This window comes from Caballeronia novacaledonica (assembly GCF_900258035.1).
GTDB lineage: Bacteria > Pseudomonadota > Gammaproteobacteria > Burkholderiales > Burkholderiaceae > Caballeronia > Caballeronia novacaledonica.
This window is the reverse complement of record NZ_OGTP01000017.1, coordinates 1-54,091: the sequence shown is the minus strand read 5'-3', so window position 1 is coordinate 54,091 and position 54,091 is coordinate 1. Positions and strand designations below refer to the sequence as shown.

At 63.5% G+C, this 54,091-nt stretch carries 56 protein-coding genes, 3 pseudogenes and 3 riboswitches (1 of these 62 cut by a window edge); of the genes and pseudogenes, 27 read left to right on the top strand and 32 right to left on the bottom strand.

Going from position 1 to position 54,091, the window contains the following annotated elements:
* Together NOV72_RS21950 and NOV72_RS21945 are read right to left on the bottom strand one after the other, a co-directional pair.
* Positions 1-1,250, bottom strand: the 5' portion of a protein-coding gene (locus tag NOV72_RS21950; RefSeq protein WP_106856677.1) for an ATP-binding protein. It extends 58 nt beyond the left edge of the window; only the first 1,250 of its 1,308 coding nucleotides appear in the window; the start codon lies at positions 1,248-1,250; the stop codon falls past the left edge of the window.
* Positions 1,251-1,255: 5 nt separating this feature from the next.
* A complete protein-coding gene (locus NOV72_RS21945) occupies positions 1,256-1,984 on the bottom strand; it encodes a response regulator (RefSeq protein WP_106856676.1) in 729 nt (242 codons plus the stop codon).
* 241 nt (positions 1,985-2,225) lie between these two features.
* Here NOV72_RS21945 and NOV72_RS21940 point away from each other — a divergent pair, with 241 nt between their 5' ends.
* Positions 2,226-2,975 carry a response regulator gene (locus NOV72_RS21940; RefSeq protein ID WP_106856675.1) on the top strand — a complete coding sequence of 250 codons (750 nt, stop codon included), beginning with the start codon at positions 2,226-2,228 and terminating at the stop codon, positions 2,973-2,975.
* A 2-nt stretch (positions 2,976-2,977) separates the two neighbouring features.
* Here NOV72_RS21940 and NOV72_RS21935 read toward each other — a convergent pair whose 3' ends face one another.
* The 4 genes from NOV72_RS21935 to NOV72_RS32420 are packed head-to-tail and all read right to left on the bottom strand — an operon-like array spanning position 2,978 to position 4,642.
* Positions 2,978-3,646 (bottom strand): flagellar basal body L-ring protein FlgH, encoded by a 669-nt coding sequence (locus NOV72_RS21935; protein ID WP_106856674.1) that lies wholly within the window; start codon positions 3,644-3,646, stop codon positions 2,978-2,980.
* Between the two features lie 20 nt (positions 3,647-3,666).
* Positions 3,667-4,242 (bottom strand): hypothetical protein, encoded by a 576-nt coding sequence (locus tag NOV72_RS21930; protein WP_245933120.1) that lies wholly within the window; start codon positions 4,240-4,242, stop codon positions 3,667-3,669.
* 46 nt (positions 4,243-4,288) lie between these two features.
* Positions 4,289-4,471 (bottom strand): DUF6726 family protein, encoded by a 183-nt coding sequence (locus NOV72_RS21925; RefSeq protein WP_106856672.1) that lies wholly within the window; start codon positions 4,469-4,471, stop codon positions 4,289-4,291.
* 3 nt (positions 4,472-4,474) lie between these two features.
* Positions 4,475-4,642, bottom strand: coding sequence for a hypothetical protein (locus tag NOV72_RS32420; RefSeq protein ID WP_181291137.1), 168 nt, complete (start codon positions 4,640-4,642; stop codon positions 4,475-4,477).
* Between the two features lie 404 nt (positions 4,643-5,046).
* On the opposite strand from NOV72_RS32420, the gene NOV72_RS21920 reads away from it, so the two are divergent.
* Genes NOV72_RS21920 through NOV72_RS21900 form a run of 5 tightly spaced genes read left to right on the top strand, consistent with a single transcriptional unit; the run spans position 5,047 to position 10,333 of the window.
* A complete protein-coding gene (locus NOV72_RS21920) occupies positions 5,047-6,006 on the top strand; it encodes an ABC transporter substrate-binding protein (RefSeq protein WP_106856751.1) in 960 nt (319 codons plus the stop codon).
* A gap of 6 nt (positions 6,007-6,012) precedes the next feature.
* Positions 6,013-7,533 carry a sugar ABC transporter ATP-binding protein gene (locus tag NOV72_RS21915; protein ID WP_106856671.1) on the top strand — a complete coding sequence of 507 codons (1,521 nt, stop codon included), beginning with the start codon at positions 6,013-6,015 and terminating at the stop codon, positions 7,531-7,533.
* A complete protein-coding gene (locus NOV72_RS21910) occupies positions 7,526-8,584 on the top strand; it encodes an ABC transporter permease (RefSeq protein ID WP_106856670.1) in 1,059 nt (352 codons plus the stop codon). The genes NOV72_RS21915 and NOV72_RS21910 overlap by 8 nt, the downstream gene beginning before the upstream one ends.
* On the top strand, positions 8,581-9,603 hold the full coding sequence (gene yjfF / locus NOV72_RS21905) for a galactofuranose ABC transporter, permease protein YjfF (protein WP_106856669.1): 1,023 nt from the start codon (positions 8,581-8,583) through the stop codon (positions 9,601-9,603). Before NOV72_RS21910 ends, yjfF begins: the two co-directional genes overlap by 4 nt.
* Positions 9,604-9,610: 7 nt before the next feature.
* Positions 9,611-10,333, top strand: coding sequence for a FadR/GntR family transcriptional regulator (locus tag NOV72_RS21900; RefSeq protein WP_106856668.1), 723 nt, complete (start codon positions 9,611-9,613; stop codon positions 10,331-10,333).
* A 4-nt stretch (positions 10,334-10,337) separates the two neighbouring features.
* On the opposite strand, the gene NOV72_RS21895 is transcribed toward NOV72_RS21900, so the two are convergent.
* Both NOV72_RS21895 and NOV72_RS21890 read right to left on the bottom strand, forming a co-directional pair.
* Entirely contained in the window at positions 10,338-11,501 is a 1,164-nt protein-coding gene (locus tag NOV72_RS21895; protein ID WP_106856667.1) for a phytanoyl-CoA dioxygenase family protein, read from the bottom strand.
* A 45-nt stretch (positions 11,502-11,546) separates the two neighbouring features.
* The gene (locus NOV72_RS21890; protein WP_106856666.1) at positions 11,547-12,326 is read right to left on the bottom strand and encodes an AraC family transcriptional regulator; all 780 of its coding nucleotides are present in this window, start codon (positions 12,324-12,326) and stop codon (positions 11,547-11,549) included.
* A gap of 97 nt (positions 12,327-12,423) precedes the next feature.
* Here NOV72_RS21890 and NOV72_RS21885 point away from each other — a divergent pair, with 97 nt between their 5' ends.
* The 4 genes from NOV72_RS21885 to corA all read left to right on the top strand — a co-directional run bounded on the left by NOV72_RS21885 (position 12,424) and on the right by corA (position 15,318).
* The gene (locus tag NOV72_RS21885) at positions 12,424-12,675 is read left to right on the top strand and encodes a hypothetical protein (RefSeq protein ID WP_106856665.1); all 252 of its coding nucleotides are present in this window, start codon (positions 12,424-12,426) and stop codon (positions 12,673-12,675) included.
* Between the two features lie 22 nt (positions 12,676-12,697).
* Positions 12,698-13,651 (top strand): quinone oxidoreductase family protein, encoded by a 954-nt coding sequence (locus NOV72_RS21880; protein ID WP_106856664.1) that lies wholly within the window; start codon positions 12,698-12,700, stop codon positions 13,649-13,651.
* A gap of 315 nt (positions 13,652-13,966) precedes the next feature.
* Positions 13,967-14,185: a hypothetical protein gene (locus tag NOV72_RS21875; protein WP_106856663.1), complete on the top strand. Its 219-nt coding sequence runs from the start codon at positions 13,967-13,969 to the stop codon at positions 14,183-14,185.
* A 155-nt stretch (positions 14,186-14,340) separates the two neighbouring features.
* On the top strand, positions 14,341-15,318 hold the full coding sequence (gene corA / locus NOV72_RS21870) for a magnesium/cobalt transporter CorA (RefSeq protein ID WP_106856662.1): 978 nt from the start codon (positions 14,341-14,343) through the stop codon (positions 15,316-15,318).
* Between the two features lies 1 nt (position 15,319).
* On the opposite strand, the gene NOV72_RS21865 is transcribed toward corA, so the two are convergent.
* From NOV72_RS21865 to NOV72_RS21845, 5 genes are all read right to left on the bottom strand, one after another.
* The gene (locus NOV72_RS21865; protein ID WP_106856661.1) at positions 15,320-16,015 is read right to left on the bottom strand and encodes a hypothetical protein; all 696 of its coding nucleotides are present in this window, start codon (positions 16,013-16,015) and stop codon (positions 15,320-15,322) included.
* 504 nt (positions 16,016-16,519) lie between these two features.
* A complete protein-coding gene (locus NOV72_RS21860) occupies positions 16,520-17,023 on the bottom strand; it encodes an SLATT domain-containing protein (protein ID WP_106856660.1) in 504 nt (167 codons plus the stop codon).
* A 62-nt stretch (positions 17,024-17,085) separates the two neighbouring features.
* A complete protein-coding gene (locus NOV72_RS21855; protein ID WP_106856659.1) occupies positions 17,086-17,493 on the bottom strand; it encodes a VOC family protein in 408 nt (135 codons plus the stop codon).
* On the bottom strand, positions 17,490-17,999 hold the full coding sequence (locus NOV72_RS21850) for a helix-turn-helix transcriptional regulator (protein WP_106856658.1): 510 nt from the start codon (positions 17,997-17,999) through the stop codon (positions 17,490-17,492). Before NOV72_RS21850 ends, NOV72_RS21855 begins: the two co-directional genes overlap by 4 nt.
* 228 nt (positions 18,000-18,227) lie before the next feature.
* On the bottom strand, positions 18,228-19,112 hold the full coding sequence (locus tag NOV72_RS21845) for a LysR family transcriptional regulator (protein WP_181291136.1): 885 nt from the start codon (positions 19,110-19,112) through the stop codon (positions 18,228-18,230).
* A 76-nt stretch (positions 19,113-19,188) separates the two neighbouring features.
* Here NOV72_RS21845 and NOV72_RS21840 point away from each other — a divergent pair, with 76 nt between their 5' ends.
* Positions 19,189-20,490: an aspartate aminotransferase family protein gene (locus tag NOV72_RS21840; RefSeq protein ID WP_106856656.1), complete on the top strand. Its 1,302-nt coding sequence runs from the start codon at positions 19,189-19,191 to the stop codon at positions 20,488-20,490.
* 4 nt (positions 20,491-20,494) lie between these two features.
* On the opposite strand, the gene NOV72_RS21835 is transcribed toward NOV72_RS21840, so the two are convergent.
* Together NOV72_RS21835 and NOV72_RS21830 are read right to left on the bottom strand one after the other, a co-directional pair.
* The gene (locus NOV72_RS21835; protein WP_106856655.1) at positions 20,495-20,968 is read right to left on the bottom strand and encodes a VOC family protein; all 474 of its coding nucleotides are present in this window, start codon (positions 20,966-20,968) and stop codon (positions 20,495-20,497) included.
* Between the two features lie 40 nt (positions 20,969-21,008).
* Positions 21,009-22,283: a D-amino acid dehydrogenase gene (locus tag NOV72_RS21830; protein WP_216858892.1), complete on the bottom strand. Its 1,275-nt coding sequence runs from the start codon at positions 22,281-22,283 to the stop codon at positions 21,009-21,011.
* 65 nt (positions 22,284-22,348) lie between these two features.
* Positions 22,349-22,462, bottom strand: a riboswitch (glycine riboswitch).
* A gap of 3 nt (positions 22,463-22,465) precedes the next feature.
* A riboswitch (glycine riboswitch) is annotated at positions 22,466-22,554 on the bottom strand.
* 115 nt (positions 22,555-22,669) lie between these two features.
* On the opposite strand from NOV72_RS21830, the gene NOV72_RS21825 reads away from it, so the two are divergent.
* A complete protein-coding gene (locus tag NOV72_RS21825) occupies positions 22,670-23,923 on the top strand; it encodes a cation:proton antiporter (RefSeq protein ID WP_106856654.1) in 1,254 nt (417 codons plus the stop codon).
* Between the two features lie 159 nt (positions 23,924-24,082).
* Here NOV72_RS21825 and NOV72_RS21820 read toward each other — a convergent pair whose 3' ends face one another.
* Positions 24,083-24,244, bottom strand: coding sequence for a DUF1328 family protein (locus NOV72_RS21820; RefSeq protein ID WP_035508907.1), 162 nt, complete (start codon positions 24,242-24,244; stop codon positions 24,083-24,085).
* Positions 24,245-24,759: 515 nt separating this feature from the next.
* Here NOV72_RS21820 and NOV72_RS21815 point away from each other — a divergent pair.
* Positions 24,760-26,679, top strand: coding sequence for an AAA family ATPase (locus NOV72_RS21815; protein ID WP_106856653.1), 1,920 nt, complete (start codon positions 24,760-24,762; stop codon positions 26,677-26,679).
* Between the two features lie 38 nt (positions 26,680-26,717).
* Complete coding sequence (locus tag NOV72_RS21810) at positions 26,718-27,188, top strand: VOC family protein (RefSeq protein WP_106856652.1); 471 nt, start codon at positions 26,718-26,720, stop codon at positions 27,186-27,188.
* A 19-nt stretch (positions 27,189-27,207) separates the two neighbouring features.
* Here the strand turns inward: NOV72_RS21810 and NOV72_RS21805 are convergent, their stop codons facing one another.
* The 3 genes and pseudogenes from NOV72_RS21805 to NOV72_RS32820 all read right to left on the bottom strand — a co-directional run.
* The gene (locus NOV72_RS21805; protein WP_106856651.1) at positions 27,208-28,584 is read right to left on the bottom strand and encodes an undecaprenyl-phosphate glucose phosphotransferase; all 1,377 of its coding nucleotides are present in this window, start codon (positions 28,582-28,584) and stop codon (positions 27,208-27,210) included.
* Between the two features lie 14 nt (positions 28,585-28,598).
* Positions 28,599-28,830 (bottom strand): annotated as a pseudogene (locus NOV72_RS21800) (hypothetical protein).
* A 137-nt stretch (positions 28,831-28,967) separates the two neighbouring features.
* Positions 28,968-29,111: pseudogene (locus tag NOV72_RS32820) on the bottom strand (DegT/DnrJ/EryC1/StrS family aminotransferase); the annotation flags it as partial.
* 223 nt (positions 29,112-29,334) lie between these two features.
* Here NOV72_RS32820 and NOV72_RS32415 point away from each other — a divergent pair.
* The gene (locus tag NOV72_RS32415) at positions 29,335-29,715 is read left to right on the top strand and encodes a hypothetical protein (RefSeq protein ID WP_181291135.1); all 381 of its coding nucleotides are present in this window, start codon (positions 29,335-29,337) and stop codon (positions 29,713-29,715) included.
* Positions 29,716-29,864: 149 nt separating this feature from the next.
* Here the strand turns inward: NOV72_RS32415 and NOV72_RS21785 are convergent, their stop codons facing one another.
* From NOV72_RS21785 to NOV72_RS21775, 3 genes are all read right to left on the bottom strand, one after another.
* Positions 29,865-30,329 carry a MarR family winged helix-turn-helix transcriptional regulator gene (locus tag NOV72_RS21785; RefSeq protein WP_245933119.1) on the bottom strand — a complete coding sequence of 155 codons (465 nt, stop codon included), beginning with the start codon at positions 30,327-30,329 and terminating at the stop codon, positions 29,865-29,867.
* Between the two features lie 74 nt (positions 30,330-30,403).
* The gene (locus NOV72_RS21780) at positions 30,404-30,844 is read right to left on the bottom strand and encodes a cupin domain-containing protein (protein ID WP_106856649.1); all 441 of its coding nucleotides are present in this window, start codon (positions 30,842-30,844) and stop codon (positions 30,404-30,406) included.
* A 371-nt stretch (positions 30,845-31,215) separates the two neighbouring features.
* Positions 31,216-31,542 (bottom strand): HdeA/HdeB family chaperone, encoded by a 327-nt coding sequence (locus NOV72_RS21775; protein WP_106856648.1) that lies wholly within the window; start codon positions 31,540-31,542, stop codon positions 31,216-31,218.
* A gap of 725 nt (positions 31,543-32,267) precedes the next feature.
* Between NOV72_RS21775 and NOV72_RS21765 the strand changes: the two genes are divergently transcribed.
* From NOV72_RS21765 to NOV72_RS21730, 8 genes are all read left to right on the top strand, one after another.
* Positions 32,268-34,094: a serine aminopeptidase domain-containing protein gene (locus NOV72_RS21765; RefSeq protein WP_106856647.1), complete on the top strand. Its 1,827-nt coding sequence runs from the start codon at positions 32,268-32,270 to the stop codon at positions 34,092-34,094.
* A gap of 277 nt (positions 34,095-34,371) precedes the next feature.
* A complete protein-coding gene (locus NOV72_RS21760; protein WP_106856646.1) occupies positions 34,372-34,629 on the top strand; it encodes a hypothetical protein in 258 nt (85 codons plus the stop codon).
* A gap of 43 nt (positions 34,630-34,672) precedes the next feature.
* A complete protein-coding gene (locus tag NOV72_RS21755) occupies positions 34,673-34,930 on the top strand; it encodes a hypothetical protein (RefSeq protein WP_106856645.1) in 258 nt (85 codons plus the stop codon).
* A gap of 408 nt (positions 34,931-35,338) precedes the next feature.
* Entirely contained in the window at positions 35,339-35,596 is a 258-nt protein-coding gene (locus NOV72_RS21750) for a hypothetical protein (RefSeq protein ID WP_035511911.1), read from the top strand.
* Between the two features lie 43 nt (positions 35,597-35,639).
* A complete protein-coding gene (locus NOV72_RS21745) occupies positions 35,640-35,897 on the top strand; it encodes a hypothetical protein (RefSeq protein ID WP_106856644.1) in 258 nt (85 codons plus the stop codon).
* Between the two features lie 48 nt (positions 35,898-35,945).
* On the top strand, positions 35,946-36,203 hold the full coding sequence (locus NOV72_RS21740) for a hypothetical protein (RefSeq protein ID WP_106856643.1): 258 nt from the start codon (positions 35,946-35,948) through the stop codon (positions 36,201-36,203).
* A gap of 22 nt (positions 36,204-36,225) precedes the next feature.
* A complete protein-coding gene (locus NOV72_RS21735; RefSeq protein ID WP_106856642.1) occupies positions 36,226-36,483 on the top strand; it encodes a hypothetical protein in 258 nt (85 codons plus the stop codon).
* 200 nt (positions 36,484-36,683) lie between these two features.
* On the top strand, positions 36,684-37,385 hold the full coding sequence (locus NOV72_RS21730; RefSeq protein ID WP_106856641.1) for an SDR family NAD(P)-dependent oxidoreductase: 702 nt from the start codon (positions 36,684-36,686) through the stop codon (positions 37,383-37,385).
* Positions 37,386-37,453: 68 nt separating this feature from the next.
* On the opposite strand, the gene NOV72_RS21725 is transcribed toward NOV72_RS21730, so the two are convergent.
* Positions 37,454-38,431 (bottom strand): GlxA family transcriptional regulator, encoded by a 978-nt coding sequence (locus NOV72_RS21725; RefSeq protein ID WP_106856640.1) that lies wholly within the window; start codon positions 38,429-38,431, stop codon positions 37,454-37,456.
* A gap of 101 nt (positions 38,432-38,532) precedes the next feature.
* Between NOV72_RS21725 and NOV72_RS21720 the strand changes: the two genes are divergently transcribed.
* A complete protein-coding gene (locus NOV72_RS21720; protein ID WP_106856639.1) occupies positions 38,533-39,231 on the top strand; it encodes a GNAT family N-acetyltransferase in 699 nt (232 codons plus the stop codon).
* Here the strand turns inward: NOV72_RS21720 and NOV72_RS21715 are convergent.
* Both NOV72_RS21715 and NOV72_RS21710 read right to left on the bottom strand, forming a co-directional pair.
* Entirely contained in the window at positions 39,204-40,097 is an 894-nt protein-coding gene (locus NOV72_RS21715; protein ID WP_216858893.1) for a LysR family transcriptional regulator, read from the bottom strand. The two genes, NOV72_RS21720 and NOV72_RS21715, sit on opposite strands and share 28 nt — an antisense overlap.
* 74 nt (positions 40,098-40,171) lie before the next feature.
* Positions 40,172-41,290: a Gfo/Idh/MocA family oxidoreductase gene (locus tag NOV72_RS21710; protein WP_106856637.1), complete on the bottom strand. Its 1,119-nt coding sequence runs from the start codon at positions 41,288-41,290 to the stop codon at positions 40,172-40,174.
* Positions 41,291-41,557: 267 nt separating this feature from the next.
* On the opposite strand from NOV72_RS21710, the gene NOV72_RS21705 reads away from it, so the two are divergent.
* Entirely contained in the window at positions 41,558-42,667 is a 1,110-nt protein-coding gene (locus tag NOV72_RS21705; RefSeq protein WP_106856636.1) for an alkene reductase, read from the top strand.
* A gap of 25 nt (positions 42,668-42,692) precedes the next feature.
* Positions 42,693-43,883, top strand: a complete 1,191-nt coding sequence (locus tag NOV72_RS21700; protein ID WP_106856635.1) for an MFS transporter — start codon at positions 42,693-42,695, stop codon at positions 43,881-43,883.
* 4 nt (positions 43,884-43,887) lie between these two features.
* On the opposite strand, the gene atzF is transcribed toward NOV72_RS21700, so the two are convergent.
* The 7 genes from atzF to NOV72_RS21665 form a co-directional block, all read right to left on the bottom strand.
* The gene (atzF, locus tag NOV72_RS21695) at positions 43,888-45,687 is read right to left on the bottom strand and encodes an allophanate hydrolase (RefSeq protein WP_106856634.1); all 1,800 of its coding nucleotides are present in this window, start codon (positions 45,685-45,687) and stop codon (positions 43,888-43,890) included.
* 37 nt (positions 45,688-45,724) lie between these two features.
* On the bottom strand, positions 45,725-49,279 hold the full coding sequence (gene uca, locus NOV72_RS21690; protein WP_106856633.1) for an urea carboxylase: 3,555 nt from the start codon (positions 49,277-49,279) through the stop codon (positions 45,725-45,727).
* A gap of 170 nt (positions 49,280-49,449) precedes the next feature.
* Positions 49,450-50,094: an urea amidolyase associated protein UAAP2 gene (locus NOV72_RS21685; RefSeq protein ID WP_106856632.1), complete on the bottom strand. Its 645-nt coding sequence runs from the start codon at positions 50,092-50,094 to the stop codon at positions 49,450-49,452.
* Between the two features lie 13 nt (positions 50,095-50,107).
* The gene (locus NOV72_RS21680; RefSeq protein ID WP_106856631.1) at positions 50,108-50,815 is read right to left on the bottom strand and encodes an urea amidolyase associated protein UAAP1; all 708 of its coding nucleotides are present in this window, start codon (positions 50,813-50,815) and stop codon (positions 50,108-50,110) included.
* Positions 50,816-50,836: 21 nt separating this feature from the next.
* On the bottom strand, positions 50,837-51,610 hold the full coding sequence (locus NOV72_RS21675) for an ABC transporter ATP-binding protein (protein ID WP_106856630.1): 774 nt from the start codon (positions 51,608-51,610) through the stop codon (positions 50,837-50,839).
* Positions 51,607-52,422: an ABC transporter permease gene (locus NOV72_RS21670; protein WP_106856629.1), complete on the bottom strand. Its 816-nt coding sequence runs from the start codon at positions 52,420-52,422 to the stop codon at positions 51,607-51,609. Before NOV72_RS21670 ends, NOV72_RS21675 begins: the two co-directional genes overlap by 4 nt.
* A gap of 30 nt (positions 52,423-52,452) precedes the next feature.
* Complete coding sequence (locus tag NOV72_RS21665; protein ID WP_106856628.1) at positions 52,453-53,517, bottom strand: putative urea ABC transporter substrate-binding protein; 1,065 nt, start codon at positions 53,515-53,517, stop codon at positions 52,453-52,455.
* A gap of 58 nt (positions 53,518-53,575) precedes the next feature.
* A riboswitch (guanidine-I (ykkC/yxkD leader) is annotated at positions 53,576-53,684 on the bottom strand.
* A gap of 264 nt (positions 53,685-53,948) precedes the next feature.
* Between NOV72_RS21665 and glyA the strand changes: the two are divergent.
* Positions 53,949-54,091: pseudogene (gene glyA / locus NOV72_RS21660) on the top strand (serine hydroxymethyltransferase); the annotation flags it as partial.

Sequence of the window (54,091 nt, the reverse complement as noted above, 5' to 3'; positions counted from 1 at the left end):
CCGATTTCACAGCGGCCGCGCTGCTCGCGCGCGAGACGTTCGACGATGGTGAGCCCGAGCCCGCAATGCCCGTTGCCGCTGCGCGCGGGATCGAGACGCACGAAAGGCCGCAACACGTCGTCGAGGCGCTCGTCGGGAATGCCGGGGCCGTGGTCGCGCACTTCGATCAGCCAGTCATCGCCCTGCCGCGCGGTGCGGATATCCACGGGCGGCTCGCCATGTTCGAGCGCGTTGTCGACGAGATTGGTCATCAGGCGGTCGATGAAAGTTCGCGGCAATCGGAACGTTTCGCCCGCTTCGAGCGACAACGCGAACAACGGATCGTCGCCATCTTCCGGCGATGAAAACTGCTCCGCGATGAACGCATCGACAGCGGTCTTCGCGCTGTCCGACGACGACCGCCCCGCGAACTCCAGAAACTGCTGCACGATGCGCGTCATCGAATCGATATCACGCAGAAAGTGCGCGCGCTCGCGCTCGTCTTTCGCAAGCACGGTCGCGCGCAGCGAAAGCCGCGTAAGCGGCGCCTTCAGATCGTGCGCGATGCCGGCGAGCATCACGGCGCGATCGTCGTCGGCGTCGGTGAGTTTCTTCATCATCTGATTGAACGCGCCGATCAGTTCGCGCAATTCGCGCGGACCATTTTCCTCGACGGGCACCGGACGCTCGCCGCCGCCGAAGCGGCGCGCCGCCTGCGCGACACGCGCGATCGGCCGCTGCAGTTGCCACGTCGCGATGAGCGAGAGCACGAGCGCGCCCGCGAGCAGCACGATACCTTCCGTGATGAACGGCGCGGGCGGCGGCAAGTCGATCGGCGTGACGATCCACACGTTGCTCTGCGGATAACGCACCCAGAGCCGCGACTTGTGGTGATCATCCGCCTCGACGGCGATCTGCGAGCCCGGCGGCAACTGGTCGGCGAGCTGGCGCGCGAGGTGCGCGTGGCGCGTCTTCGCGGGGTCGCGCAATGCGAGCGACTCGGGCATGTTCCACACGGGCACGATATGCACGCGCGTTTCGCGCATGAGCCGTCCGCCGAGCGCGACATCGTTGTGCGCGGCTTCCAGCACGATCAGCAGCGCGCGCGCGTAGCCATCGGCTTCCTTGTGCGGCCCCTGAACGCGGAGAATCGCGAACCATCCGCCCTGAAGCGCGAGCAGCACGCAGATCGACACGATCGCCATGCGGCCGAACAGCGTGTCGATGAAACCGCGCGGCCTGCGCGCGGACTGCCAGAATCCCGGACGCATCGTGATTACGCCCCGGACCAGTCGGAAGCGGGCGCGTCCGTGTCGGGCACGAAAACGTAGCCTTGGCCGCGCACGGTCTGCACATGACGCGGATGCGACGGATCGTCTTCGATGAGGCGGCGCAGGCGCCAGATCGGCACGTCGAGGCCGCGATCGCGAAAAGGCAGATCGTCGCGATGTACCAGATCGTGAATCAGCACGCGCGACAGCACCTTGTACGGGTTCTTGATGAACACCTTCAGCAGCGCGAATTCGCTGTCGCGCAACGCGATACGATCGCCGCCGCTCGACAGCGAGCGCGTGATGAAATCCACTTCGAAGCGCCCGAAGCGTTCGCGCGGCGCGGGCTCCGGACGGCTCGGCGCACCCGCGCGCCGCCGCAGCACCGCTTCGATGCGCGCGAGCAGTTCACGCGGATCGAAAGGCTTCGCGAGGTAGTCGTCCGCGCCCGATTGCAGCCCGGCGATTTTTTGCGGAACGCTGTCGCAACCGGTCACGAAGATCACCGGAATGTCTTCGCCCGCCCCGCGCAGATCGCGCAGCGCGCGCAGGCCGTCGATGTCCGGCATCATGATGTCGAGCACGACGATGGACGGGCGCTCAAGCTCGAGCCGCCGGCGCAGACCGCCGCCGTCGTGCAGCACGGAAACGTCGATGCCTTGGCCGTTGAAGAAACGGCGCAGGAGATCGCGCACAGCGGGGTCGTCGTCGACGATGAGAACCGATATAGACATCTCAAAATTTTATTCGGCCTAAATCCGTTGGCGCGCGTCGTGCGTATCGCGCGACATTACGGATGTTTACGGAACGCATTCCGGAACCGATGAACGCTCGAAGCACGTGCGTGCTATTTCCCGTGGACGCCCGCACGCGGGAGATCGGGCCGCGCAGCGCGCCTGAAACACGCCGTAACGGAAAGAAATGGAAAGTTCGCGGCGGTCGCGAGGGCATTGGCGTTGCGCTTAGAATCCGCGCATGACACCACATGTACTGATGGTCGACGACGACCCCGTCGTGCGCGATCACGTTCGCGACTATCTGCAACAGCACGGCTTCGACGTCTCCGTCCTGAGCGACGGCACGGACCTGAAACGCCGCGTGCAGGCCGAACGTCCCTCGATGATCGTGCTCGACGTGATGATGCCCGGCAAGGATGGCATCAGCGCGTTGCGCGAATTGCGCAATGCCCGCGACGATATCCCCGTGATCCTTCTGACGGCGCGCTCGGACGTGCTCGATCGCGTCATCGGACTCGAACTCGGCGCGGACGATTATCTCGGCAAGCCCTTCGATCCGCGCGAACTGCTCGCACGCATCCGCTCGATCCTGCGGCGCCGCGAGCCCGCGTCGCCGGTGACGGCCAGCGCGCCGGAGATTCGGCCGTCTTATCGCTTCGGTCCGTTCGAAATGGATTTCGGCGCGCGCGAGTTGCGCCGCGAAGGCGAGCGGATTGCGTTGCGCTCCGGCGAATTCGCACTGCTCAAGACGCTCGTGAAGAACGCGATGGTCGTGCTCACGCGCACCGAGCTGAACGAAAAGATGCGCGGCAACGGCGCGCACCGCGATCGCAGTCTCGATGTCGCGATCTGGCGCCTGCGCCGGCTGCTCGAAATCGATCCGTCGGAGCCGCGTTACGTGCAGACCGTCTGGGGCCAGGGCTATATCTTCGTGCCGCACGGCGATCCGACGGCGGCCGGGCGCATCGCCGCGCATATCGGTGCGTGAGTTCAAAAGGTCAGCACGCTCATGAAGAGACGTTGCAGCCAGCCCATCGTCGTCGAATCGGCGAGCATGCCAAAGCCCGCCTGTTCGATGCGCGCGTTCGCCACCTTGTTCGACGCGACGTAATTGCCCGCCTCGATATCCTTCGGATTGACGATGCCCGAGAAGCGCAGGCGGTCCTGATTGGCGCTCATCGCGATGATCTTGTCGCCCGCGACCACGAGATTGCCGCCCGGCAAGGTGCCGATGACCGACACCGCGAGCGTGCCGCTCATCGCGGAAAGATTGCTGGTGCTGCCGTTGCCCTTGAACGACGTATCCGCCGAGCCGACGTTGAAGAGGCGCGCAAGCCGCGCCGCCGCCCCGCTCGACTTGTCCGCGGCCTCGGCGCTGATGCTGCTCGCACGGCTCGCGCTGGCGTCGGCGGTGTTGCTGCCTTGATACGACTCCGCGAGCCGGATCGTCAGCACGTCGCCGACCTTCTGCGCGCGCGAGGTTTCATAGAGCGAGACCGAGCTGCCCGCCTGATAGATCGCGCCCAGCGTGTTGACGTTGACGGGCTGCGCGACGGCCGGCGCATAGGTCGGCATCTCGACGATCGAATGCGATCCGGACGACGAGCACGCGGCGAGCGCGAACCCGAACGCCCCGCATGTCAGTGACGCGCGTTTCATGAACAATCCTCTCCTTTGATTCAGGGCGCGTCGTGCACGGCGGCGAGACGCCATCTGCCGGTGGTGTCGCGCAGCCACGCTTCGTAGGCCTTCAGCCGATAAATCACCCGCGCCGACGCCGCCGCGCCGTTCGCCTCCAGCGTGACCGAGCTCGTCGCGTTCTCCCATGTCCGCGTCTGATAACCGTTCGCGCGCTCGACGCGACTGCCGCCGAATTTCGACGACAGCGCTTGCGCGAAGTCGTCGGCCACGCGGGCGTCGATCACGAACGACATGCGATACAGCCGCGGCGACGCATCGCCGGGCATCGCCATGAAGCGCAGCACGTGATCGCGTGCGGGCGCGCCGTCGACGACCGCGAGCGACTCGCTCCATCCGCTTGGCGTGCGATGCGCCCATTTGCACGCGATCGACAGGCTGTGCGCATCGCGCAGCACCATGCCGAGCGAGGCCGCTTCGAGATCCGTGTCGCATACGGCGACGCTGCCGGGCGGCGTCGCGCGCGCGGGCTCTTCGTGGCGGAATGCATCGAGCGAAATGCCGAGCCGCAAGCCGCGAAAATCGAATGGCTTTTGCGCCGCGGCGAATGCGGGCATCGCCATGCAGGCAAGAAAGGCGCAACCAAGGAACGTTCGCTTCATGTCAGTCAATGGCGGTGGCGCAGGCATCGAAGGGCGTGGACGCGGCATGACCCACGACCGGCACGATCTTCAGCGCGGCCGATGTCACGCGGCACGGCAACGCGGCGAGCGCGCAGCCGTCGAGCATGACAGGACAAGCCGCGAGCGCGGCGCACGCGAGCACGAGACGAAAGGACGTCGCCATGATTCACGCGGTCGTGTCGACGTGATTGCCGAGATGCGCCGGATTGCCCGGCGCCGGCTTCTCGTTCGGGGTGACGGTTTCCAGCGCGGGGGTGTCGGTGCTGCGCTTGATGGGCAGCGTGTGCGACGCCGCTTGCGTCGTATGTTGAGTGCTCGGTCCGGTGACGTTCATGCTGCGCGCTCCTTGAGGATGGAAGATCGTTGCGGGTTGCAACGTGGGCAATCTTCCGTGAGCGCGCGATGTGACGATCAGGCGAGAAAAACACGCTTTTCGCGAGTGCTTACGAGCCGTTACGCCGCGATTACCAGTTCTTCCCGCCTCGTTAAAACGCATGCTGCGGCGCGATGAAGCCGCGAGATGGTATGACTGTTTCCGCAGTAAAAGCGGGTTAACACGAATAAAAAGTGGCCCGATACCTTCATATAGTCAATCTATCTCGGCGCCGTTGCATCGAAGGAGTAAAAACCCAAATACCGGAATGGCAACGAGATCAATAGAACAACGAATTAACAGGTTATTCCAGAATCATTCGAACAAAGTCGGATAAATAGCCAATGGATGGAGGAACCACTGACATGAAACGCCGCACCGTGTTAGTCGCGCTGGCCGCCGCGCCTTTGAGCGCCATGCTCCCGCTGCCCGCCTTCGCGCAGAAACCCATCGTGCTCGGCTTCGCGCAGGTGGGCGCCGAAAGCGAATGGCGCACCGCGAATACCGAATCGATCAAGTCGAGCGCGAAAGAGGCCGGCATCGACCTGAAATTCTCCGACGCCCAGCAGAAGCAGGAAAATCAGATCAAGGCGATTCGCTCGTATATCGCGCAGAAGGTCGATGTGATCGCGTTCTCGCCGGTCGTCGAAACCGGCTGGGAGACGGTGCTCGTCGAAGCGAAGAACGCGAAGATTCCCGTCGTGCTCACCGATCGCGCGATCAGCAGCAAGGACGACACGCTCTATGTGACGTTCATCGGCTCCGACTTCACCGAGGAAGGCCGCAAGGCGGGCCGCTGGCTTCTGGAGAAAGAGAAAGGCAAGCCGGGACCGATCAATATCGTCGAATTGCAGGGCACGGTCGGCTCGGCGCCCGCGATCGATCGCAAGAAGGGCTTCGAGGAGATCATCAAGGGCGACCCGAGGTTCAAGATCATCCGCTCGCAGACGGGCGACTTCACCCGCGCGAAGGGCAAGGAAGTGATGGAGGCGTTTCTCAAGGCCGAGGGCAAGAACATCAACGTGCTCTATGCGCACAACGACGACATGGCGATCGGCGCGATTCAGGCCATCGAGGAAGCGGGCATGAAGCCGGGCCAGGACATCGTCATCATTTCCGTGGATGGCGTGAAGGGCGCGTTCGAAGCGATGATGGCGGGCAAGCTCAACGTGTCCGTCGAGTGCAGTCCGCTGCTCGGGCCGCAATTGATGTCGGTCGTGAAGGACATCAAGGCGGGCAAGTCGGTGCCCAAGCGCATCGTGACGCAGGAAAGCATCTTCCCGATGGAGGTTGCGGCGAAGGAATTCCCGAACAGAAAATACTGATCGCCGATGACTTCGCCCGTATTGGAGTTGCGCGGCATCGACAAGCGCTTCGCCGGCGTGCATGCGTTGCAGGACGTGAATCTCACCCTCTATCCGGGCGAGGTTCACGCGCTGATGGGACAGAACGGCGCGGGCAAGTCGACGCTCATCAAGGTGCTCACCGGTGTCGTCAGTCTCGACGCCGGCGAGATTCTGCTCGACGGCCGCGCGATTCGCCCCGAGTCGCCGCTCGGCGCGCAGAAGCTCGGCATCAGCACGGTCTATCAGGAAGTGAATCTCTGCCCGAACCTGTCGGTGGCGGAGAATATCTTCGCCGGCTACTTTCCGCGACGCGGCGCGCTGCACGGCTATCGCATCGACTGGGACGCGACGAACCGGCAGGCGCGCGAACTGCTCGCGCGCATCGGCCTGGATATCGACGTGACGCGCGTGCTGACGAGCTATTCGGTCGCCGTGCAGCAGATGGTCGCGATCGCGCGGGCGCTGAAGCTGTCGTCGAAAGTGCTGATTCTCGACGAGCCGACCTCCAGCCTCGACGACGACGAAGTGCGCCGTCTCTTCGACGTGCTGCGCCGCCTGCGTGAACAAGGTCTCGCGATTCTCTTCGTCACGCACTTTCTGAATCAGGTCTACGCGATTTCGGATCGCATCACGGTGTTGCGCAACAGCCGGCGCGTCGGCGAATGGCGTGCGAGCGAGCTCGGCACACAGGCGCTCATCGCCGCGATGCTCGGACGCGAGCTTGCCGCCGCGCAAGCGCGTCAGGCGCCGCCCGACGATGTCGAAGCGGACACGAACGAAGCGGCGCTGCTCGACGCCGCGCAACTCGGTCAGAAAGGACAATTGCAGCCGCTCGATCTGCGCATACGCGCGGGCGAAGTGATCGGCGTCGCGGGCTTGCTCGGCTCGGGGCGCACCGAGCTTGCGAAACTGCTCTTCGGTCTGGAGAAGCCCGACGAAGGCGAACTGCGCATCGATGGCGCGCCGGTTTCGTTCGCGACGCCCGCGCAGGCGATCCGTCACGGCATTGCGTTCTGTCCGGAAGAGCGCAAGGCGGATGGCATCGTCGCGGAGTTGTCGCTGCGCGAGAACATCGCACTCGCGTTGCAGGCGCGCATGGGCGCGCGGCGCTGCCTCACGCGCGCGGAGCAGAACGCGCTCGCCGAACGGTTCGTGCGCGCGCTCGGCATCAAGGCCGCGACGCTCGACATGCCGATCGGCCTGCTTTCCGGCGGCAATCAGCAAAAAGCGCTCATCGCCCGATGGCTCGCGACCGAGCCGCGCCTCCTGATCCTCGACGAGCCCACACGCGGCATCGACGTCGCGGCGAAGCAGGAAATCATGGACGAGATACTGCGCCTCGCATCGACGGGCATGGCGGTGCTCTTCATCTCGTCGGAGATCGCGGAGGTCGTGCGCATTGCGAATCGCATCGTCGTGCTGCGCGACCGTCGCAAGGTCGGCGAACTTCCGGCGGGAACGAGTGAAGATACGGTGTGCGAAAGGATTGGAGCCGAACATGGATGACACCGTACGGCGTGGAATGCTGCGCTCGGCGATGGAACATCGGCTTGGCTGGCCGATCGTCACACTCGTGCTGCTGCTCGCGCTGAACGCCGCGTTCAATCCGGGCTTCCTGCATGTCGAATGGCGCGATCATCATCTTTACGGCAGCCTCGTCGATATCCTCAATCGCGCCGCGCCGCTCGCGGTCGTCGCGCTCGGCATGACCATCGTGATCGCGACGCGCGGCATCGATATCTCCGTGGGCGCGGTCGTCGCCATCGCGGGCGCGGTCGCCGCATGGGCGATCGGCGGATCGATCGCAGGCAACGTCACGCGCTTTCCGTTGCCCGTCGTGATCGTGCTCGCGCTCGGCGTCGCCTTGTTGTGCGGGCTGTGGAACGGCCTGCTCGTCGCGCGCGCGGGCATGCAGCCGATCATCGCGACGCTCATTCTCATGGTCGCGGGACGCGGCATCGCGCAGCTCATCACGAGCGGCCAGATCATCACGATCTACTACTCGCCCTACTTCTTCTTCGGCGGCGGTTATCTGCTCGGCGTGCCGGTGTCGATATTGATCGTCGCGCTCGTGTTCGTGCTGCTCTATCTCGCGATCACGCGCACGGCGCTCGGCTTGTTCCTGCAAGCGATCGGCATCAATCCGACCGCCGCGCGCGTGGCCGGCGTGCAGGCGCGCCGGCTCACGCTCGGCGCGTATGCGTTCAGCGGATTGTGCGCGGGCGTCGCGGGCATTCTCATCAGCTCGAACGTGAAAAGCGCCGACGGCAACAACGCGGGCCTCTTGCTCGAACTCGATGCGATCCTCGCCGTGACGCTCGGCGGCACCGCGTTGACGGGCGGGCGCTTCACGCTCGCGGGCAGCGTGATCGGCGCGCTCATCATTCAGACGCTCACGTATCTGATCTATTCGCTCGGCGTGCCGCCGGAGGTGAATCTCGTCGTGAAGGCGATCGTCGTGTTCGTGGTGATGATGCTGCAGTCGGGCGAATTCCGCGCGACGGTCGTGAAGTTCGCGCGCCGCCCCGCTCTTTCCGACCGCGAGGTGCGCCGATGAATTCCGGCCTGCCCACGCTCACGCAGCATCGCAAGGAAGATACGCCGCCGCGCAAGACTTCGCGCAGCCGCTATCTTCCGCTCGCCGCGACGGTGTCGCTTTTCATCGCCGTATCCGTACTCGGCTCGGTGATGTACACGGGCTTCTTCTCGCCGCAGGTCTTTCTCAATCTGCTGATCGACAATGCGTTTCTGATCGTCGTCGCGGTGGGCGAGACGTTCGTGATTCTGTCGGGCGGCATCGATCTTTCGGTGGGATCGGTGATCGCGCTCACGACGATGGTCTCCGCCGCGCTCGTCGAGAAAGCGGGCTGGCATCCGCTCGTGGTGATTCCGCTCGTGCTCGCAATGGGCACCGCGTTCGGCACGCTGATGGGCTGGCTGATCGCGCGCTTTCGTTTGCAACCATTCATCGTCACGCTCGCGGGAATGTTCCTCGCGCGCGGGCTGTGCTATCTCATCAGCATCGATTCGATCAGCATCACGGACCCGTGGTACGCAGCCGTTTCGCAGATTCGCATACCCGTCATGAGCGGCGCGTCGCTGTCGCTCGGCGCGGTGATCGCGCTCTGCGTGCTGGCCGTTGCGGTGTTCGTCGCGCACTACACGCCGTTCGGACGCACCATTTACGCGGTCGGCGGCAATCCGCATTCGGCGCTCCTGATGGGCTTGCCGGTGAACGCGGCGACCATCGGCGCGTATGCGCTGTCGGGCTTCTGCTCCGCGCTCGGCGGCGTGCTCTTCACGTTCTACATGCTGTCGGGTTACGGTCTGCACGCAATGGGCCTCGAACTCGATGCGATCGCTTCCGTCGTCATCGGCGGAACGCTGCTGACGGGCGGTGTCGGCTACGTGATCGGCACGCTGTTCGGCGTGCTGTTGCTCGGCATCATTCAGACGCTGATCTCGTTCGACGGCTCGCTCAGTTCGTGGTGGACGAAGATCGCCGTCGGCGCGTTGCTGCTCGTGTTCTGCCTGTCGCAGCGCGCGTTCGGCGAACGCGGCGCGGCGAAGCGCTGACGAAGACATGGACTATCGCCATCCACAGCCCCGCAAGAGCATGCACGCGCGCATCGTGCAGGAGCTCGGCATCGATATCGTGAGCGGCAAGCTCCAGCCGGGCGATCGCCTGCCTGCCGAAGCCAAGTTATGCGAAGCATATGGTGTGAGCCGGCCGGTGCTGCGCGAAGCGACTCGCGTGCTGGTCGCGAAAGGGCTCGTGCTCTCGAAGCCGCGTCTGGGCAGCGTCGTGCGTCCGCGCGACGAATGGCATACGCTCGATCCCGATGTGCTCTTCTGGACCATCAACAGCGTGCATGAAGGCGAGTTCTTTCAGTCGCTGCTCGTGGTGCGCAGGATCGTCGAGCCGGCCGCCGCCGCGCTCGCCGCATCGAACGCGACGGAAGACGATGTCGCGCGCATCCGCGATGCGTTCGAGCGCATGTCGCACGCGGACACGCCCGAGGCATTGCTCGCGCCCGATCTGGAGTTTCATCGCGCGATCTTGACGGCGACGCACAACGACATGCTGATGTACATCGGACACATGCTGACGCTGGCGCTGTCGGAATCGATCAAGCTGACGAGCCGCCATCCCGATACGCACGCGCTGTCGTTGCCGCGGCACAAGGCGATTCTCACCGCGATCTCGAATCGCGATCCGCTCGGCGCGCGTCATGCGAGTCTCGTGCAACTCGACAATGCACTCGCCGATGCGCAAAGCGTGTTGTCGGCGGTGTATCAGGAATGAGGCGTTATGTGCTTCGGCGCCATGCGTTGTCCTTCAGCGCCTGTTCGAACGCATTCACGGGCCAGGCTTCATCGAGCGCCTGGCGAAGCAGCGCCTGCTGACTCTTCGGCGCAAGACCGCCGATGGGCGGATCGCGATCCAGATTCGTCGGGAACGCATAGCCTTCCGCACACGACGCGATGACCGCATTCAACTCGGCATCGTTCATGCGTCCCGCCGATTTGTAATCGAGCAACACCGGAAAGATCGCTTCGCACATGCGCGCGCGATCGAGCGTTTCCATCGCGCGGCCATACGCCGATGAAACCTGCAGAAGATTCGCCATGCGCTGCACGTCATGCGTGCGGTTCGCGCCCGCCGCGTGAAAGAGCGCCGGGCTGAAGAAGAGCGCGTCGCCTTTGTCGAGCGGCAGTTGAACGTAGTGGGCTTCGAAGTACTCGCGGAAGTCCGCGCGACGCCACGCGAGATAGCCTTCGCGATAGCGTTGCGAGAACGGCAGAAGCTTCGTCGGACCGCTTTCGACGGGCATGTCGCTGTGCGCGACCGCGCCTTGCAGCGTGAGAAACGGCGACATCGCGTGGACGTGCGCCGGATAGCGCCGCACTTCATCGGCGGTCTGAAAGCCGAGGTGATAGTCGCGATGCGCCTGTTGCGCGTCGCCGCCCGGCCGCACGACATTGACCTGCGACGTCATCTGGAAACCCGGACCGAGCCACGCCTGCGCCGCGCATTCGATGAACGGATTCGCGAAGTAGCGCGCGAACACGCGCGGCGCTTGCAGACAGAGCTTTTCCTGCGCATTCCAGATGCGATCGTTCGCGCCCGCCTTCGCGAAGTGATCGCCCGCGCTCGCGCCTCGCGCCCGCTCCTGCTCGATGATGGATTCGAAAATCACGGTGGCTTCGTCGATCGGGCCGGTGTCGGCATACGCGCGCTTCAACACGAAGACGCCCGAGCCGTCGCGCAGCACCGTCGCCCATTCCGCCTGCAACGCCATGAGCTTCGATGTGTCGCGTAGTACGTCGGCGAGCGCGTGGCAGTCGTAGAGCGGAACGCCGCGCTGCGTATCCGACGCGAACGCGGGCCTTTGCGCGGCATCGCGTTGCAGCAGGCTCGCAAACTCGTCGAGCGAACAGCCGCGCTCGGTATACCAGTTCGTCTCGTTCATGTCTCGCTCCGTTTTCCTCAAGGATAGCGGCTTCCGATGCGAAGATCAGTCGCGCGCCGCCATGTAACGGCCAGGCGTCGTGCCGAAGGTCTTGCGAAACACGTCGATGAACGCGCTGATGTTGCCGTAGCCGAGTTCGAGCGCGATCGTCGTGACGGGAACGCCATCGGCCACGCGCTCCAGCGCGCGCAGCATGCGCGCCTGCTGACGCCACTGCGCGAACGTGAGCCCGGTATCCGCGACGAAGCGGCGGCTCATCGTGCGCGGCGACACGCCCGCCCATGCCGCCCATTCCTCGAAGCGCCGGTTGTCGGAGAGATCGTTCGCGAGCGCATCGGTGATTTTCACGAGCGCCGGATCGAGCGGGCGCTGCAGATGCAGCGGCTCTTCGGGCGCGGCGGCGAGTTCGTCGACGATCACTTCCGCGATGCGCGCCTGCGATGCATCGAGCGCCGCGCCCGGCCACGTCGCCGCGCGATGCACGGCCTCGCGCAGAAGCGGCGTCGTGCGAATGGCGCGCGGTTGCGCCGGCAGCGTCGCGCAACGCGCCTCGGCGACGAACACGCTCCATCCCGAGAACGGCCCGTACGAACGCACCGAATGCACGCGATGCGGCGGGATCCAGATTGCATGAATCGCGGGCACGACCCACCGATGCGCATCGACGCCGATCGATACCAGTCCGCTCAACGCGCCCATCAACTGCCCGCGCGCGTGAGTGTGCGGCGACATCTCGCGCGGCTCGCTCTGTGTCAGTTCGGCTGCGGCGAGGAACGGGCCTTCGTGCGACATGACGAGGTCCGGTCGGATGATCGGTGTATGCATGGCCGGATTGCGGTATCGATTGACCTTTATACCGGAGACCGGCCGATGACGCACGACTAGACTGGCTTCATCCGATGCACACAGGAAGCCACCAACGATGCAAGCCAGCGACATCCTTCCCGATCACGCCGACCACGCCGAAGTGAACGGCGTAACCGTGCGCAAAGGCACGGCCGGCGCATTTCTCGTCAACGCGCGCATCTGGCTCGATACGAACGCCGGCAGCGAAGCACGCGCGACGGCGCAACGCGATATCGCGGACGCGCTGCCGGCGCTGCATGCGCTCGGCTTTTTCGATGTGCTCGAAATACGCGATCCCGCATTGAAAGCGTGGATCGACGCGCAATGAAACCCAACACACAGGTGATCCGATGAAAGCAGCCGTAGTCAGCCAGTTGGCACAGAAACCCGTCTATACGAACTTCGACGATCCCGTGGCATCGGATGGTCATCGCATCGTGCGCGTGGCCGCGTCCGCGTTGAGCCAGTTGGCGCGCGCACGGGCCTCGGGACAGCATTATTCGTCGTCGAATACGTATCCGTTCGTCGCGGGCGTCGATGGCGCCGGGCGTCTCGAAAGCGGCGAGCGCGTGTACTTCTTCGCACCCGTTGCGCCCTTCGGCGCGATGGCGGAACGCACGCTCGTCGCGACCGAGCGTTGCATCGCCGTGCCCGATGCGCTCGACGACGTCACCGCTGCGGCCATCGCGATTCCCGGCATGTCGTCGTGGGCGGCGCTGACCGAGCGCGCACGATTCGTCGCCGGAGAAACGGTCCTGATCAACGGCGCGACGGGCGCGTCCGGGCAACTCGCGGTTCAGGTCGCGAAGCAGCTCGGCGCGGGAAGAATCATCGCGACGGGACGCAATCGGACCGTGCTCGACACGTTGCGCGCGATGGGCGCCGATGAAACCATCGCGCTCAGCGACGACGAACCCGCGATGAGCCGCGCATTCGAAACCGCATTCGCCGATGGCGTCGATGTCGTGCTCGATTATCTGTGGGGAGCGAGCGCGCGCGCTTTGCTGATCGCGGCGGCGCGGGCATCGCAGGAACAGCGTGCGTTGCGCTTCGTGCAGATCGGCGCGATCAGCGGCGGCGAGATCGCGTTGCCTGCCGCCGTGCTGCGCTCCAGCGCGATCACGCTGCTCGGCAGCGGTCTCGGCAGCATCGCGCTGGATCGATTGCTCGCGGCGGCGCAAGCCGTGCTGAAAGCGGCTGCGGCGGGCGGCCTGCATGTCGATACGCAAGCCGTGCCGCTCTCGCAACTGGGCGAGCGTTGGGACGATGACGCAGGCGTGCGCACCGTGTTCGTCGTCGGCTGACGTTTGCCCAACCGGCGCGCGCTCGTGACCGCTATTACTAATTATCGCCAGAAATATCTCACGATGCGGAATTGAGGTCCGTTTCCCGAAAATCCGCGCTGCATGGCAGCACGGCGCGGTTTGCACATCGGAGAATGGCCTTTCTCATCATGAGAGGCCGTTGATAATGCGTTGATTATTATCGATTTTTATTTGGTGCGCATCACCACGTACCGCGACCGGCCGCCGCCCTTTCTTCGATAACCTCTTATACAAGAGGTGCACGTTCGCCGATGCGAACCGCCCGGTGCTTTCCAATCACGCTGGAGCAACGCAATGCAGAATGTCTATATCGAACCGATGCCGAAGGGCCAGTGGGGGCCGATCGATGGCTACACGCTCGAATTCCACGACGGCACGAAGATCACGCAGCAGGTGTATCGCTCGGAGCGGCTTGCCGTCGATGAAATCAAGTTGCGCGGCTATTCGCCGATGGTCGCGAAGGTGCGCGTGACGGACAAGACCGTCGATGATCATTGGCAGCCTGCCAAGTAAGCCTTACGAATGCGCTTCGCATCGCTCGCGCGGCGCATTCTTCACCTGTATTTTCCCTTTCGACCGCAATAAAAACGTGCTCACGCGGCACGCGATGTCATAAAAGCGTCCACTGAGCGATGCACGATGCATGTCTGTCTTCGTGGAGACCGAACATGTTGATTGCCTGCGCCGCCTATCAGGACGGTCGAAAGCTCGGCGATATCACCGTCGACGAGATCAGCGACTACGTGCAGAAGCCGGAGTGCTTCGTGTGGGTCGCGCTGAAAGATCCCGATCCCCAGGAACTCGACGCGATGAAAGAAGAATTCGGCCTGCACGAGCTCGCCGTCGAGGACGTGCGCGCGCATCATCAGTGGCCGAAGATCGAGGAATACGGCGAATCGCTCTTCGCGGTGATGCACACCGTCGAGCTTCAGGAAGATGGCAGTCTGCTGTTCGGCGAAGTCGATGTATTCGTCGGCAGGAACTATGTGCTTTCGGTACGCATGCGCACGATGCACGGCTTCAAGAAAGTCCGCGAACGCTGCGAACGCGAACCGCCGCTCCTCAGGCAAGGGTCCGCTTTCGTGCTCTATGCGCTGATGGACGATATCGTCGATGGCTACTTTTCCGTGCTGGAAACGATGACCGCCGAACTCGAAGTGTTGGAGGACCGCATTTTCGCGCGTCAGGAAGGGCGCGATTCACGCGAGCTGATCGAGGATCTGTATCGCTTCAAGCGACAGCTCGTCGTCATGCGTCATCACGTCGGCCCTTTGCTCGAAGGCGTCGGCAAGCTGACCGGCGGCCGCGTGCCGGGCATCTGCGAAGGCATGACGGCTTACTTCAAGGACGTCTACTTTCATCTGGAGCGGATCGTCGGCGCGATCGAGGGACGCCGCGAAATGGTGATCACCGCGATTCAGGTCAATCTCGGCATGATCGCGCTGGCCGACAGCGAAATCACCAAGCGCCTCGGCACGTTCGCGGCGATGTTCGCGGTGCCGACGATGATCGCCGGAATTTACGGCATGAACTTCGAGCACATGCCGGAATTGCATACGCGCTTCGGCTATCCGATCGTCATCGCGGGAATCGTCACGATCGACACGTTGCTCTTTCGCTGGTTTCGGAAGGCGAAGTGGATCTGACCTAATTCTTCGATCTGCTCGGCTTCCAGCTTCCGTCGGCGGTCATGGCCGGTTTCACCGGCGCGGGGATCGCGGCGACCTTTTGAAAATCCTTCGTGGACGTGGTTTTCGCTTGTGCGACCGGCGGAGTCTTCGAAGACTTGCTCGTCTGCCGACGTTTCGGCTCCGCTGCGGCAACGCGACGTTGCGGTTGCACGGCACATGCACGACTGGTTTTATGCGCACAGGCGGCGGCGGGTTTGGAGGCGGCTTTCGACGTTGCCTTGCTCGAATCCTGCGCGCGAGTTGCGGGCGGTTTCGCCGCGACCGGGCGTTCGGGAACGACGACCGGACGGGTATCGCGATTCTCGCTCGACGCGGCTACCGTCATCACCGGTGAAGCCTTTTCGACTGAAGATTTCGTCGCCGCGCGAGCTTGCTCTCCGACGCTCCCCGCGACCGCGACAGGCAATGCTCCCGCACGCGGCGTCGACGGATGTTGTTCGATATAGGCGCGTATCAGGAAACACGCGCCGAGCACGACACCGCCCATGGCGACCGTGGTCAGTATCGAATTCGAAATGCGATCCGATTCGAGCACAGCCGCGCCGCCCGACGCGGGCGCGGACAAACGCGGTTCGCGCAGGCGCGGACGTCTGCCCCACCAGCCGCGCGCCGCCTCGACCGCCCGCGACGTCGTTTCCGCGTCCTTCTTCATGACGGCGCCGTGTCTGTCGGCGCCGCAAAGCGGGCATACGATTTCTTCGACTGACGAAAGAGCTTCACATCGAGGGCAGATGAGCAGATAAGGCGACGATTCGCCGGTCCGCTGGTCCATTGTCACACTCCGTCCGAATCATTCCGGAAGGCAATCGACAATCAGCGATCGCCCGGTCGCAAGTAATACATACGAATTACCGTAGCATACCGGGCAACGTTTCGAAAACGCAAACAAAGGCATCGTGTGTGACGTTCAATCATCAGTTGAATCAGGCTGACCGCTATCAGCCGCGACTCATCGCTTGATTATTGGCGTAGCGTTTTCCTCGGTGTGCAGGGCTGCGCTTTTCGCTGAGGTGCGAGTAACCCGATGCAGAGCATCACGAAGACCGCAACGCATCCCGAATCGAACCGACGACATCGCCATTTTCTTCGTAGTACTGCGTTTCATGCGCGAGATCGATTGGTCTTTCGCGAGCCCTTACAACACCAGCGGTGCAGTTCACGACTTCGCCACGCTGCGCGGCAGATGCGGCGCGGTCTGCGCGATATGGTCGAGTTCGTCGCGCACTGCATCGATCACGCGCGGATCATGCAAAGAAGGATCGGCGGCGTGGATCGCTTCGAGACGCCGCCGCACTGCGCCGTACTGCGCGCCCGCTCGCCGATGCAATTCGGCGCGCTCGCTGTAACGCAGGAACGTTTGCAACGAAGCGAGCACGGCCGCGCTCAGGCTCGTCATGCCGATGACCACGCGCACGTCCGGCGACACCGCCGCCGCGACGAGCGACAGAAACGCCGACGTGCCCGTCACCGCCGTAATGCCGATGACGCCGAGGCCGAGCCGCCGGCCGCAGCGCGTCAGCCTGTCGGCCATCGTGTAATGACGAATCTGCGATTCGCGGGCGCGCCTGATCCACGCCAGCACGAGCGCCGGCGTGTCGCGAGGCGGATCATACGAGGAAGCCGCGCCGGTTCGCGGCGACTCAATGAGCAATTCGGTCATGTTCTAAGCACTCTATGAACAGACCTCATGTTCTCCGCGAACCCGGACACATCATGTCCCGTTCAGCGCGGCGCCTGAATCATCTTCCAGCCATTGCCGGCGGGATCGCGAAATCCGGCATCGACGCTGCCGAAGCGATCGACCGGCTCCTGCGTGAACTCCACGCCATTCGCCTTCAGCCGTTCGTATGTCGCGCGGCAATCCGCGACGGACAGCACGAGCGGCGGCATCGCGCCTTTCGCGACCATCGCGCGCAGCGTTTGCGCGGTGGCGTCGTCGTGAATGGGCGGGCCGGGCGCGAACAGGCCGAGCTGAAACGAAGGCTGATCCGGATGCTGCACGGTGAGCCATCTGTACGTTCCGTTGCGCACGTCGGTGTGAACGCGGAATCCGAGCTTGCCGACGTAAAACGCAAGCGCTTCGTCCTGATCGTCGACATAGATGCCCACCACGTTGATGCCCTGATTCATGTGACCTCCTTCGTTGAAGATGGCCGCACTGTACCCTTCGCGCCGCGCCGGCGCTTCTCCAAAACTGCGATCGTCAGATCGGGACGCTGCGCGGCCTTCAGCACGCAGGCGGGCACGCGATCGAGCGCGGCAATGGCGGCGCGGGACTCGATGCGCATCGCGCCCGGACTGTGGCCGGTGATGTCGCGAAAGATGCGGCCGAAGGTGCCGAGACTCTCCCAGCCGGTGACGAACGCGATGTCCGTGATGGAAAGATCGGTGTCGCGCAACAGCGTGACGGCCTGCTCGATGCGCCGCGTCAGAAGATAGCGATGCGGCGGAATGCCGAACGCCCGCTTGAACGAGCGCGCGAAATGGGCTTCGGAAACGCCGCTGACTTCGGCCAGACGCCTCACCGGCCAGTCTTCGTGCGACGACGCGTCCATTCGGTCCCTGGCGCGCAGCAGGCGTCGCAGGAGCGCCGGGTCTTGCGAGGCGTCGGCGCTGTCGTGGTCGCGAGAAGGCATGGCGTGCGGGGCGCGGAAGGAAAGCGGCTAGTGTAGCCCGCGCATGAACGCTTCCGCCGCAAAAGAAAAGCGTCGTGTGGACGGAATCCGCACGACGCCAAGTCGCTCGATCCCTGGAGGGAAAAGAGCTAGAGGGGATGCAAAGCATCTTAGCGCGCGAAAACGTTGCGCCAAGCGTCGGAAAGCGGGTGATTTCCGGCCTACTTCGCCCGATCGAATTTCATCGCCTCAGAGCAACGGCAGCGTGAGCCGGATGTGCTCCGCAAACGCCGCCGTCAACAACGACGGCCGCTCCCGCGCGAACTTCAGCGATATGCCCACGCCCGGCAACGCAGGCAAACCGGGATCGGCATTCAGCACGCACAAATCCGCCGGCACGGCCGTCTGCGTGATGACCGCGAAAGCTTGCCCCGAGCGCACCAGCGCGATGAGCCCCGCGAGACTGCTGCTCGCATACGCGATGCGATACGCCTTGCCCGCACGCTCCAGCGCGTCGCACGCGGCGATGTGATCGAGCGTGTCGGGATCGGAGAGCGCGAGCGGCAAGGGATCGTAGTGCGTCGAATGCATCCCCGGACAGCCGATCCACACGAGTTGCTCGCGCCGGATCACCTCGTCGCCGGGGCTGTCTTCGGGCAGCGAGAGCATCGCGAGATCGAGCGCGCGCTTCTTCAATTGCTCGGCGAGCCGGGGCGTCGGGCCGCACACGACTTCCACCAGCGCGTGCGGATGCTGGCCCGAAAACTGCCGCAGCAAGGTCGGCAGGAAAACGGCGGCGTAATCGTCCGGACAGCCGAAGCGGATGCTGCCCGACAGCCCTTTGCCGCACAGATCGGCCATTGCCTCGTCGTGCAGCCGCAGGATGCGCTGCGCGTGAACGAGCAGACGCTCGCCGGGATTCGTCAGCACGACGCCGCGCCCGGTGCGCTGAAAGAGCGGCTGATCGACGATGTCCTCCAGCCGCTTCATCTGCTGGCTCAGCGCGGATTGCGTGCGGCCGATGCGCTCGGCCGCGCGGCTCAGCGCCCGCACTTCCGCGATGACGGCGAACGAGCGCAGCAGTTCGATCTCTAGCGACAGACTCAAGATATTAGATCCTCTTCTATCTCGCATTAGAACTATTCGATTCTATAAAACCAGAGCGCCGACTACACTGCAAGTTCTTTCACCTTTCGCCAGGAGAAGCACGGTGTCCCGGAACAACGACGCAACTTTTTGGCAGAACGCCAGGCAGCACCTCATTCGCTACGGCGGCACGTTCGAGCCGATGATCATCGAGCGCGCGCAGGGCAGCTTCGTCTACGACGCAGACGGCCGCGCGATTCTCGATTTCACGTCGGGACAGATGAGCGCCGTGCTCGGTCACAGTCACCCTGAAATCGTGTCGGTGATCAGCGAGTATGCGGGCAAGCTGGATCATCTCTTTAGCGGAATGTTGTCGCGGCCCGTCGTCGATCTCGCGACGCGCCTCGCCGATATCACGCCCGCCGGCCTCGATCGCGCGCTGCTGCTCAGCACCGGCGCGGAATCGAACGAAGCCGCGATCCGCATGGCGAAGCTCGTCACGGGCGGCTACGAAGTCGTCGGCTTCGCGCAGTCGTGGCACGGCATGACGGGCCACGCCGCGTCCGCCACCTACAGCGCGGGGCGCAAGGGCGTCGGTCCGGCGGCGGTCGGCTCGTTTGCGATTCCCGCGCCGTTTGCGTATCGCGCGCGCTTCGAGCGCAACGGTCACTACGACTGGCTCGCGGAACTCGACTACGCGTTCGATCTCGTCGATCGACAGTCGAGCGGCAATCTCGCCGCGTTCATCGCGGAACCGATTCTGAGCTCGGGCGGCATCATCGAATTGCCGGAAGGCTACATGGCGGCGTTGAAGCGCAAGTGCGAGGAGCGCGGCATGCTGCTGATTCTCGATGAGGCGCAAACCGGCATCGGCCGCACGGGCACGATGTTCGCCTGCCAGCGCGACGGCGTCACGCCCGACATTCTCACGCTCTCGAAAACGCTCGGCGCGGGCCTGCCGCTCGCGGCGACGGTGACGTCGGCGGCGATCGAAGAGAGAGCGCACGAACTCGGCTATCTGTTCTATACGACGCACGTGTCCGATCCGCTGCCGGCGGCCGTCGGCCTGCGCGTGCTGGACGTGGTCGAGCGCGACGGGCTCGTCGCGCGCGCGAACGTGATGAGCGCGCGGCTGAAACGCGGCCTGCTCGATCTGATGGAACGCTTCGACTGCATCGGCGATGTGCGCGGGCGCGGTCTGCTGCTCGGCGTGGAAATCGTCAAGGATCGCCGCACGAAGGAGCCCGCCGACGGCCTCGGCGCGAAGATCACGCGCGAGTGCATGAATCTCGGGCTGAGCATGAACATCGTGCAGTTGCCCGGAATGGGCGGCGTGTTCCGCATCGCGCCGCCGCTCACGGTGAGCGAGGAAGAGATCGATCTCGGTCTCGATCTGCTCGGCAAGGCCATCGAGCGTTCGCTGTAAGACCTCAGCCGCCCGCCGCCGCGCGCTCGATCGCCGTGATGTCGATCTTCTTCATCGTCATCATGGCGTCCATCGCGCGTCTGGCGGCTTCGCGATCGGGGCCGTCGAAGATGTCGAGCAGCCGCTTCGGCGTGATCTGCCATGAAAAGCCCCAGCGGTCCTTGCACCAGCCGCAGGGGCCTTCCTCGCCGCCATTGCCGATAATCGCGTTCCAGTAGCGATCGGTCTCTTCCGCGCTGCCGGTGTGAACCATGAAGCTCACCGCTTCATTCGGCTTGAAGTTCGGGCCGCCGTTCAGCCCGAGAAAGCGCCGGCCGAGCACGGTGAACTCGACGGTCAGTTCCGGCCCCGTCCCCACGCCCGGCTTCGCGGATACATGGCCCGCGCCGACATGGCTATCCGGGAAAGTGGCGGCGTAGAATTCCGCCGCTTCACGGGCGTTACCGTCGAACCAGAGGCAATTGACGAGCTCGGCCATCGCACGCTCCTTCGTCACAGTGAACCGTGCGCCGACGATATCACGCCGCCACGTCCATCCTCACATGCGACGAAGCGCCGGCCTGCGCATGTCTGGACGGCATGCGCCGCAACACCGCTTCGGCGACGATCTCCGCCGTCGCAGCCGACAACGTCCAGCCGAGATGCCCGTGGCCGGTGTTGTAGAACACGCCCGGACGCCTGCCCTGCCCGACCTTCGGCAGCATGCTCGGCAGCATCGGGCGCAGGCCGCTCCACGGAATCACGCGCGCGGTCGATACATCGGGGAAATGGCGTCGCGTCCATTCGACGAGCGGTGCGATGCGATCCGCGCGGATATCGCGATTGACGCCGTTCAGTTCCGCCGTGCCCGCCACGCGGAAGCGGTCCGCGCCGAGCCGGCTCGTGACGATCTTCGCGCGGTCGTCGAGCAGGCTGACCCACGGCGCGTGATCGCGGCTGCGCGCGTCGTCGAGGCAGACGGTGATCGAATAGCCCTTGACCGGATAGACATTCAGATGATCGCCCGCCATCGACGCAAACGCCCGGCTGCCGACGCCCGCGCAGATCACCATGCCGTCGAAGTGAAGCGTCTGCGTCTCGTCCGCATGCTCGACGTTCAGCGAAATACGCCCTGCCCGTTCATCGATCGATGTCACCGACGTGTCGTAGCGAAACTCGACGCCGTGCCGCGCGCAGGCATCGGCGAGTCCGCGCGTGAATTTGTGGATGTCGCCGGTGGAATCCGACGGCGTGAAGAAGCCGCCATGAAACGAGCCATGCAAGGTCGGTTCGATCGACGCGATCTCTTCCGGCGTGACCGCGTGACGGTCGAGGCCCGCATCCGTCAGGATCCCGTTCACTTTCGCGGCGGCGTCGAACTCCTTGCGGGTCGCGTAGAAATGCAGAATGCCGCGCCGTTCGAGATCGAAATCGATCTTCTCGTCCCGCGCGATGCGAAACAGATGCTCGCGCGCCGCGATCGCAAGGCGCACGGTCTCGGCCGTATTCGCACGATAGTTCGGAATCTGACGCAGGAACTCGCCGATCCAGCTGTACTTGTGCCAGCCCGGCCGCGGATTCATGAGGAGAGGCGCGTCGCGCGTGAACATCCACTTCAGCCCTTTGAGCACGGTGGCGCGGCTGTTCCACACTTCGGCGTTGCTCGCCGACAGTTGCCCGCCGTTCGCGAAAGACGTTTCCATTCCCGCATAGCGATGACGCTCGATGACGGTGACGCGAAAACCGCGCTGCGCAAGGGCGTAAGCGGTCGTGACGCCGGTGATCCCGGCGCCGATGATGGCGATTCGTGACATGACATGGTCCAGATTGATTGAGCATCGCCGGCCTTGGCCACATACCGCAGCCGGCACCGATGCCCCATCTGTCCATGTACCTGAGAGTTTCGCCCGCAAGCCGCCCGACGTTGGCGTCGGCAGCCGGGGCTCCCCTTCGGTGGGCGCGTTCCAAATAGAATTGCGCCGCTCTCCAGATGTTCCGGCGCGCACGGTCCTTTTGCCTGAGAGTTTCCGGGGCGGTTGCTCCGTCGGCGTCGTCGCGAAGGACGAGCTCTTCCGTGGCGCGTTGTCGAACTTTTTGACAATACCGGTACAAAACTGACATGGCAAGCCCCCCGGCTCGTTGACAGACCATCGGCCTCGCCGTCAGACTCCCCGTCGTTCATTCTTACGCCGTTCGAAAGATGCCGTCTTCCCAGTTGTCCGTCTACTTTTTCGCCCAGGCCGCGGCGATCGTGCTCGCGAGCCAGTTCGTCGGCAGGCTCGCGCAGCGCGTGGGTCAGCCGCAAGTGGTCGGCGAGATGATCGCGGGCGTGCTGCTCGGCCCGTCGTTCTTCGGCATGCTCCTGCCGCACTGGCAGCAGGCGCTCTTTCCCAAGCCGACGATGGCCATGCTCTACGTCGCCGCGCAACTCGGCGTCGGGCTCTATATGTTTCTCGTCGGCACGGAGTTTCGCGCGGACCACTTCCGCGCACGCGCGAAGAGCGCGATGAGCGTGTCGCTCGCCGGCATCGTCGCGCCATTCGCGCTCGCGTTCGCGATGACGCCGTGGCTGCACACGATTCCCGGCCTCTTCGCGGACAAGGTTCGGCTCTACGAGGCTTCGCTTTTTCTCGGCGCGGCGATTGCGATCACCGCGTTTCCGATGCTCGCGCGCATCATCCACGAACGCGGGCTCACCGGCACGTCGCTCGGCACGCTCGCGCTGACCGCCGGCGCATTCGACGACGCCGCCGCCTGGTGCATTCTCGCGATCGTGCTCGCGGGCTTCGGCGGCTCGTGGATGGGCGCGTACGCGGCGATCGGCGGCGGCGCGGCCTTCGCGCTCTTCATGATCTTCGCCGGCGGGAAGTTGCTGCGCCGGCTCGCGGCCGGACTGAATCCGCACGCGCCGCTGCCCACGAGCGTGCTCGCCACCGTGCTCGCGCTGTTCTCGCTCTGCGCATTCGCGATGGACGCAATCGGCATTCATGCCGTGTTCGGCGGCTTTTTGCTGGGTGTCGCGATGCCGCGCGGCCCGCTGACGGAAAAGCTGCGCGACATGCTGCAACCGTTCGTCGTCGTGTTCCTGCTGCCGATGTTCTTCGCCTACTCGGGCCTCAACACGCGGCTCGACATGCTGCTGGACCCGGCCATCATGCTCGCGGCCATCGCGATCCTGCTCGCATCGTTCGGCGGCAAGGGCATCGCATGCTGGGCGGCCGCGCGCGCGAACGGCGAGCCTTCCGGCGATGCCATGGCGATCGGCGCGCTGATGAACGCGCGCGGCCTGATGGAACTCATCATCGTCAACATCGGCCTCGCGGCGGGCGTCATCCTGCCCGGACTGTTTTCGATTCTCGTGCTGATGGCCGTGGTCAGCACGCTGATGGCCACGCCGCTCTTCAACTGGATCGTGCGCCGCGATGCGGCGCTGCGCTCGGCCATCGCGCGCTAGCGGAACAAGCGCGGGCGTGGAATGGCCGAACCCGATGCGTATCCCTTCAGCCGAGCCGCGCGACGGAACGCGTGTCGTCGATCGGCGCGCGTTGATCGGACAAAAAAAAAGGCGTCGCGCCGACCAGCCGCGACGCGACGCCTGCATCGGAAAGGGCCGTCAACGTCGCATGAGGCCCATCACCAGCGTCACGAGGAAGATGACGAGGAAGATGAAGAACAGAATCTTCGCGATGCTCGCCGCTCCTGCCGCGATGCCGCCGAACCCGAGAGCGGCGGCGATGATCGCGATGATGAAAAAGACCAACGCGTAATACAACATGATGTTATGACCCTCCGGTTTGGATCCGCCGCGCGCCCCATGGTCGCGGACAGTTCACTACCCTAAGCAAGCAGTATTCCTTACCGGATGGAGCATAGTTTTTTCCCGTGATATCCTTGCCTCCGTCCTGCATACGCCATCCAACCTGCATCACGCCGCGAGCGCGGATCATCCGCTTTTTACACGGTCGTCAAGAAGACTCGTCACCTGCCGTTAATTAAAAAAAAGGGACGTGAAATCTGACGACGTGTTTAACGCTCGTTCGCGCGCTGTTCCGCGTTATCGAATGGTCATGCAATTTGGGCACCATTCAGCGGAGCACTTCCCGATTAGCGGGCCATGCTCGCATGGTTGACGATCTACGGTTCAAGGTCGATCGCCACGCCATCTTGAGGATCAAGACACACGCGCGGGCATCCCACCACCGAAGCACGAATAGAGACACGTCCGGATGCCATTTCCTCCGACGATAGATTGAAGGGCGTCGCTCTCGCGGCCCCATTGGGAAAGAATTGATGAAACCGTCAAGGAATTCGCTGCGGTCACGCGTTGGCCGATACTTCGCAATCGGTGTGATCGCCGCAGCGCTCGTCGCGGGCGCGGGCTTCGTTCATTGGCGCCATGAATTGCGCGCCCAGCAGTCGCAGTCGGCGGCGCTGACGGGAATCGCCAGTCAGATGCGCCATGACGCATCGGCGTGGACGCATCGCGAGAAAGACGCATCGGAAATGCTGACCGATATCCGCGATAAAAACGTCGCGACGATCGGCGTGAGTCCGGATGCGATTCTCGTCTCCACGATGAAGGGCGATAAGTACTACGTGGCCGATCATAACGGCGCGTTTTCGAATGCGCTGCTGCTCGGCGATATGAAACCCGGTGCGAGCGCGCCCTATCAATTGGTCTGGTTGCCCGACGCCAACGTGCGAACGGGCATCGCGCGCTGGAGCGAAATGTTCGATCGTTCGCGCGACATCCTGAGCCTCTTGCTGCCGCTCTTGATGCTCGGCGGCATTCTCTGGTTCATGCGACGCGAGATGCGAGGCGGCGCGCAACTGCTCGGCGAGTCGCCGACGCTGCGTTTCGACGACGTCATCGGCGCGGGCGAAGCAAAAGCCGCGCTGACCGATGTGCGGGCGTGGCTCACCGAACCCGCGCAATTCACCGGCATGGGCGTGCGCGCGCCGTGCGGCATTCTGATGACGGGCGGGCCGGGCGTCGGCAAGACGCGGCTCGCGCAGGCGCTTGCGGGCGAATGCGGCGCGAACTTCATCGCGATCACGGGCAGTTATTTCAGCGCGAAGTATTACGGCGTCGGTATTCAGAAGGTGAAGCATCTGTTCGAGCTCGCGCGCAAGAACGCGCCGACCGTGATCTTCATCGATGAAGCCGATGGCCTCGGCAAGCGCACCGATACCGGCGGCGGCCCCGTGGAAGCGGAGAGCAACCGCATCATCAATCAACTGCTCGCGGAAATGGACGGCTTCGCGTCGAACGAAGGCGTGATCATCGTCGCTGCTACGAATCATCCGGACAATCTCGATGAAGCGCTGCGCCGCCCCGGCCGTTTCGATCGCACGGTGCAAGTGCGTCTGCCGGGCGTCGACGATCGCGCCGAGATTCTGCGTTTCTACGCGGCCAATCTGAAGAAGAAAAACGACGACATCGATTTCGATCAACTCGCGCGTCTGACGACGGGTCTGTCGCCGGCCACGTTGTCGATGATCGTCAATCAGGCGGGACTCGTCGCGCGCAAGGCGGGCGAACGCGAAGTGTGCGCGAGGCATTTCCTCGAAGCGATCAAGATTGCGCGTATCGGCGACGTCAACGGTGCGGAACGCGCCTTGTCCGACGACGAACGCACGCGCATCGCGGTGCACGAAGCAGGTCACGGACTCGTCGCGGCGCTGCTCGGCACCGGCGTGCTCGAAGAAGTGACGATCCTGCCGCGCGGCGGCGCGTTGGGCGTCGCGCTCATCACGAAGATGCAGGACAAGCATCTTTATCGCGAGACCGAATTGCGCAACGAGATTCAGGTGCTGCTCGGCGGGCGCAATGCGGAACTGCTCATGTTCGATGAAGCGTCGAGCGGCGCGGCGTCGGATCTTCAGGAAGCATCGCGTATCAGCCTCGACATGGTGTCGAAATTCGGCTTCAACGAAGACGGCAATCTCTTCAGTCTTGCAGCGTTGCCGCAGCAGTACGCGGGCTTGCAACTGAAGAATTCGATCGGACACGCGAACGCATTGCTGCACGATCTGAGCGATGAATGCTTTGCGCTCTTGCAGGCGAACGAGCCGGTGTTGCGCGCGATCGCCGATCAGTTGCTCGAATCCGAAACCGTGCCGGGCGAGACGGTTTATCGCTTGATCCGCGAGCATGCGGCGGCCGTGAAGAATGCGGAAGCGGCGGTCAACGAAGTGCTCGCGGCCTGAGCCCTTTCGCTAATCGCGGATAAACCGGAGGTATCGATATGCCTGAAGCTTATCGCGGCAAAGGACTTTCGAGCGCGCTCTCGTATCAGGATCCGAAGGCCGCTTTCCGGTGGCTCGAAGCCGCATTCGGTTTCGAGCCGATGTTCGTCATTCTCGATGCCGACGGCAATCTCGCCCACTCCGAGATGTCGTATGGCGATTGCGTGATCATGATTGGCAGCGAATGGAGCGAAGACCACAAGAGCCCGCGCTCGGTCGGCGGCAGGAATACGCAGTCGGTGCACGTGCAACTTGCCGAAGGCGAGGACGTCGATGCGCATTGCGAGCATGCGCGCGCGGCGGGCGCAGCGATCATCGCGGAGCCGCAGACGCAGTTCTATGGCGACCGAACTTATCGCGCGAAAGATCCCGAAGGTCATATCTGGACTTTCGGCGTCACCGTGCAGAAAATGACGCCCGAGCAATGGGACAAGGCGAGCGGATTGACGACGCGCAAGCGGCTCGATTGAGCAGCGCGAAGTAATCGAATCAGTAAGCGTTGCTACTGCGTAGCCCTTTGAATATCGTCGCGGCGATGATGCGCATATCCAGTGCGAACGACCAGTTCCCCAGATAGTACAAATCGTGCGCGACGCGCGCCTCCATTTTCTCTACCCGGTCCGTTTCTCCGCGAAAGCCATTGACCTGCGCCCAGCCAGTAATTCCCGGCTTGATCCGGTATCGATGGATATAACCTTGCACGACTTTCTGATACAGGTCGTCATGTGCGAGCGCATGCGGACGCGGTCCCACGACGGACATTTCCCCACGCAAGACGTTGAAGAATTGCGGCAGTTCATCGAGGCTCGTGCGGCGCAGGAACGCCCCGACGCGTGTCACCCTCGGATCGTTGCGCGTGGCTTGCCGGACAACGCCGGCCTCTTCGGTATGCATGCGCATCGATCTGAACTTGTAGATGGTGAATTCCCGTCCGTCCGCCCCTTTGCGACGCTGCCTGAACAAAACGGGTCCAGGCGAACTGAGCTTGACTGCAATGGCGATAACAATCAGAAGCGGCGCGATCGCTGTGAGCGCCACGAGTGCGAACAGGCGGTCGAACACGTCTTTCTGCAGCAATGCTCTCTGCGAAAGCGGAGACGCCATCAGGTTGATCGCCGCCACACCCAGCAACTCCGTCACGCCGCTTTCGAAGAGCGCGAGGCTGCGCACGTCGGGAATAAAACGCACGTTCACGAGATCGTCGCGGAATTCGTTCACGAAGCGAAGGATGGTCCGATCTTGCGATAGCGGCAATGCGAGCCACACTTCATCCACCCGTTGCTCGCGGACATGCCTGACGAAAGCGTCGAATTCATCGAATACGGGCATTCTCGAAGTTATCGGCAATTCGGCGGATGCGTTGAATACCGCGATCGTGCGAAAGCCCGAATGACTCGCGCGCTCGATCCTTTTCATGATCGATTCACAGTGCCGGCCGCAGCCAACGACAGCCACCTGATGGAAGTTCATTCCGGCATGACGCATGCGCGCAAGCACCGCATGCGTTGCAAGACGTCCCAGGATCATCAGCGCGCCCGACATCGCGGTCCAGTATGCGAACCAGAGCCGCGAGACATCGTCGAGCCGATGCAGTGAGAACATCAGCACGAGCACGCAGGCCTGCACGACGAGCCACGCGAGCGATACGTGACTCGTCAGCACGATCTTGCTGCGCCCGCGCCACGACTCGTACACGCCGAAACCCGGGAAAAGCACGAGTGAAAACGCTGCTGCAAAGGCGACGAACGGCATGTAGTAAGCCGGCTCGGCGATATTGTCGAACCTGATCCGCGACGCAATGGTAGCGCCGCTTACCACCATAGCGACATCGAAGAGTCGCGCCAGCAATCCCTGAAAATCGCGCATGTCATACCTCGGCATCAAAGCGCTGTTGAAAAGATCAGATGCGGCCGTAGCAATTGTCGAGCCGCGCGATATCGTCTTCGCCGAGATAGGAGCCCGACTGAATTCTCCAGACGATGCCGCACGCCGAGCGGAATATACGTCGATTCGTTTTCCGAAGGCAGGAACTGATTGTCGCCTTGGGTCACGAGCGCCGTGGCGCGCACGATGATGATGCATTTGCAGCGAAAGACGCGCGCCCGGCGACACCACGATATGCTTGACCTGGAAACGCTCGCTGCGTTCAATCGAATCGTAAAAGCCTCATGAACGGCGCACTTTTCGGTCGATGCGCAGGAAATGATCGTATGTGTCGCGATGATGACTTCATCGTCGGGGCCAAGCTCGAGCGCCGCGCTTCCGAGCGCCGCGCTTCCGTTCGCGACGGCGATCGCATGTTTGCGGCCGACGTATCGCGCCATCGCCTGTTCGAAACGTTCGACGAAAGCGCCATCCGACGCGATCCAGCCACTCTCGATGCATTCGCGCACGCTCTTATCGACGATATCATCGACAGAGGATAAGCGTCGCGAGTGACAATATCTTGGCACCCTCCGCCACAATCCTAATCTTATCCCTATGCATAGCTAATCTGAAAACCGCACGTCAAGTCTCTTCGGCTCAAATCAGCGGAACATACGTTTTCGGTAACGAATTCGTTTGCGTCACCCATGCAGTCTTGGCAGGCGGTGACAGGGACAACGGAGAGCCGAAATGCAACATCTTTCAGGCGGTTGCCCCGAATTCGCCAGCGGCGACGTATGCGCCAATCGAAACGATATCGATTATTCTCAGGCTGGCCGTATTCTGCAATCTGGCGGGCGCGGACTTTTTGCTTGCCGCCTCCGGTGGCGGGTCTTCTTCATCAGACGTCACACAAGCGAGCAAGGCCCCGGCAACTTCCTTATCGACAGCCTGGATTTCCGGTCGGATAACTTCTTATCACACTATCACTTCAAGATAGTGCCCAATGTATTCTTCGCCCTGACATCCGGAATAGATTACGCGTCGGCGAATCAGGTCGACGTCGTAGCGGATAACACCGGCGTTCCACGCGCTCTGCAGAAACGTGGGGATCCGTCCGTAACGCATTGATCAGTGCGTCACGATCGAATGCCGGTACGTCGAAGTACTTCGGCAAGGTACGGAAATCCGCCGGACTTCGGCCGGCCTTGCATCGCGCGTTGTTGGGCGTCGGCAAGGTTCTTGATCGCCTGACTCATCACTGTTCCAGTTAAAAGAGGTTACTCGATCGGGATGTCGCGAATCTGATGGAGGTCTGCGAGCTTTTGCAGCAGGGCTCGAAGTGCGTTTCGATCCGATTCGTCGAGCACGGAAAAGAAATGGTCGTCGTTGGCGTCCGCAATGGCGGTCAGTTTGGGTAGCAAGCGACGCGCGTCGCGCGTGAGCGACAGAGTCTGCACACGATTGTCATCTGCGCTCGCAACGCGTGAGACGAGCCCTTTCGATTCGAGCTTGTCGAGAATCTTGGAGACGGCGCCCCTCGTCATGCCGATCGATGTGGCTATTGCCGAACTGGTCGAATGCGCCCTGCTTGCGATATGGTTCAACGCCACCCATTCGGCGACGGATATTTGCCGATCCGCCAGTGCGCGCGCAAAAGCGTTCGATACCTCGTTCGATACGAGCCTCATCCAGTATCCGAGGTGCCGCTCCAGAGGATTCTGATTGCCAAGAATGTCATTCACAGATCGCTCTTTAACGCATGTTTCCGTGGAAACAATATTAGTTTCCACGGAAACTTGTGTCAAGCGATCGCGATTCAGACCGCCGTGCGCGGAAGATATCCGCTGGGCTTACTCTGGAGCTTGCGGCTCACCTTGAGGGCAAGCAATACGGGTTTTGTGATATGCGGACGCAGAATCGCATGCTTGCGCACATATCTGGGCACGTACCACTCGGAGCGCGTACCCGCATAGAACAATGCAGCGTGTCCCGCGCGCAGCATGCGCGGTTCCTGGCCTTCTGCGGTGATGATAACTTCGCCTTCGATCACATAGATTGTCTCGTCTTCTTCGAAGTACCAGTTGAAACGACCGGCGGTGCAGTCCCAGACCCAGGAGGTCGTCGTGGTGTCGAGACTTTGCGACCATCTGCCGCTGCGTGCGACAGGATTGCCTTCGAGGATCCATGCCGGATCGATTGGATCTGATTCGAGCAACACGTCGTCCAGACGCACGGACTCGAAAACGTGTGATGTCATGAAGGCTCCTTTACGGTTGCTTACGGTCATCAGCAATCTGAATGGCCCCGATTTCGTCTTTAGGCAGACAAATTCACAAGAAATTTGTTCACCGACGACATTACACTTTGTAATGTCGATTCATCATACCGCGTTCCGGAAAATTGCAAATGGAAAACGTGTGCCTTGTATGACAAAAGCACACGCGCGGAGCTAAGCGTCCGTCAAGCGTGCTGGTGAAACGCGAGCCCGGTTATGCCGCATGTCATGTCCTGCAAGGGCCAGGTGAGCGTCGGGCTCGCGTGTCAGAGGTCTTGCTCGCCGTGCTTTTCGACGATAGTCGTGTTCTGTATCGACTCATCTCGTCACCTAGCAACCGACAGCGCGCGTCCTCAATGGTGATCGAAGAGTGCGATTTGATTCGCCTTGACCATGGACCGGACCTTCGTCACGAACTTCGTATTCGGCTCCAGCTTGCATGCTTCCGCGACGGTCGCGCCGACAGGCTGTTCCGTATCGATCACCGTGGTCTCCGTTCCCTTCACGCCGAGCTTGTCGACGCCGGCGACCCAATAAACGAGCGCAGGTTGATACGCTTCATCGACCTGCACGAAGTCCGCGCACGTCATCTTCGCGGGTGCAACTTTTATTTCCTTCGCGCTGGCGGCACCGGCGGCGCAAACACAGATCAGGGCAAGCAGAACTTTGGCGGACTTCATATGACACTCCTTGTTGGATGATTGAATTTCACAAGACGGCAAGCACATCTTATTCATGCAGAGTTAGATCAGAATTACTCAAGCCGGCTGCGCTGTGCGTACATGATCCGCGCCCAGCAGCGTCCAGCCGATGCCGCGCACACTGCGCATCGAATGAATGAGCACGTCGAGCGCATTGCTTTCCACCTCGAAGAAGAACTTCAGCCACGCAGGCAGCCAGCAAGCCGGTCAGAGAGCCGACGACAACGAACCGATGAGAGCACTTGAATAGCATACCGAACTATATTGACGGATATTGTCCGTTCTTACGAGACCGGATCACGCGTGCCAAGATGTCCGGCAACGTGCGCATGAGCAGCCGAAATGACTGCGAGCCGAAGTTCTCGTGAACTGCCTCACGCGTGACCTTTTGAAATAAATGGCAGGAATACTAATGTTGCCGATAGAACGCATTGTTCCAACTCTGACCACCTAGACCGACCAACGCCCGGAAAAACTCGCCCACCTTCAATAAAGGTTTACCCAAATCGTCAATTTGTTGCCCACCGCACCGAACTGAGGAATCGAAAGGATGTTAAATCCTGCAAAACGTGCAATGAGAAACTCAACAAAATGCGCGACCTTATTAGAAAATCGAGCGGCCTAGGGATGCGTGACGTTGCCGGCGTCGCGTTTTACCGGAAGATGCGTGCGTGCGTCGGTAATTTTGGAAGCGGAGGCGACGCATGACACCGCTCGTCTTCGGAGGCCGTTTCGGGTGGCTTCACGTCGGTCAGGGAACCCACGGAGTCGTGCTGTGCAACCCTTTCGGACATGAAGAGGCATGGGGCCACAAGGCCATGCGCTATCTGGCCGAGGAGCTTTCGCGGCAGGAGATTCCGGTCCTGCGCTTCGACTATCTCGCAACCGGCGATTCCGTCGGAATCGATCACGAAAGCGATCGGCTCGACGACTTCGTCGCGGATATCGGCGCGGCTGTCGAACGCTTGCGGCACGAGACGGGCGTGACCAAGGTCACGCTGTGCGGCTTGCGTCTGGGCGGCACGTTGGCGGCGCTGGCATCGCAACATCCGCTCGTGGATTCGCTCGCGCTGCTCGCGCCCGTGGTGAACGGACGCCACTATCTGCGTGAATTGACGGCCTTGCGCAAGACATGGGTCGAAAATCTTCCCGTGGAAGTGCAAGCGAGGCAGATCGATTCGCCCTTTCATGTGCTCGGGCAGGTTTATAGCGAAGCGTTTCGCAGCCGCTTGAGCGGGCTCGATCTCGCCAAGTCCATGAGCCGTCATCATGCGTTGCCCAAGCGCGTGTTCGTCGCCGATATGCGACCCGGCGCGAGCCAGTCGCTGTGCATTGCATTGCGCGATCGCGGCGTCGAGGTGCAGGCGGAAAGTTTCGACGACTATTTCGAATTCATGCAGGAGACCGCTTCGTCTACCTTGCCGGAAAAGACGCTCGAGCGCGCCGCGCAATGGATCGCCCGGAGCATGGCCGAAGACGAGTTCGAGGAACTCATGCCGGGCCGCGCGAGAAAGGCGTCGCGGCCGAGCATGAGCGACGATGCGATCATCGAAACGCCGGAAGCCATCGAGCGTACGGTGATCTTCGGCGCGGCCGGACTCTTCGGCATCTTGTGCGAGCCACGCGACAGACTCGCAGGTGGACCGGTCATCGTCATTACCAATACGGCCGGCAGCGTGCATCAGGGCGACAGCCGTCTGTCGGTGCGCATCGCGCGGGAAATGGCGCAACGCGGCATTGCGTCGTTGCGCTTCGACGCGCGCGGCATCGGCGACAGCCCCGCGCGTTCGCCGGACGGAACGCTGGACACGACAGCTTCGATTCATGCCGAAAGCACGATCGAAGATGTCGCGACAGCCGGCGCATGGCTCAAACGCAAAGGCTACGATAACGTCGTCGCGTTCGGCATCTGCTCGGGTGCGTATAGCGCGTTGCGCGCATCGCTTATCGAGCCGGCTATCGCGGCCGTGATCGCCGTGAATCTGCAGCGCTTCTACATCCCCGAGCGGCTGACGCTGCAAGAGCTCAGGAACCAGCGACGCAACACGATGGCGCGTCTCGGTCCGGCCATTCTGAAGCCGAAGAAATGGTGGCTCGTGTTGAGCGGTCAGCGTGGGCTCAAGCCGATCGTGAAGGCGTTCGCATCGAATGCCGCGGCGCGATTGCAATCGCAGATGCCCGGCGTGGCGCGCAGGAAAGCGGTGCATACCGGCGGCAACCAGTCGCTTACTGAACCGCACAGCGTCGTTCACGCGCTCGAACGCAAAGGCGTGCGCACGCTGCTCGTCTACGGCGCGGGTGACGAAGGGCTCGATCAACTCAATGCGCACTTCGGCAGGCATGGAAAGAAGCTCTCGCGTACGACGAGAGTGAAGGCCGCCGTGTGCGGAGATGTCGATCACGCGCTCTACGACACGCGCGCACTCGCCAGCGTGATTGCACTGTCCGAGACGTTCATCCACGATCTGCAGCCCAGAAGCGAGCCGGTCATCGAACCTATCGCTCCGCTCGGCGTTTCCCAGCAACTTTGATGTCGTCTTCGATACGGGAGCCCCGTATCGAAGACCGTGTTCGTCCGAGACCAACAAACATCCCCGCTCTGTTTTTCCACCCCCGACATCTCGACGCGCAATCTCCGGCTCCCGGTCGATTAAAAGCCGCACCTTCTCCCAAAGATATCCATTCTTATCAGCACGTTAGATTAACCGAACAGATCTTCTAGCCTCACCTGGCACAGCCCTCGCATAAGTAGCTGCGAGCGCAACGATTGGTGCTCAACCAACCCAACCGAATCCCAGGAGCTACATCATGTTGAAGATCGAAAACCTCGCAGTCAGCAAAGAACTCGGCCGTGCTGAAATGGGCGCTATCGTCGGCGGCGCAAGCATCTTCCAGAACAACGGCATCAACGCCAACTCGATCAGCGGCTTCGCCTTCGCCAGCCCGCAAACGAACGTCGCCCCGGTGACGCAAGTCGATGCATCGCAACACCTCGACGTCGATGTGAAGAACATCACCAAGTCGCTCTCGTCGGTCGGCAGCCTGCTCGGCGGCGTCGCGGTCTGAAGCTCATTTCATCCCTAACCACACAGCTATCCGGAGAACCATCATGTTGAAACTCGACAACCTCGCCGTCAGCAAAGAACTCGACCGTGAAGAAATGGGCGCCATCGTCGGCGGCGCGAGCATCTTCCAGAACAACGGCATCAACGCGAACTCGGTGAGCGGCTTCTCGTTCGCCAGCCCGCAAACCAACGTCGCCCCGGTGACGCAAGTCGATGCATCGACGCACACGAACGTCGATCTGACGAACGTCACGAAGTCGCTGTCGTCGGTCGGCAGCCTGCTGGAAGGCGTGAAGCTGTAAGACACAGCCAGCTTCATCCAAGGGAGAAGGAATAATTTCCTTCTCCCTTTTTCCCGTCTTTCTCTTCCCATTGCGACGCTCTACGCGAGTGTCCGCATCTCGCTATAAATACTTCGTTATCCTCTTGAATTTGCGCCGCGTTCTCCCTCGTCTTGTCCCAATGACGCCTGTTCGTTGCAAACCGACAGATTCAGATCGCCTGTCTTTCGATGGCCGACAACTGGACCGATGGCGGCGAGCCTGAATCACCCTATATCTCGCATCATTCTATATTTTTATCTCTATAAATCAGCGAGTTAGGTTAACCTAACGGATCTTCCAGCCTCACCTGGCACAGCCCTCGCATAAGTAGCTGCGAGCGCAACGATTGGTGCTCAACCAACCCAACCGAATCCCAGGAGCTACATCATGTTGAAGATCGAAAACCTCGCAGTCAGCAAAGAACTCGGCCGTGCTGAAATGGGCGCTATCGTCGGCGGCGCAAGCATCTTCCAGAACAACGGCATCAACGCCAACTCGATCAGCGGCTTCGCTTTCGCCAGCCCGCAAACCAACGTCGCCCCCGTGACGCAAGTCGATGCATCGCAACACACCGACGTCGATGTGAAGAACATCACCAAGTCGCTCTCCTCGATCGGCAGCCTGCTCGGCGGCGTCGCGGTCTGAAGATTAATTCATCCCTAACCACACAGTCATCCGGAGAACCATCATGTTGAAACTCGACAACCTCGCAGTCAGCAAAGAACTCGACCGTGAAGAAATGGGCGCCATCGTCGGCGGCGCGAGCATCTTCCAGAACAACGGCATCAACGCGAACTCGATCGGCGGCTTCGCTTTCGCCAGCCCGCAGACCAACGTCGCGCCGGTTACGCAAGTCGATGCTTCCACGCACACGAACGTCGATCTGACCAACGTCACGAAGTCGCTCGACGCAGTGGGCAGCGTGCTCGGCGGCGTGAAGCTCTAAGCCTCGATCAATCACTCACTCATCCATTCAAGTTATCAGGAGAACATCATGCTGAAGATCGACAACCTCGCAGTGAGCAAAGAACTCGGCCGCGCTGAAATGGGCGCTATCGTCGGCGGCGCGAGCATCTTCCAGAACAACGGCATCAACGCCAACTCGGTGAGCGGCTTCTCGTTCGCCAGCCCGCAGACCAACGTCGCCCCGGTGACGCAAGTCGATGCCTCGACGCACACGAACGTGGATCTGACCAACGTCACGAAGTCGCTCGACGCGGTCGGCAGCCTGCTCGGCGGCGTGAAGGTCTAACGCTCGATATCAGGAGAACATCATGTTGAAAATCGACAACCTCGCGGTCAGCAAAGAACTCGGCCGTGCTGAAATGGGCGCTATCGTCGGTGGCGCGAGCATCTTCCAGAACAACGGCATCAACGCCAACTCGGTCACCGGCTTCGCGTTCGCGAGCCCGCAGATCAACGTGGCGCCGGTGACTCAGGTCGATGCATCGCAATACACCAACGTCGATCTGAAGAACATCACGAAGTCGCTGGACTCGATCGGCAGCCTCCTGCACGGCGTGAAGGTCTGAAGCAGCACCGTCAACAGGAGAAGGAACACTCGTGCTTCCTTCTCCTCTCTTCACGCTTCGGTGCCGGCGCGAAGGGATTATCGGCAAGCAGATCGTTCTTGACCGTCGCACCGCTCCGGACGCCCATCGCCTTCGCCACTTGCGCGCCGATTTCACGCCACGGTTATCATCGGCTTCGTCACCCATTCGAGCGTGAAGCCATGAGCACTCTTCCTTATCGCAGCGCCCTCATCATCGGTGCCGGAAGCGGCATCAGCGGCTCTCTCACCCGGCGTCTGCGCGCCGAGAACATTCCCGTCGTCATCGCGGCGCGCAACGTCGGCAAACTGTCGGCGCTCGTCGATGAAACCGGCGCAATCGCACTGCCCGTCGATGCCTCCGACGCCAGCCAGACGGCAGCGCTCTTCGCCGAAACCGATAAACGCATCGGCGCGCCGGAAATCGTGATCTACAACGCGAGCGGGCGCGTGCGCGGAGCCATCGCGGAACTCGACGCGGCGGAGGTCGAACGGGCCGTCGCCGTGTCGGCGTTCGGCGCGTTCCACGCGGTGCAGCAGGCGGCGCGACGCATGATTCCCGCGGCCAAAGGCGCGATCCTGCTGACGGGCGCGACGGCGGGCGTCAAGGGATTCGCGCTGTCCGCGCCGTTCGCGATGGGCAAATTCGCGTTGCGCGGCCTCGCGCAGAGCGCCGCGCGCGAACTGACGCCGAAGGGCATTCACGTGGCGCATTTCGTCATCGACGGCGCCGTGCGCTCCGGGCAACGCGCCGATCCGCCCGATGCACCCGACAGCACGCTCGATCCCGATGCCATCGCGCAGACGTATATCGACGTCCTGCGCCAGCAACGCAGCGCGTGGGCCTGGGAGATCGAACTGCGGCCGTGGGTGGAGAAGTTCTGAGGCGTCACACGTTAGCGGCGGGCGCGGCTCGGCTGGAAACTGACGATCCCGACGGCGCGCCGTCCACATCACGTCTCTTCCACGCCGCGCGCCCGAAGCTCCTTCACGCCACGCCCGAGCCGCCGGCGTAACAGCGTGCGCAGCGTCGCGCCGTCGCCATAGCCGACTTCGGCGGCGATCGCCTCGATATCGAGCTGACTGGAACGCAGCAGATGCACGGCCCGCTCCACGCGCAAATCCTGAAAATACGACAGCGGCGATTTGCCCAACACCGCTTCGATGCGCCGCTGCAAAGTGCGCGTGCTCGTCGCCAGCGCGTGGGCGGCGGCGTCGAGCGAAAAGCCCTGCGCGAGCCGCGCGCGCGCCCAGCGTTCGAAGCGCTCGACCATCGGGTCCGCGCGCGCCAGATGATCCGGAATCATGTAAGGCGCCTGCGACGGACGCGCATCCACGATCAGGTAACGCGCCACCGTCGCGGCCAGCGCGGGACTCGCCTGATTCATCAGCCAGAGCGCGAGATCGAGATGGCCCATCGCGGCGCCCGCCGTCGCGAATGCTCCCGACGGCACCACCATGCGCGCGCTGTCGAGCCGCACCGACGGATAGCGCTGTCGAAACAATGGCGCGAGCCACCAGCTCGTCGTGGCTTCCTGGCCGTCCAGCAAGCCCGATTCCGCCAGCACGAACGTGCCGATGCACGCCGCCGCGATCTTCACGCCGTCCGCGTGATGCTGCGCGAGCAATTGCATGGCATCGGTCACGTCGCGCCGGGCGAGCGCCGGCAGCAGTTGCGCGGGCATCTTGGTGGCGGGCGCGGGCACGATCAGCCAGTCGGGGCGCGCCATCGCGCTCGCGGACATGACGGGCACGCGCATGCCGAGCGAGGTGCGCACGTCGCGCCGCACGCCGACCAGTTCGATCTCGAAGCGCGGGCCGACGCCCGGCTCCAGCATGTCCGCCAGTTCGTTCGCGGTGGTGAACGCGTCGAGCACGGCGGACAGCGCCGTGTCGAATACGCCGTCGAGGGCGAGAACCGTCATCCGCATGGCGTGAATGATCCTAAAAATGTCATTTACGACAGTAGCCGGAACGCGTCGATCTGTCTAGAGTGGCGCTTATCCGATCCATTTCCTTATCCGGAGCCCGCATGAAAACAGCACTCGACCGCCCGATCTGGACCGCGCTGACGACAAAACAGGCGCATCTCGGCCTGGGCGACGCGCTCGCGCGGCGTTTTCATCCGGACGTCGCGCCGTTCGCGGCGGTCGCGTCGGACACGCCGGACGCGTGGCGCGCGCTGAACGCGCTCATGCAGCCCGGCGAGCAGGTCGTCGTTCTGTCGACGGATGCGGTCGCGGGCATCGATACGCTGCAGGCGAAGCGCGTCGGCACGATTCATCAGATGGTCGCGACGCAGCCGTTCACGCAAAGCACCGACGACAGCGACGTGATCGACCTCGGCCCCGCCGATGTCGACGACATGCTCGCGCTCGTGCAGCGAACCAAGCCGGGCCCGTTCGCCACGCGCACGCGCGAGATGGGCCACTACATCGGGATACGCGAACACGGAGAACTCGTCGCGATGGCGGGCGAACGCATGGCCATCGACGGTCATGTGGAAATCAGCGCGGTATGTGTCGACGAACGTTGCCGCGGGCGCGGTCTCGCCGGAAAACTGATGAACATTCTGCGCGGGGAAATCGGGCTACGCGGCGACACGCCGTTCCTGCACGTGTTCAGCCACAACGAAAGCGCCATCGGCCTGTATGAACGGCTCGGCTTCGAGTTGCGCCACGCGTTCACGCTCACGCAGATCAGTCACGCCGAACCCGGAAACAAGTGCTGATGCAGGAAGTCGACGAACACGCGCACCTTCGGCGGCGTCATGCGCCCTGACGGCCACAACGCGCGAAACGGGATGCGGTCCGCCGTGAAATCGCGCAGCACGGCGACGAGCGAGCCATCGGCGAGTTGCGCGCGCACGGCGTAGTCCGGCACGCTCGTGAGGCCCAGGCCCTGCTCCGCCAGCGCGATGAGCGGCTCGACCGCGCTCGCGATGGCCGTCGAAGGAAGCTCCACGTCGAAAGGCGCGCCGTCGCGCACGAAGATCCAGCGCCTGAGACGTCCCGTGCGCGAGAAGCGATGCTGCAGGCACGCATGCGCGCCGAGCATCTCGGGCGTCGCGGGCACGCCGTGCGCGTCGAGATACGCCGGCGAGCCGACGATCAGATGCGTGTAGTGCCCGAGCGTGCGCATCGTGAGTTGCGAATCGATTGCGTCGCCGGTGCGCAGGACGACATCGAAGCCATCGTCGATGACATCGACGAGACGATCGCTGAAATCGATGTCGAGCTGCACGGCGGGATACGCGCGCATGAACGCCGAAAGCACCGGCATCAGCAGCGTGCCGACGAGCGGAATGCTCACGCGCAGGCGGCCCATCGGTTTTGCGCGCGATATCGCCAGTTCGGATTCGGCTTCTTCGATCTCGCCGAGAATGCGCTGGCATCGCGCGAGAAAGAGCTCGCCCTCGGGCGTGAGGCGCACGCTGCGTGTGCTGCGATGAAAGAGCCGCACGCCGACGCGCGCTTCCAGCCGCGCGACCGCCTTGCCGATCGCCGACGCCGAAAGCCCGAGCTGCCGCCCCGCTTCCGCGAAGCTGAGCGTTTCCGCCGCGCGCGTGAAGACGACCATGCCGCTCATGTGGTCCAGCGCGCCGGGCGCACGCGCGTTGGCGGCGCCTGTCGCGCTTGCGGTCGATGACGCGTTCATCGCAAGTTTCTCCGTCATTCCGCCGATTCGATCGCCATGAATTGCCGCAAGGCATGCGATGCCTGCGCGCGATCGATCAGGTCGTGCATGCGCACGGCATCGGCGAAAGTGGGCGCGCTGCGCGTGCCGTGCGCCGCGTCGCGGGCGTAGGCCCGGTACAGTTCGGCCAGTTCGAGCACGGCGGAAGGCAAGCCCGATTCCGGCAAGCGATGATAACGCTCCGGCACATCGAGCGTTTCGAGCGGCGCCTTGTCGCCACGCGCGCCGGCGATGCGGTAGTCGTCGCCCACATCGCCGAACGCGGACGTATTCGTGATACGCAAGTCGCCTTGCGTTCCGGTGATGTCGATCTGCACGCCCGACCCGCTGCGCTTGCCGCCCTCGATATGCACCGACAACACCGCGTTGCCCTTCAGCGCGCCCGCGAGCACGAGCTGATCGGGCGCGCTCGTCGCCATCGACACGCCGCTTTCCCTGATCGTCACGACCGGAAACTGATTCGGCGTGAGCGCCGCGATCGACACGGGCCAGCCGGTCGCGTCGAGCAGCATGTCGAGAAAATGGCCGCCGTAAATCGACACGATCGACGAGAAGTTTTCTGGCGGCACCGTCCATTCGAGCGCGCGCGAACGGATCGCCTGAAAGTAATTCACGCTGACATGCATGCGCACGGAGCGCAATTCGCCGACATACCCTTCCGCGATGAGATCGCGCAGGTAACGGTTATGCGCCGCGAGCCTTCGCTGCAAGCCGGCGACATGCCGCACGCCGCGCGCTTCGGCAAGCGCGAGCAGTTCCTTCGATTCCGCGAGCGTGGTCGTCAGCGGCCATTCGCAGTAGACGTGCTTGCCGGCCGCGATCACGCGCTTCACCGTTTCCGCATGCTGCGGCGCGGTGTTGAGCACGACGACGAGATCGATGTCGTCGCTCTCGACGAGTTCATCGATCGACGCCGCCACGCGCCCGATCCGGTATTCGCGCGCCGCCTCTTCCGCAGCCTCGCGCCGATGGCTGTACACGGCTTGCAACGCGTACTCCGGCAGCAGATCGAGCACGCGCAAATGCCCATGCCGCGCCCAGTTGCCGACGCCGATCACGCCCACGCGCAACGGCTCGATGTGTGTTGTTTCCATGATGTTTCCAATCTCCGAAAGGTGGCGTGGATTATCGGAACGGCTGTGGCGTGGATAAATGCGGCAGAAACGACATGACTGTTCTGCTCGCCCAAACAATCGCTCCTTCACCGCCACGGCTGGGCGAGGCGCGATTACGGACATGCGTGTCCGCGGTGCCCGAACTCGCGGGCGGTTTTTCTGGGGCTGCGTCGCGTCTACATTTCGGGTCAAGCGGCGCCGGTCGTCGGCGTCACGCAACCGCTACCTGGAATTGTGGAGATCGAAATGTCCAAACTGTTTTCGAACGTCAAAGTGGGCTCGTATGAATTCGGCCATCGCGTCGTGCTCGCCCCGCTTACCCGCATGCGTGCCGAATCGGACGCGCGTCCCGGCCCGTTGATGGCCGAATATTACGCACAGCGCACGTCGCCCGGCGCGCTGCTGATCGGCGAAGCGACCATCGCCGCACCGGAAGGCAACGGCTATCTCGGCGCGCCCGGTCTCTACGACGACAGCCAGATCGCCGGATGGCAAGCCGTCACCGATGCCGTGCACGCCAAAGGCGGGCGCATCTTTCTTCAGCTTTATCACGCGGGCCGGCAGTCGAACGCGCAGTTGCAGCCCGATGGCGGCCGCCCGGTCGGACCGTCGGAAGTAGCGCACGGCGGCGTCGCGTACACCGAGGCGGGCTGGGTGCCGAACACGCCGAATCGCGCGCTGGAGACGGCGGAAGTCGCGGGCATCGTCGAGCATTTTCGTGCGGCGGCGGCGCGCGGCATCGCGGCGGGATTCGACGGCGTCGAGCTGCACGCGGCCAACGGCTATCTCTTCGACCAGTTCCTTCAGGACGGCAGCAACCGGCGCACCGACGAATACGGCGGCCCGATCGCGAACCGCGCGCGCCTGCTGCTCGACGCGACGCGCGCCGTGATCGATGTCTGGGGCGCGGACAAAGTCGCGGTGAGGCTCGGGCCGAGCGGCTCGTGGGGCGATATGTCCGACAGCGATCCGAAGGCGCTCTTCGCCTACGTCGCGACGGAACTCGACAAGCTCGGCATCGCGTATCTGCATCTGATCGAGCCGCGTATCGCGGGCAATGTCGAAGACGCGTCGCAAGATCAGACACCGGTCGCCGCGAAGACGCTGCGCGCGCATTTCCGTGGGCCGATCATCGTGGCGGGCGGCTTCGACGGCGCCAGCGCCGAAGCGATCCTTCAAAGCGGCGACGCGGATCTCGTCGCGTTCGGGCGGCATTTCATCGCGAATCCGGATCTGCCGGAGCGCCTGCGCAAGCACTTGCCGCTCAATCCGTACGATCGCGCGACGTTCTTCGGCGGCACGGACGCGGGCTACACCGACTATCCGTTCCTCGACGAGCAGGCCATCGCCGCCTGATTTTCCGTTCGCCGGAGTTCCCGATATGAATGCCTCTTCGCCCAGCGCCAGCCGGCGCTGGCTCGCGGTGCTTGCCATCGCGCTCGGCTCGTTCGCTTTCGTGACGACCGAGTACATGCCCGTCGGCGTGCTGCCGTCGATCGCGGCGGACCTCGGCGTCACGCCCGGCACGGCCGGTCTCATGACCACGACGCCGGGCATCATCGCCGCGATCTCGGCGCCTGTTCTGCTGCTCGTCGCGGGACGCCTGAACCGGCGGCTGATTCTGCTTCTGCTGTCGGCCGCGCTGGTCGCATCGAACGGCGTCTCGGCGCTCGCCACCGACTTCACGACGATGCTCGCCGGCCGCGCCTTGCTCGGCGTCAGCCTCGGCGGATTCTGGACCGTCGCGCTCGGCGTCTCCGGACAGATCGTCGCGGAAGACGAAAGCGCCCGCGCGAGCGCGACCATCTTCATGGGCATCACGCTCGCGACGGTCATCGGCGTGCCGCTCGGGACGTTCATCGCGGGACTGTCGACGTGGCGCGTCTCGTTCTTCGCGACGGCCGCGCTCGCGCTCGCCGCGCTGCTCCTCCAGGCGATGCTGCTGCCCGACTTGCCGCCGCGCGCCGCCGCACGCATCGGCGATTTCGGCCGCATGCTCGCGCGCACGACCGTGTTGCGCAGCCTCCTGCTCGTCGCGTTGCTGTTCGGCGCGCACTTTTGCGCCTACACGTATATCGCGCCGTTTCTCGAAGTCGACGCCGTGCTCGGCGCGGCCTGGGTCACCGCACTGCTGCTCGGCTTCGGGATCGTCGGTTTCCTGTCGAACTTCGTCGCGTCGGCGTTCGTGAAGTCGCATCCGCGTCTCTCGCTCGCCGCGACGACCGCGCTCGTCATCGCGTCGCTGCTCGCGCTTCCGGCCTTCGCGCACGTGGCGGGCGCGGTCGTGGCGGGCGTGCTCGCGTGGGGCGTCGCGTATGGCGCGATTCCGCTGTGCCTGAGTGTCTGGATGCAACTGACATCGCCGAAGCAGCCGGAAGCGGCATCGGCGCTCTTCGTCAGCGCGGTGCAGACGGCGATCGCGGCGGGCTCGCTCGCGGGCGGCATCGCGGTCGATCGCGCGGGCGCGGCCGGCGCGATGCATCTCGGCGTGCTGCTGTCGGCGCTGGGGATGGCGGTGCTCGCATCGTTCGCGACGAAGCGCCGCTCGCTCGCCGCCGTGCTCGACCGATGAACGCTCACACGGCGCGCTCGAGCCATGCGCGCCAGCCGCCGTATCGCGTGATGTCGATTGCGTCTTCGAGCGCATGCGCTTCGCATACGAAGCCGGTTTCCCAGCGGCCGTCCGCGAGTTCGACCTTGCCGAGCGCGAGCGGCGCGGGAATGTTCGCGAGGAAGGAGCCGGCTTCCGCGCTCGGCAACGACCACACTTCGACCGCGATCGCCGCGCCGTTCGCTTCGTCGCGCGTCATGCCGGGGCGCTGAACCGGCCCGCCCGCAAGCGCATGCAGTCGATAGCGCGGCGCGCTCGATGTCGCTTCGACGAGGCGCGCGCCGCGTGCGGTCAGTTGCCCGTTCAGCGGCAAGCCCGCGAGATGCGCGCCGCACACGACGAGCTTCATCCTGTCGTCACGCGCGGGGCGCGCGGGCGCATCGGTGTCCTGCCGCGCGCCGCCGGCGAGCGGCACGGCGAGCTTGCGATGCAACGCATCGGCGACGCTCAGCAGATATTGGTCGGTGAAAGCGCGGCCGAACAGCGTCACGCCCCACGGCAGGCCGTTGCGCATGAAACCGCCGGGCGTCGCGACGGCGGCGTAATCGAGCAGATTCATGAAGTTCGTGTAATGCCCGAGCAGCGAATTCGCGCCGACCGGATCGCGCTCCAGTTCGGCGAGCGTGACCGCGCGCGGAATCGACGGCGTCAGCACGCAATCGAGATCCGCGAGCACGGCGTCGCAACGCTGCTTCAACGCCTGAAGTCTGTATTGCGCGCGAAACGCATCGACGGCGGTGGCGCCCGGCGCTTTCGCGAGCACGTCGCGGATCACGGGCAGCACGGCATCCGGCTGCGCTTCCATCAGCGCGCCCGCGACGCTATACCGTTCCGCGACCCACGGCCCTTCGTAGAGCAGGCGCGCGGCTTCGATGAACGGCGCGAAATCGATCTCGACCGCCTCGCCGCCGATCGCTTCGAGCGCCGCGCGCGCGTTCGCGAAGAGCGCGGGACTTTCGTCGCAACCGGCGAATTCGAGCTGACGCGGCACGCCGAAACGAAAGCGCTCGACCTTGCCGAACGCCGCCGCATCGTTCCATTGCGGATTCGCGCGGCTGTAGGCGTCGGCGGGATCGTGGGCCGCCGTGAGCGCGAGCAGCGTGCTCGCCTCGCTCGCGGTGACGGTGAAATACGTCACGCAATCGAGCGTGCGGCAGGCGGGCACGACGCCCGCCGTGGAGAGCAGGCCCTTGGTTCCCTTCGTGCCGACGAGATTGTTCAGCGCGGCGGGCACGCGGCCCGAGCCGGCGGTATCGGTGCCGAGCGCAAAGCTCGCGACGCCCAGCGCGACGGCCAGCGACGATCCCGCGCTCGATCCGCCCGACGGATAGTCCGCGAGAACGCTGTTGCGGCACTTGCCGTAAGGCGAGCGCGTGCCGTTCAGGCCGGTCGCGAACTGGTCGAGATTGGTCTTGCCGATGGGCACCGCGCCGAGCGCGATCAATTGCGCGACGAGCGTCGCCGACCGTTCCGGCGTGTACGCGAACGCGGGGCACGCGGCCGTCGTCGGCACGCCTGCGAGATCGATGTTGTCCTTGATCGCGAACGGCACGCCGTAGAGCGGCAGCGAATCGATGTCGCGTGCGTCGAGCGCCGCGAGATACGGCTCGATTTCGTCGTCGTTCAGCAGATGAATGAAGAGCCGATAGTCCGTGTTCAACGCGGCGGCGCGCGTGCGCAACGCGCGGATCAACTCGCGCGGCGTCGCGCGGCCTTCGCGATACGCCGCGCGCAGAGCGGGCAGTCGCAGGTCGAATGAATCCATGTCCGATGATTCCTTGAATGCGTTGATATGACGCGCGTCACGCGCACTGTTCGATCACGGCGACGCGCTGCCCCGCGCGCACCGACGCGCCCGGCGCGACGTGAATCTCGCCGACGATGCCCGCGCACGGCGCGATGACCGATATCTCCATCTTCATCGATTCGATGACGACGAGCACGTCGCCTGCTTCGACGCTCGCGCCCGCCTCGACGCGCACCTGCCACAAGTTGCCCGCGATCTCGCTGTCGACGGCGATCTGACCATCGGCGAGCGGCGCGATCTCCGTATCGGCGGCGACGGGCGCATCGAGCGAAATTTCGTCGCTGCCCGCTTCGTGCCAGCGTTGCCGCTCGTCCTGAAACGCCGCTTGCTGATGCGCGCGGAATTGCGCGATGCCGTCCGCTTCGCGATCGAGAAACGCCTGATAATCCGCGAGAGACAGCTCTGTCTCCTCGATCTTCAACGGATAACGCCCGAGCGGAAACGCTTCGCGTATGCGCAGCAGTTCATCGGCGGAGACTTCGTAGAAACGGATCTGATCGAAGAAGCGCAACAGATACGGACGTCCCGCGAAATCCGCGACTTCGCGATAGCGGTTCCACATCTGCAACGTGCGTCCGACGAACTGATACCCGCCCGGCCCTTCCATGCCGTACACGCACAGATACGCGCCGCCGATGCCGACCGAGTTCTCCGCCGTCCACGTGCGCGCCGGGTTGTATTTCGTCGTCACGAGCCGATGACGCGGATCGAGCGGCGTCGCGACCGGCGCACCGAGATAGACATCGCCCAGGCCCATCACGAGATAGCGCGCATCGAAGACGACGCGCTTCACGTCGTCGATCGAATCGAGCCCGTTGATGCGACGAATGAACTCCAGGTTGCTCGGGCACCACGGCGCGTCCTTGCGCACGGTGGTCATGTACTTGTCGATCGCGAGCCGGCACGCGGGATCGTCCCACGACAAAGGCAGATGCACGACGCGCGACGGCACGCGCAAATCCTTTTGCAGCAGCACGCTTTCCCATGCCGACGCGACGTGTTTCAGCAGCGCGTCGAGCGGCAAGCGTTCCGGCTGATAATGAACCTGCAGCGAGCGGATGCCCGGCGTCAGATCGATGACGCCGCGCAGTTGCGATGCTTCGAGCGATTGCATCAACGCATGGCCGCGAAAGCGCAGCACGAGATCGAGCTCGGGCGGCCCGAGTTCGAGCAGCAGATGCGTGTCGCCGGACAGACGCGCGACGAGCCGTTCATGCCCTTCGCCGATGTCCAGCACGATCGGCGATTGCAATGTCGTTTGTCGCGCGGGGTCCGTGCGCGCCGTCGCGATATCGACGGGAACGAAGCGCACCTTGTCGCCCGCCTTCAACTGCCCGATCTGCCACAGGTCCGCTTCGATCACCGTGACGGGACACACGAAGCCGCCGAGGCTCGGGCCGTCGGGACCGAGAATCACGGGCATGTCGCCGGTGAAATCGATCGCGCCGACCGCATACGGATTGTCGTGAATGTTCGACGGATGCAGTCCCGCTTCGCCGCCATCGGCACGCGCCCATTCGGGCTTCGGACCGATGAGGCGCACACCCGTGCGGCTCGAATTGAAATGGACTTCCCAATCGGTGTCGAAGAAGCGTTCGATATAGGACGCGCTGAAGTATTCCGGCGCGCCGTGCGGACCGTAGATCACGCGCAGCACGCGCACATCGTCCAGACGATGGGTCAGTGAATCGGGCAACATGGCGCCTGCGTCGCGATTCGTCAGCGCGTGGAGATGCAGCACGTCGCCGGCACGCAATGCGCGCCCGCCGTGCCCGCCGAACTGCCCGAGCGTGAACGTGCTGCGGCTGCCGAGATAGCGCGCCACATCCAGCCCGCCGCGCACGCACAGATACGCACGCGCGCCCGCGCCGCGGATCGTGCCGAGCGCCAGCGTGGAGCCGGCCGGGACGAGGAACGTCGTGTCCATCGGCTGCGCGATGTCGTCGAGCATGACGGGCAGCGCTGCGCCGGTCACCGCCACGACAGCTTCGGTGTTGAAGCGCAGCGCCGGGCCGCTCATCGTGATTTCGAGCGCGGCGGCATCGTCGTCGTTGCCGAGCAGGCGATTGCCGAGGCGCAACGCGCGATCGTCCATCGGGCCGGAAGGCGGCACGCCCACTGCCCAATAGCCCAGCCTTCCCGGAGAATCCTGCACGGTCGTCTGCGTGCCGCCGCTCAGCACTTCGAACGTCGATGCGCGATAGCGCAAGCCTTCGAGACAACGCGTCCACGGATGACCGCTCGCGAACGGCGCATCCGCGAGAATCTGCCGCAGATAGCCGCGATTCGTTTCGACGCCATAGATGCGCGTCGCGTCGAGCGCGGCATCGAGCGCGTGGCGTGCCGCGTCGCGCGTCGGTTGCCATGCGATCAGCTTCGCGAGCATCGGATCGAACCACGGCGGCACGTCGCAACCCGCTTCGATCCATGTGTCGATGCGCAGCGCGCGGCCATCGGACGATGGAAACGACACGTCGGTGAGCAGCCCCGGACAGGGCTTGAAATCGCGGCCCGGATCTTCGGCGTAGAGACGCGCCTGGATCGCGTGGCCGCGCGGTTCGAGATCGCGCGAAAGCGTATCGAGCGGGGGCAACGCGCCCGCCGCCAGCTCGATCATCCAGCGCACCAGATCGACGCCCCACACCTGCTCCGTCACGCCGTGCTCCACTTGCAGGCGCGTATTCACTTCGAGGAAATAGAAGCGCGCCGCGTCGCTGTCGTAGACGAATTCGACCGTGCCCGCCGAACGATACGACACCGCCCGCGCAAGGCGGATCGCGGCATCGCAGAGCGCGGCTTCCATGCCTTCGGGAAGATTCGGCGCGGGGGTTTCTTCGAGCACTTTCTGGTTGCGCCGCTGCACCGAGCAGTCGCGCACGCCGAGCGCGATGGCTTCGCCCGCGCCGTCGCCGAACACCTGCACTTCGAGATGCCGCGCGCGCTCGATGTACTTCTCCAGGAACACGCCCGCATCGCTGAAGTTATTCTGGCCGAGACGCTTGACGACATCGAACTGCGCGACGAGCTCGTCGGCGCAACGGCACACGCGCATGCCGATGCCGCCGCCGCCCGCCGTGCTCTTCAGCATCACCGGATAGCCGATGCGTTGCGCCGCGTCGAGCGCCGCTTCGATGTCGTCGAGCAGGCCCGTGCCTTCGAGCATCGGGACGCCCTCTTCGGCGGCGATCGCGCGTGCAGTGTGTTTCAGGCCGAAGGCGCGCAATTGCGCGGGCGTCGGCCCGATGAACGCAACGCCCGCCGCTTCGCACGCTTCGGCGAACGCGGCGTTCTCCGACAGAAAGCCGTAGCCCGGATGGATCGCCTGCACGCCTTCCGCGCGCGCGACGGCGAGAATCTTCGCGATGTCGAGATAGGTGACGCTCGCGGCGCCATCGCCCAGGCTGCATGCGGTATCGGCGAGACTGACGTGCCGGCTCGCGCGATCCGCTTCGCTATACACGGCGACACCAGCGACGTTCAGTTCGCGCAGCGTGCGCAGAATGCGGCACGCGATCGCGCCGCGATTCGCGATGAGGACTTTGTCGAACATGAGTGGATGTTCAATGCGTGGGCGGGCCGTCCCGCCACGTGAGCGTGCATGCCGGGGTCGTCCCCGGCAGGTTGGCGTTCAGTGCCTTTCGTACTTTGAGCGGCGAGCCATCGGCAAAAGACGCTGCGCGCGTGCTTTCATCACCACGTAGAGCCAGTGGCGCAAGGTGCTCAGTTCCATATCGTCAGCTCCGCCGGCGTCGGGTTGTATGCGTTGCACGGATTGTTCAGTTGCGGGCAGTTCGAGATCAGCACGATCACGTCCATCTCCGCGCGCACTTCGACGTACTTGCCGGCGCCCGAAATGCCGTCTTCGAACGTGAGGCCGCCCTCGGCCGTCACCGGCACGTTCATGAAGAAGTTGATGTTCGCGGCGATGTCGCGCTTCGAGAGCCGTCCGTCATGCGCGCAGGCACGCAGATAGTTGTCTCTGCAACTATGCATGTAGCGCTTCTCCAGCGCGTAGCGCACCGTGTTGCTTTCCTGCGCGCACGCGCCGCCGAGCGTGTCGTGACGACCGCACGTATCCGCGACGATCGTCAGCATCGGATTGCCGAGATTCGAATAGAGCACGGTGCCCGTCGTGAGATAGAGGCTTTGCTGACGGCGCAATGTACGTTGCGCGTCGTAGCGTTCGCGCGGATCGGCTGCGCTGTAGAAGAGCGTGTCGATGGCCTGATTGCCTTCGACGTCGCGAATGCGCAAGGTCTGCCCCGCTTTCAGCGCCTTGAGCCAAGGCTCGCCAGCGGGCAGCGTTTCGCGAAAGATCGCGTCGGCGGGGTCGAGCGTGCTGGCCGTGAGTGTGGATGTAGTCATGCGCGTCTCCCGCTCAGAGAAAGAATCGTTCGGTATTGATGAAGCCGCGCGTGTTTTCATCGCACGACGTGCGGCAGATTTCCGCGACCTGTTGCGCGGCGTTGCAGAGCGTGAGCTTCACGGGCTTCGGCGCGTACTCGGGATTCGGGTCGAGCGGATGCTGGATCGCCGTCAGCACGACGAGCGTGTTCATCGGCGCATACAGTTCGATGTAATCGCCCGCCTGCGAATTGCCTTGCACGAAGTTCAACGCGCCCGCATCGGTCACGTCCACGCGGCTGAAGAGATTCAGCGTCATCAGCAAATCCGCAATGCCGAGTCCCCATTTGCCCAGCTCGACGAGCAGGTTGTCCGCGCCGTTGCGATAGAACGCGTTGCGCAATTCCTGATAGCGGCCTTCGCCATACTTCTCGAATACTTCTGCCGCATTCGACACACCCGCGAGGCTGTCATGCCATCCGCACGTATCCGCGACGATCGCGGCGAGCACGCGCCCCATGTCGGAATAGAGGCAATGGCCGCGAGTCAGCTTCGCGGTGTGCTGGCATTTGAGCGTGTCGGGAAGATTCAGACGCTCGCTCTTTTCGGCGGCATTGAAAAGCAGCATCGCGACGTTCGCGCCGCCGCGCACATCGGTTACGCGCAATAACTGGCCGCGTTTCACGATCAGCGACGCATGGCCGCCGCCGGGAATGGTTTCTTCGAGCAGGATTTCGTTCATGTCGTGTGATGTCCTTTCGATTCATGCGGGCACGGCAAGCAGCGACGGAACGTCTATCGCCGGTTGCGATTCGCGCACGCCGTTGCGTTCGAGCGGAATGTCGTAAGTGATGCGCGCGCCGTAGGCCTGCGGCGCTTGCGGGTCGATGCGCACCTTGTCGAACACCAGCACGCGGCTGCCGAGCGTGAAGCCTTCCTTCAGGTCGTGCGTGACCATGAAGACGGTCAGTTTGGCTTCGCGCCAGAGACCGGTCAGAAGTTCGTGCATGTCGCGGCGGATGCCCGGATCGAGCGCGCCGAAGGGTTCGTCGAGCAGGAGCACGCGCGGCTTCATCACGAGCGCCTGCGCGAGCGCGAGGCGTTGCTGCATGCCGCCCGAAAGTTGATGCGGATACTTGTCGAGCGAATCGGCGAGGCCGACGCGCGCGAGCATCGCGACGGCTTCATCGCGTGCGAGACGACGGCGCGCGCCGAACAACCTTCCCGTGAAACGCGCATGCGGCAGCTCGAGTCCGAGCATCACATTGCGCAACACGGTCAGATGCGGAAACACCGAATAACGCTGATACACGACGCCGCGATGCGGGTCCGGCTCGCCCGGAAGCGGCTCGCCGTCGAGCAGGATCTCGCCGCGCGTCGGGCGTTCCTGGCCGAGCAGCAGACGCAGAAACGTCGACTTGCCGCAGCCCGACGCACCGACCATCGAGCAGAACTCGCCTTCCGCGATGCGCAGATTGAGCCGCTCCAGCACGACCTGATCGTCGTATTGCTTCCACAGATTGCGGATTTCGATCATGCGCGGCCCCCGTTGTACCAGGGGAACGCCCATTGCGTGAGGCGACGCAGCGCTTCGTCGATGAGCCACGCGAGCAGCGTGATCCACGCGACGTACGGCAGGATCACGTCCATCGCGAGATAGCGGCGCACGAGGAAGATGCGATAGCCGAGGCCATCCGTCGATGCAATCGCTTCCGCCGCGATCAGGAAGAGCCACGCGGAACACAACGCGAGCCGCAACGCGATCAACAGACGCGGCAGCAGTTGCGGCACGATCACGCGCAAGATCAGCGTCCAGCTCGATGCGCCCAGCGTCTGCGCCTTGATCCACAGTTCTTCGGGAATATCGCGCGTGCGCTGTTGCAGGTCGCGGATCATCATCGGCGTGATGCCGATCACGATCAGCACGACCTTCGACAATTCATCGAGGCCGAAGACGATGAACAGGATCGGCAGCACGGCGAGCGGCGGAATCATCGATATCACCGTGATGAACGGCGAAAGCGTCGCGCCCGCGAGCGGAATGCAGCCCGTCACGATGCCGAACACGAGCGCGATCGCCGCACTCGCCACCAGCCCGATGCCGAGGCGCTTCATGCTCGATACCGTGTCGCTCAGCATCAGGTGTTCACCCGTGCGCTTGTCCTCCGTGAAGGCGTACTCGTCGAGCGCGTTCTTCATCTGCGTGGCGGAGGGCAAGAGCTTGTCGTCGGGATTCGCTTGCAGGCGCATCGACGAGCCGGTGAAGTACACCGCGACGAGCACGATGAACGGCAGCAGCAACAGCATCAGACTGCCGGTGCGGCCGGGATGTCGGTTGATGAGCCGCATGGGCCTCTCCTCTTCAGAACGCCGCGCCGCTCACAGCTTGCCTTGCGCGGCCATGCGCACGTAGGTCGGATCGAAACGCAGCTTCAGATTGCTCTTGCTGCCGACGACCACGTTGTTCTCGAACGCCATGCCGACCGCGCCCGCGTTCGGCGCGCCCTTGCCGAGCAGACCGTGATCGAACGAGAACTGCGCGACGCGCGTCATGATCTTCGGCATGTTCGGGCTCGTCGCGAAGTCGAGCGCCTGCTGCGGCGTGTAGAAGAGCGCGGTGGTCGAGAGCTGCGACTTGTAGCCCGCGAGATCGGTGCCCGAGGCCTTGGCCATCGACGTGAGCGCGGCTTCGCTATCCGGCGACGTTCCGTGCATCGTCTGCATGATCTCGAACCATGCGCCCGTGAGCGCCTTGCCGAGCGCGGGGTTGTCGTGCAGCGTCTTCGTGTTGACGACCATCATGTCCATGATCTCGCCCGGAATGCGGCTCGAATCGAACACTTCGGTGACGTTGGGCTTCGCCTTCAGATCGGCGAGCATCGGGTTCCATGTGACCGCGTTGCGCACGTCGGCGGTGGCGAATGCGCCGGAGATGTCGGCGTCGGATGTGTTGACGGTCTTGATGTCGCGCTCGCTCATGCCCGCCGATTCGAGTGCGCGCGCCAGCAGATAGTGCGAAACGGAAAGCTCGACGAGATTGACCGGCTGGCCTTTGAGATCGGCGACCTTCTTGCCCGCGCCCTTGATGAGCACGCCGTCGTTGCCGTTGGAGTAATCGCTGACGATGAGCGCGGTGCTGTCCACGCCGCCCGTCGCCGGGATCGTGAGCGCGTCCATGTTGGTCATCGCGCAGCCGTCGAACTTGCCGGCGGTGTATTGATTGATCGATTCGATGTAGTCGTTGAGCTGTACGACATCGACATTGATGCCGTACTTCTTCGCCCATTTGGACATGATGCCCTGCGTCTTCGCGTAGCCCCACGGCATCCAGCCCGCGTAGATGGTCCAGCAGACCTTGAAGTCCTTGCGGGCCTGAGCGAATGAAGGCGTGGAGAAGCAGACGGAGAGAGCGACGGCGGCAGCGGCGAGAAAACGGACGCGCATGAGGTTGACCTCGCAGGAAACGGTTATCGACGGCAGGAGCGGCGCGACGCATCGCGTTCTCTCCCGGGCTTTTGTCCCGCCGTGTAACCTCGTTCGAGGTCGACAACTCTCGGACCAGCATCGCGCATCGAACGTCGATGCGGACCGGAACCCTAGTCGTCCATTTTCAGATTGTGACTGCCACTCCTGAAACTTGTTATGCGATAAGCGTGCCAACGCCGGAAATACGGGGCTTCCGTGGCTTCGACGCGGATTCGTGCACAGCGACGAGGCGCGTCGCGCGATGCGCACACGCACGGGCGCACCAAACGGGTGCCCGCGTTCCAGCGTGATGTCGGAAATCTTCTATCCTGACGCGCCCGCTTTCGATGGAATACGGGACAGTCGGAGTTCCCGCAGCATCCCGTTCTCTTCTCACATGGGTAACCATCATGTTCAATCGCGCAACCAGCACCGTTGAAAACGTCGATCCGGAACTCTGGGCGGCCATCATCGATGAAAACCGCCGCCAGGAAGATCACATCGAGCTGATCGCGTCGGAAAACTACACGAGCCCGGCCGTGATGGCCGCGCA

What these genes read in the sequence shown, in the direction of transcription:
- NOV72_RS21945 (WP_106856676.1), bottom strand. Translation starts at nt 1,984, where the DNA reads ATGTCTATATCGGTTCTCATCGTCGACGACGACCCCGCTGTGCGCGAT.
- NOV72_RS21940 (WP_106856675.1), top strand. Translation starts at nt 2,226, where the DNA reads ATGACACCACATGTACTGATGGTCGACGACGACCCCGTCGTGCGCGAT.
- NOV72_RS21935 (WP_106856674.1), bottom strand. Translation starts at nt 3,646, where the DNA reads ATGAAACGCGCGTCACTGACATGCGGGGCGTTCGGGTTCGCGCTCGCC.
- NOV72_RS21930 (WP_245933120.1), bottom strand. Translation starts at nt 4,242, where the DNA reads ATGCCCGCATTCGCCGCGGCGCAAAAGCCATTCGATTTTCGCGGCTTG.
- NOV72_RS21925 (WP_106856672.1), bottom strand. Translation starts at nt 4,471, where the DNA reads ATGGCGACGTCCTTTCGTCTCGTGCTCGCGTGCGCCGCGCTCGCGGCT.
- NOV72_RS32420 (WP_181291137.1), bottom strand. Translation starts at nt 4,642, where the DNA reads ATGAACGTCACCGGACCGAGCACTCAACATACGACGCAAGCGGCGTCG.
- NOV72_RS21920 (WP_106856751.1), top strand. Translation starts at nt 5,047, where the DNA reads ATGAAACGCCGCACCGTGTTAGTCGCGCTGGCCGCCGCGCCTTTGAGC.
- NOV72_RS21915 (WP_106856671.1), top strand. Translation starts at nt 6,013, where the DNA reads ATGACTTCGCCCGTATTGGAGTTGCGCGGCATCGACAAGCGCTTCGCC.
- NOV72_RS21910 (WP_106856670.1), top strand. Translation starts at nt 7,526, where the DNA reads ATGGATGACACCGTACGGCGTGGAATGCTGCGCTCGGCGATGGAACAT.
- yjfF (WP_106856669.1), top strand. Translation starts at nt 8,581, where the DNA reads ATGAATTCCGGCCTGCCCACGCTCACGCAGCATCGCAAGGAAGATACG.
- NOV72_RS21900 (WP_106856668.1), top strand. Translation starts at nt 9,611, where the DNA reads ATGGACTATCGCCATCCACAGCCCCGCAAGAGCATGCACGCGCGCATC.
- NOV72_RS21895 (WP_106856667.1), bottom strand. Translation starts at nt 11,501, where the DNA reads ATGAACGAGACGAACTGGTATACCGAGCGCGGCTGTTCGCTCGACGAG.
- NOV72_RS21890 (WP_106856666.1), bottom strand. Translation starts at nt 12,326, where the DNA reads ATGCATACACCGATCATCCGACCGGACCTCGTCATGTCGCACGAAGGC.
- NOV72_RS21885 (WP_106856665.1), top strand. Translation starts at nt 12,424, where the DNA reads ATGCAAGCCAGCGACATCCTTCCCGATCACGCCGACCACGCCGAAGTG.
- NOV72_RS21880 (WP_106856664.1), top strand. Translation starts at nt 12,698, where the DNA reads ATGAAAGCAGCCGTAGTCAGCCAGTTGGCACAGAAACCCGTCTATACG.
- NOV72_RS21875 (WP_106856663.1), top strand. Translation starts at nt 13,967, where the DNA reads ATGCAGAATGTCTATATCGAACCGATGCCGAAGGGCCAGTGGGGGCCG.
- corA (WP_106856662.1), top strand. Translation starts at nt 14,341, where the DNA reads ATGTTGATTGCCTGCGCCGCCTATCAGGACGGTCGAAAGCTCGGCGAT.
- NOV72_RS21865 (WP_106856661.1), bottom strand. Translation starts at nt 16,015, where the DNA reads ATGAAGAAGGACGCGGAAACGACGTCGCGGGCGGTCGAGGCGGCGCGC.
- NOV72_RS21860 (WP_106856660.1), bottom strand. Translation starts at nt 17,023, where the DNA reads ATGACCGAATTGCTCATTGAGTCGCCGCGAACCGGCGCGGCTTCCTCG.
- NOV72_RS21855 (WP_106856659.1), bottom strand. Translation starts at nt 17,493, where the DNA reads ATGAATCAGGGCATCAACGTGGTGGGCATCTATGTCGACGATCAGGAC.
- NOV72_RS21850 (WP_106856658.1), bottom strand. Translation starts at nt 17,999, where the DNA reads ATGCCTTCTCGCGACCACGACAGCGCCGACGCCTCGCAAGACCCGGCG.
- NOV72_RS21845 (WP_181291136.1), bottom strand. Translation starts at nt 19,112, where the DNA reads ATGCGAGATAGAAGAGGATCTAATATCTTGAGTCTGTCGCTAGAGATC.
- NOV72_RS21835 (WP_106856655.1), bottom strand. Translation starts at nt 20,968, where the DNA reads ATGGCCGAGCTCGTCAATTGCCTCTGGTTCGACGGTAACGCCCGTGAA.
- NOV72_RS21830 (WP_216858892.1), bottom strand. Translation starts at nt 22,283, where the DNA reads ATGTCACGAATCGCCATCATCGGCGCCGGGATCACCGGCGTCACGACC.
- NOV72_RS21825 (WP_106856654.1), top strand. Translation starts at nt 22,670, where the DNA reads ATGCCGTCTTCCCAGTTGTCCGTCTACTTTTTCGCCCAGGCCGCGGCG.
- NOV72_RS21820 (WP_035508907.1), bottom strand. Translation starts at nt 24,244, where the DNA reads ATGTTGTATTACGCGTTGGTCTTTTTCATCATCGCGATCATCGCCGCC.
- NOV72_RS21815 (WP_106856653.1), top strand. Translation starts at nt 24,760, where the DNA reads ATGAAACCGTCAAGGAATTCGCTGCGGTCACGCGTTGGCCGATACTTC.
- NOV72_RS21810 (WP_106856652.1), top strand. Translation starts at nt 26,718, where the DNA reads ATGCCTGAAGCTTATCGCGGCAAAGGACTTTCGAGCGCGCTCTCGTAT.
- NOV72_RS21805 (WP_106856651.1), bottom strand. Translation starts at nt 28,584, where the DNA reads ATGCGCGATTTTCAGGGATTGCTGGCGCGACTCTTCGATGTCGCTATG.
- NOV72_RS32415 (WP_181291135.1), top strand. Translation starts at nt 29,335, where the DNA reads ATGCAACATCTTTCAGGCGGTTGCCCCGAATTCGCCAGCGGCGACGTA.
- NOV72_RS21780 (WP_106856649.1), bottom strand. Translation starts at nt 30,844, where the DNA reads ATGACATCACACGTTTTCGAGTCCGTGCGTCTGGACGACGTGTTGCTC.
- NOV72_RS21775 (WP_106856648.1), bottom strand. Translation starts at nt 31,542, where the DNA reads ATGAAGTCCGCCAAAGTTCTGCTTGCCCTGATCTGTGTTTGCGCCGCC.
- NOV72_RS21765 (WP_106856647.1), top strand. Translation starts at nt 32,268, where the DNA reads ATGACACCGCTCGTCTTCGGAGGCCGTTTCGGGTGGCTTCACGTCGGT.
- NOV72_RS21760 (WP_106856646.1), top strand. Translation starts at nt 34,372, where the DNA reads ATGTTGAAGATCGAAAACCTCGCAGTCAGCAAAGAACTCGGCCGTGCT.
- NOV72_RS21755 (WP_106856645.1), top strand. Translation starts at nt 34,673, where the DNA reads ATGTTGAAACTCGACAACCTCGCCGTCAGCAAAGAACTCGACCGTGAA.
- NOV72_RS21750 (WP_035511911.1), top strand. Translation starts at nt 35,339, where the DNA reads ATGTTGAAGATCGAAAACCTCGCAGTCAGCAAAGAACTCGGCCGTGCT.
- NOV72_RS21745 (WP_106856644.1), top strand. Translation starts at nt 35,640, where the DNA reads ATGTTGAAACTCGACAACCTCGCAGTCAGCAAAGAACTCGACCGTGAA.
- NOV72_RS21740 (WP_106856643.1), top strand. Translation starts at nt 35,946, where the DNA reads ATGCTGAAGATCGACAACCTCGCAGTGAGCAAAGAACTCGGCCGCGCT.
- NOV72_RS21735 (WP_106856642.1), top strand. Translation starts at nt 36,226, where the DNA reads ATGTTGAAAATCGACAACCTCGCGGTCAGCAAAGAACTCGGCCGTGCT.
- NOV72_RS21730 (WP_106856641.1), top strand. Translation starts at nt 36,684, where the DNA reads ATGAGCACTCTTCCTTATCGCAGCGCCCTCATCATCGGTGCCGGAAGC.
- NOV72_RS21725 (WP_106856640.1), bottom strand. Translation starts at nt 38,431, where the DNA reads ATGCGGATGACGGTTCTCGCCCTCGACGGCGTATTCGACACGGCGCTG.
- NOV72_RS21720 (WP_106856639.1), top strand. Translation starts at nt 38,533, where the DNA reads ATGAAAACAGCACTCGACCGCCCGATCTGGACCGCGCTGACGACAAAA.
- NOV72_RS21710 (WP_106856637.1), bottom strand. Translation starts at nt 41,290, where the DNA reads ATGGAAACAACACACATCGAGCCGTTGCGCGTGGGCGTGATCGGCGTC.
- NOV72_RS21705 (WP_106856636.1), top strand. Translation starts at nt 41,558, where the DNA reads ATGTCCAAACTGTTTTCGAACGTCAAAGTGGGCTCGTATGAATTCGGC.
- NOV72_RS21700 (WP_106856635.1), top strand. Translation starts at nt 42,693, where the DNA reads ATGAATGCCTCTTCGCCCAGCGCCAGCCGGCGCTGGCTCGCGGTGCTT.
- atzF (WP_106856634.1), bottom strand. Translation starts at nt 45,687, where the DNA reads ATGGATTCATTCGACCTGCGACTGCCCGCTCTGCGCGCGGCGTATCGC.
- uca (WP_106856633.1), bottom strand. Translation starts at nt 49,279, where the DNA reads ATGTTCGACAAAGTCCTCATCGCGAATCGCGGCGCGATCGCGTGCCGC.
- NOV72_RS21685 (WP_106856632.1), bottom strand. Translation starts at nt 50,094, where the DNA reads ATGACTACATCCACACTCACGGCCAGCACGCTCGACCCCGCCGACGCG.
- NOV72_RS21680 (WP_106856631.1), bottom strand. Translation starts at nt 50,815, where the DNA reads ATGAACGAAATCCTGCTCGAAGAAACCATTCCCGGCGGCGGCCATGCG.
- NOV72_RS21675 (WP_106856630.1), bottom strand. Translation starts at nt 51,610, where the DNA reads ATGATCGAAATCCGCAATCTGTGGAAGCAATACGACGATCAGGTCGTG.
- NOV72_RS21670 (WP_106856629.1), bottom strand. Translation starts at nt 52,422, where the DNA reads ATGCGGCTCATCAACCGACATCCCGGCCGCACCGGCAGTCTGATGCTG.
- NOV72_RS21665 (WP_106856628.1), bottom strand. Translation starts at nt 53,517, where the DNA reads ATGCGCGTCCGTTTTCTCGCCGCTGCCGCCGTCGCTCTCTCCGTCTGC.